This window comes from Gordonia sp. CNJ-863, assembly GCF_001942325.1.
GTDB classification, from domain to species: Bacteria; Actinomycetota; Actinomycetes; order Mycobacteriales; family Mycobacteriaceae; genus Gordonia; species Gordonia alkanivorans.
The window spans coordinates 57672-115342 of record NZ_MKKG01000006.1 but is presented as its reverse complement, the minus strand read 5'-3'; the positions used below and the strand labels follow the sequence as shown (position 1 = coordinate 115342).

At 68.0% G+C, this 57671-nt stretch carries 47 protein-coding genes and 6 pseudogenes (2 of these 53 cut by a window edge); 35 read left to right on the top strand and 18 right to left on the bottom strand.

Features of this window, described 5'->3' with window-relative positions; translation table 11 throughout:
• Positions 1 to 519, top strand: partial view of an isochorismatase family protein gene (locus tag BJF87_RS03720; protein ID WP_075862658.1) — the 3' portion only. 144 nt of this gene lie to the left of the window's left edge; only the last 519 of its 663 coding nucleotides appear in the window; its start codon lies beyond the left edge, outside the window; its stop codon occupies positions 517 to 519.
• A gap of 233 nt (positions 520 to 752) precedes the next feature.
• Here BJF87_RS03720 and BJF87_RS03715 read toward each other — a convergent pair whose 3' ends face one another.
• On the bottom strand, positions 753 to 1814 hold the full coding sequence (locus BJF87_RS03715) for an alpha/beta hydrolase fold domain-containing protein (protein ID WP_075862663.1): 1062 nt from the start codon (positions 1812 to 1814) through the stop codon (positions 753 to 755).
• A gap of 535 nt (positions 1815 to 2349) precedes the next feature.
• Here BJF87_RS03715 and gltB point away from each other — a divergent pair.
• The 3 genes and pseudogenes from gltB (at position 2350) to BJF87_RS03700 (ending at position 9400) form a co-directional block, all read left to right on the top strand.
• Complete coding sequence (gene gltB, locus BJF87_RS03710; protein ID WP_035754189.1) at positions 2350 to 6933, top strand: glutamate synthase large subunit; 4584 nt, start codon at positions 2350 to 2352, stop codon at positions 6931 to 6933.
• Positions 6926 to 8379, top strand: a pseudogene (locus BJF87_RS03705) (glutamate synthase subunit beta). The gene gltB and the pseudogene BJF87_RS03705 overlap by 8 nt, the downstream one beginning before the upstream one ends.
• A gap of 133 nt (positions 8380 to 8512) precedes the next feature.
• Complete coding sequence (locus BJF87_RS03700; protein ID WP_075862657.1) at positions 8513 to 9400, top strand: cutinase family protein; 888 nt, start codon at positions 8513 to 8515, stop codon at positions 9398 to 9400.
• A 566-nt stretch (positions 9401 to 9966) separates the two neighbouring features.
• Here BJF87_RS03700 and BJF87_RS03695 read toward each other — a convergent pair.
• A complete protein-coding gene (locus tag BJF87_RS03695) occupies positions 9967 to 10185 on the bottom strand; it encodes an RNA-binding S4 domain-containing protein (RefSeq protein WP_035754190.1) in 219 nt (72 codons plus the stop codon).
• A gap of 142 nt (positions 10186 to 10327) precedes the next feature.
• On the opposite strand from BJF87_RS03695, the pseudogene lysX reads away from it, so the two are divergent.
• The 8 genes and pseudogenes from lysX (at position 10328) to BJF87_RS03655 (ending at position 21785) form a co-directional block, all read left to right on the top strand.
• Positions 10328 to 13740: pseudogene (gene lysX / locus BJF87_RS03690) on the top strand (bifunctional lysylphosphatidylglycerol synthetase/lysine--tRNA ligase LysX).
• Between the two features lie 3 nt (positions 13741 to 13743).
• Positions 13744 to 14661 (top strand): alpha/beta fold hydrolase, encoded by a 918-nt coding sequence (locus BJF87_RS03685; protein WP_006358872.1) that lies wholly within the window; start codon positions 13744 to 13746, stop codon positions 14659 to 14661.
• A 34-nt stretch (positions 14662 to 14695) separates the two neighbouring features.
• The gene (rraA, locus tag BJF87_RS03680; protein WP_005200809.1) at positions 14696 to 15184 is read left to right on the top strand and encodes a ribonuclease E activity regulator RraA; all 489 of its coding nucleotides are present in this window, start codon (positions 14696 to 14698) and stop codon (positions 15182 to 15184) included.
• Between the two features lie 59 nt (positions 15185 to 15243).
• Complete coding sequence (locus BJF87_RS03675; RefSeq protein WP_035754193.1) at positions 15244 to 16797, top strand: succinic semialdehyde dehydrogenase; 1554 nt, start codon at positions 15244 to 15246, stop codon at positions 16795 to 16797.
• A 58-nt stretch (positions 16798 to 16855) separates the two neighbouring features.
• Positions 16856 to 18076 (top strand): PQQ-dependent sugar dehydrogenase, encoded by a 1221-nt coding sequence (locus BJF87_RS03670; RefSeq protein ID WP_075862656.1) that lies wholly within the window; start codon positions 16856 to 16858, stop codon positions 18074 to 18076.
• A 20-nt stretch (positions 18077 to 18096) separates the two neighbouring features.
• Positions 18097 to 18957, top strand: a complete 861-nt coding sequence (locus BJF87_RS03665) for an alpha/beta fold hydrolase (protein WP_035754439.1) — start codon at positions 18097 to 18099, stop codon at positions 18955 to 18957.
• 246 nt (positions 18958 to 19203) lie between these two features.
• Positions 19204 to 20301 carry a ferredoxin reductase gene (locus BJF87_RS03660; protein ID WP_006358868.1) on the top strand — a complete coding sequence of 366 codons (1098 nt, stop codon included), beginning with the start codon at positions 19204 to 19206 and terminating at the stop codon, positions 20299 to 20301.
• An 83-nt stretch (positions 20302 to 20384) separates the two neighbouring features.
• On the top strand, positions 20385 to 21785 hold the full coding sequence (locus tag BJF87_RS03655; protein ID WP_006358867.1) for an acyl-CoA desaturase: 1401 nt from the start codon (positions 20385 to 20387) through the stop codon (positions 21783 to 21785).
• A gap of 4 nt (positions 21786 to 21789) precedes the next feature.
• On the opposite strand, the gene BJF87_RS03650 is transcribed toward BJF87_RS03655, so the two are convergent.
• Positions 21790 to 22371 carry a hypothetical protein gene (locus BJF87_RS03650; RefSeq protein WP_075862655.1) on the bottom strand — a complete coding sequence of 194 codons (582 nt, stop codon included), beginning with the start codon at positions 22369 to 22371 and terminating at the stop codon, positions 21790 to 21792.
• A gap of 98 nt (positions 22372 to 22469) precedes the next feature.
• Positions 22470 to 23162, bottom strand: coding sequence for a DUF6474 family protein (locus BJF87_RS03645; RefSeq protein WP_075862654.1), 693 nt, complete (start codon positions 23160 to 23162; stop codon positions 22470 to 22472).
• A gap of 116 nt (positions 23163 to 23278) precedes the next feature.
• Between BJF87_RS03645 and BJF87_RS03640 the strand changes: the two genes are divergently transcribed.
• Positions 23279 to 24925, top strand: coding sequence for a TM0106 family RecB-like putative nuclease (locus BJF87_RS03640; protein WP_075862653.1), 1647 nt, complete (start codon positions 23279 to 23281; stop codon positions 24923 to 24925).
• Positions 24926 to 24960: 35 nt separating this feature from the next.
• Here BJF87_RS03640 and BJF87_RS26560 read toward each other — a convergent pair whose 3' ends face one another.
• The gene (locus BJF87_RS26560; RefSeq protein WP_230461877.1) at positions 24961 to 25893 is read right to left on the bottom strand and encodes a hypothetical protein; all 933 of its coding nucleotides are present in this window, start codon (positions 25891 to 25893) and stop codon (positions 24961 to 24963) included.
• Positions 25894 to 26188: 295 nt separating this feature from the next.
• Between BJF87_RS26560 and BJF87_RS03630 the strand changes: the two genes are divergently transcribed.
• The 3 genes from BJF87_RS03630 to BJF87_RS03620 all read left to right on the top strand — a co-directional run bounded on the left by BJF87_RS03630 (position 26189) and on the right by BJF87_RS03620 (position 28675).
• Positions 26189 to 26767, top strand: coding sequence for a helix-turn-helix transcriptional regulator (locus BJF87_RS03630; RefSeq protein ID WP_035754443.1), 579 nt, complete (start codon positions 26189 to 26191; stop codon positions 26765 to 26767).
• A 184-nt stretch (positions 26768 to 26951) separates the two neighbouring features.
• Complete coding sequence (locus tag BJF87_RS03625) at positions 26952 to 27464, top strand: hypothetical protein (RefSeq protein ID WP_075862652.1); 513 nt, start codon at positions 26952 to 26954, stop codon at positions 27462 to 27464.
• Positions 27455 to 28675 carry an MAB_1171c family putative transporter gene (locus tag BJF87_RS03620; RefSeq protein WP_075862651.1) on the top strand — a complete coding sequence of 407 codons (1221 nt, stop codon included), beginning with the start codon at positions 27455 to 27457 and terminating at the stop codon, positions 28673 to 28675. The genes BJF87_RS03625 and BJF87_RS03620 overlap by 10 nt, the downstream gene beginning before the upstream one ends.
• Here BJF87_RS03620 and BJF87_RS03615 read toward each other — a convergent pair.
• The 3 genes and pseudogenes from BJF87_RS03615 to BJF87_RS03605 form a co-directional block, all read right to left on the bottom strand.
• Positions 28672 to 29433, bottom strand: coding sequence for an SDR family NAD(P)-dependent oxidoreductase (locus BJF87_RS03615; protein WP_075862650.1), 762 nt, complete (start codon positions 29431 to 29433; stop codon positions 28672 to 28674). The genes BJF87_RS03620 and BJF87_RS03615 overlap by 4 nt on opposite strands.
• Before the next feature lie 120 nt (positions 29434 to 29553).
• Positions 29554 to 30275 (bottom strand): annotated as a pseudogene (locus BJF87_RS03610) (TMEM165/GDT1 family protein).
• A 148-nt stretch (positions 30276 to 30423) separates the two neighbouring features.
• Positions 30424 to 30946 (bottom strand): annotated as a pseudogene (locus BJF87_RS03605) (peptidase).
• Positions 30947 to 31151: 205 nt separating this feature from the next.
• Here BJF87_RS03605 and BJF87_RS03600 point away from each other — a divergent pair.
• Positions 31152 to 33245, top strand: coding sequence for an ABC transporter ATP-binding protein (locus tag BJF87_RS03600; RefSeq protein ID WP_035754445.1), 2094 nt, complete (start codon positions 31152 to 31154; stop codon positions 33243 to 33245).
• A complete protein-coding gene (locus tag BJF87_RS03595; RefSeq protein ID WP_035754204.1) occupies positions 33242 to 33994 on the top strand; it encodes an energy-coupling factor transporter transmembrane protein EcfT in 753 nt (250 codons plus the stop codon). The genes BJF87_RS03600 and BJF87_RS03595 overlap by 4 nt, the downstream gene beginning before the upstream one ends.
• Before the next feature lie 78 nt (positions 33995 to 34072).
• Here BJF87_RS03595 and BJF87_RS03590 read toward each other — a convergent pair whose 3' ends face one another.
• Positions 34073 to 34702 (bottom strand): superoxide dismutase, encoded by a 630-nt coding sequence (locus tag BJF87_RS03590; protein WP_006358854.1) that lies wholly within the window; start codon positions 34700 to 34702, stop codon positions 34073 to 34075.
• 198 nt (positions 34703 to 34900) lie between these two features.
• On the bottom strand, positions 34901 to 35053 hold the full coding sequence (locus BJF87_RS26235) for a hypothetical protein (RefSeq protein WP_006358853.1): 153 nt from the start codon (positions 35051 to 35053) through the stop codon (positions 34901 to 34903).
• A gap of 174 nt (positions 35054 to 35227) precedes the next feature.
• Between BJF87_RS26235 and msrA the strand changes: the two genes are divergently transcribed.
• Both msrA and BJF87_RS03580 read left to right on the top strand, forming a co-directional pair.
• Complete coding sequence (msrA, locus tag BJF87_RS03585) at positions 35228 to 35941, top strand: peptide-methionine (S)-S-oxide reductase MsrA (RefSeq protein WP_006358852.1); 714 nt, start codon at positions 35228 to 35230, stop codon at positions 35939 to 35941.
• Position 35942: 1 nt separating this feature from the next.
• Positions 35943 to 37016 carry a winged helix DNA-binding domain-containing protein gene (locus BJF87_RS03580; protein ID WP_006358851.1) on the top strand — a complete coding sequence of 358 codons (1074 nt, stop codon included), beginning with the start codon at positions 35943 to 35945 and terminating at the stop codon, positions 37014 to 37016.
• 2 nt (positions 37017 to 37018) lie between these two features.
• On the opposite strand, the gene BJF87_RS03575 is transcribed toward BJF87_RS03580, so the two are convergent.
• Complete coding sequence (locus BJF87_RS03575; RefSeq protein WP_035754207.1) at positions 37019 to 37786, bottom strand: VOC family protein; 768 nt, start codon at positions 37784 to 37786, stop codon at positions 37019 to 37021.
• Positions 37787 to 37886: 100 nt separating this feature from the next.
• Between BJF87_RS03575 and BJF87_RS03570 the strand changes: the two genes are divergently transcribed.
• The 5 genes and pseudogenes from BJF87_RS03570 to BJF87_RS26390 all read left to right on the top strand — a co-directional run bounded on the left by BJF87_RS03570 (position 37887) and on the right by BJF87_RS26390 (position 42285).
• Positions 37887 to 38750: a S49 family peptidase gene (locus BJF87_RS03570; protein WP_075862649.1), complete on the top strand. Its 864-nt coding sequence runs from the start codon at positions 37887 to 37889 to the stop codon at positions 38748 to 38750.
• 389 nt (positions 38751 to 39139) lie between these two features.
• Complete coding sequence (locus BJF87_RS03565; RefSeq protein ID WP_006358848.1) at positions 39140 to 39502, top strand: rhodanese-like domain-containing protein; 363 nt, start codon at positions 39140 to 39142, stop codon at positions 39500 to 39502.
• 110 nt (positions 39503 to 39612) lie between these two features.
• Positions 39613 to 40497 (top strand): DUF4328 domain-containing protein, encoded by an 885-nt coding sequence (locus BJF87_RS03560; RefSeq protein WP_006358847.1) that lies wholly within the window; start codon positions 39613 to 39615, stop codon positions 40495 to 40497.
• The gene (locus BJF87_RS03555; protein WP_006358846.1) at positions 40494 to 41303 is read left to right on the top strand and encodes a glycerophosphodiester phosphodiesterase; all 810 of its coding nucleotides are present in this window, start codon (positions 40494 to 40496) and stop codon (positions 41301 to 41303) included. Before BJF87_RS03560 ends, BJF87_RS03555 begins: the two co-directional genes overlap by 4 nt.
• Positions 41304 to 41362: 59 nt before the next feature.
• Positions 41363 to 42285, top strand: a pseudogene (locus BJF87_RS26390) (DUF5926 family protein).
• Positions 42286 to 42364: 79 nt separating this feature from the next.
• Here the strand turns inward: BJF87_RS26390 and BJF87_RS03545 are convergent.
• On the bottom strand, positions 42365 to 42901 hold the full coding sequence (locus BJF87_RS03545) for a ferritin (RefSeq protein ID WP_006358844.1): 537 nt from the start codon (positions 42899 to 42901) through the stop codon (positions 42365 to 42367).
• Between the two features lie 95 nt (positions 42902 to 42996).
• On the bottom strand, positions 42997 to 43896 hold the full coding sequence (locus BJF87_RS03540) for an LCP family protein (protein ID WP_035754449.1): 900 nt from the start codon (positions 43894 to 43896) through the stop codon (positions 42997 to 42999).
• A gap of 535 nt (positions 43897 to 44431) precedes the next feature.
• Here BJF87_RS03540 and BJF87_RS03535 point away from each other — a divergent pair.
• Complete coding sequence (locus BJF87_RS03535; protein ID WP_006358842.1) at positions 44432 to 45784, top strand: APC family permease; 1353 nt, start codon at positions 44432 to 44434, stop codon at positions 45782 to 45784.
• A gap of 12 nt (positions 45785 to 45796) precedes the next feature.
• On the opposite strand, the gene BJF87_RS03530 is transcribed toward BJF87_RS03535, so the two are convergent.
• Positions 45797 to 46594 carry a CPBP family intramembrane glutamic endopeptidase gene (locus BJF87_RS03530; RefSeq protein ID WP_006358841.1) on the bottom strand — a complete coding sequence of 266 codons (798 nt, stop codon included), beginning with the start codon at positions 46592 to 46594 and terminating at the stop codon, positions 45797 to 45799.
• A 39-nt stretch (positions 46595 to 46633) separates the two neighbouring features.
• Positions 46634 to 47386 (bottom strand): DUF2470 domain-containing protein, encoded by a 753-nt coding sequence (locus tag BJF87_RS03525; RefSeq protein WP_035754214.1) that lies wholly within the window; start codon positions 47384 to 47386, stop codon positions 46634 to 46636.
• Between the two features lie 161 nt (positions 47387 to 47547).
• On the opposite strand from BJF87_RS03525, the gene pheA reads away from it, so the two are divergent.
• Entirely contained in the window at positions 47548 to 48519 is a 972-nt protein-coding gene (pheA, locus tag BJF87_RS03520) for a prephenate dehydratase (RefSeq protein WP_040004122.1), read from the top strand.
• Entirely contained in the window at positions 48519 to 49178 is a 660-nt protein-coding gene (locus BJF87_RS03515) for a histidine phosphatase family protein (protein WP_006358838.1), read from the top strand. The genes pheA and BJF87_RS03515 overlap by 1 nt, the downstream gene beginning before the upstream one ends.
• Before the next feature lies 1 nt (position 49179).
• Here the strand turns inward: BJF87_RS03515 and BJF87_RS03510 are convergent, their stop codons facing one another.
• From BJF87_RS03510 to BJF87_RS03500, 3 genes are all read right to left on the bottom strand, one after another.
• Entirely contained in the window at positions 49180 to 49680 is a 501-nt protein-coding gene (locus BJF87_RS03510; RefSeq protein ID WP_006358837.1) for a hemerythrin domain-containing protein, read from the bottom strand.
• 99 nt (positions 49681 to 49779) lie between these two features.
• Positions 49780 to 50130: a metallopeptidase family protein gene (locus tag BJF87_RS03505; protein WP_005199266.1), complete on the bottom strand. Its 351-nt coding sequence runs from the start codon at positions 50128 to 50130 to the stop codon at positions 49780 to 49782.
• Positions 50131 to 50134: 4 nt separating this feature from the next.
• Positions 50135 to 51325, bottom strand: a complete 1191-nt coding sequence (locus BJF87_RS03500) for a septum formation family protein (RefSeq protein ID WP_006358836.1) — start codon at positions 51323 to 51325, stop codon at positions 50135 to 50137.
• A gap of 96 nt (positions 51326 to 51421) precedes the next feature.
• On the opposite strand from BJF87_RS03500, the gene BJF87_RS03495 reads away from it, so the two are divergent.
• The 7 genes and pseudogenes from BJF87_RS03495 to BJF87_RS03460 form a co-directional block, all read left to right on the top strand.
• On the top strand, positions 51422 to 51838 hold the full coding sequence (locus tag BJF87_RS03495) for an ankyrin repeat domain-containing protein (RefSeq protein ID WP_006358835.1): 417 nt from the start codon (positions 51422 to 51424) through the stop codon (positions 51836 to 51838).
• A gap of 75 nt (positions 51839 to 51913) precedes the next feature.
• Complete coding sequence (gene serS / locus BJF87_RS03490) at positions 51914 to 53173, top strand: serine--tRNA ligase (protein WP_006358834.1); 1260 nt, start codon at positions 51914 to 51916, stop codon at positions 53171 to 53173.
• Positions 53174 to 53187: 14 nt separating this feature from the next.
• On the top strand, positions 53188 to 54126 hold the full coding sequence (locus tag BJF87_RS03485) for a hypothetical protein (protein WP_006358833.1): 939 nt from the start codon (positions 53188 to 53190) through the stop codon (positions 54124 to 54126).
• A gap of 392 nt (positions 54127 to 54518) precedes the next feature.
• Positions 54519 to 56078 carry an HNH endonuclease signature motif containing protein gene (locus tag BJF87_RS03475; protein WP_075862648.1) on the top strand — a complete coding sequence of 520 codons (1560 nt, stop codon included), beginning with the start codon at positions 54519 to 54521 and terminating at the stop codon, positions 56076 to 56078.
• A gap of 183 nt (positions 56079 to 56261) precedes the next feature.
• A complete protein-coding gene (locus BJF87_RS03470; RefSeq protein ID WP_035754233.1) occupies positions 56262 to 56906 on the top strand; it encodes an aldo/keto reductase in 645 nt (214 codons plus the stop codon).
• Positions 56903 to 57453: pseudogene (locus BJF87_RS03465) on the top strand (hypothetical protein). Before BJF87_RS03470 ends, BJF87_RS03465 begins: the two are co-directional and overlap by 4 nt.
• A gap of 34 nt (positions 57454 to 57487) precedes the next feature.
• Positions 57488 to 57671, top strand: partial view of a hypothetical protein gene (locus BJF87_RS03460; protein WP_006358828.1) — the 5' portion only. It continues 695 nt past the right edge of the window; the window shows 184 of its 879 coding nt (coding positions 1-184); the start codon lies at positions 57488 to 57490; the stop codon falls past the right edge of the window.

The window sequence follows — 57671 nt, the reverse complement described above, 5'->3', positions numbered from 1 at the left end:
TCGCCGTTCTGCCTTCCCGATCCGGAAGTCGTCGACCGATGCGCCATGCTCCTCGAGGCGACTCGCCGCGCGGGGACCCTGGTCGTCCACACCCGGGTGGAGTACACGCCCGGTCTCGCCGACGGCGGTGTCTTCGTCCGGAAGGTGCCCGCGCTGGGTGTCCTCGAGGCCGGGCATCCGGACGGCCTGGGTGAGTTCGTCGCACCGCTGCGTCCGCAAGCAGGCGAGGTCGTCGTGGTCAAGCAGTACGCATCGGCGTTCTTCGGCACGTCGGTCGCGGCAACACTGGTCGCCAACGGAGTCGACTCGGTGTTCGTCGCCGGCGTCTCGACCTCGGGATGTGTGCGTGCGAGTGCCACCGATGCCATGCAGCACGGATTCATCCCGAAGGTCGTCGCCGACGCCTGCGGGGACCGCAACCCCGCGGTGCACGACGCGAATCTGTTCGACCTCGACGCCAAGTACGCCGACGTCATCGACCTCGACACGGCGTGCGCGCGAATGGCGTTCGCGGACTGACCATCCAGGCGCCCCGGACGGCGCCGTCGCGTGCGATGCCCCCCCACGTAGCGCGCCGGCGTCACCGGGCGTGTCCATCACGCCGACCGGTTGAGGATTCCTCCATACCGTGCCCGCCATCCCCGGTGGTGGAGGCGATCCTCATGGGTCCTCGTTCGGATGGACAAGGCAACGGCCGGTGACGATCTCCCAATGTCGTCACCGGCCGTTGTGTCTTTGCCGGGCGCGGCGGTTCAGCTTGCGGTGTCGGTGCGGGTGGGTGCCGTGACGGTGATGAACCGGGCCGCGGTCTCCACGGCCTGGCGGGCCTCGGAGGACAACCTCGGCATCAGCTGGAAGACGTGCCCCTGGTCCGGCCATGCCTGGATCACCGAAACGCCACCGGCGCCGACGATCTCGGCGTGGGTGGCCCGCGCATCGGCGCCCATGACCTCGAGGGCCCCGTACTGGATGAGGGTCTTGGGGAGTGTCATCTCCGGGGTCAGGCGGATCCGCATGCGCGGATGGTCGGGGTCGGCGGTCCGCGTGTAGAGACGGAGGATCTTGCGCGCGGTGATTGCGTTGATGATCGGATCGTGGACGCCGCTGCGCTGATTGTCCACCGCCAGATCGAAAGTCGGGTCGTAGAGCGGGGAGAAGAGCACCATCGATCCGGGCTGCGGGGTGCGGGTCGCGTGGTTGACGGCCAGGATGTCGAGCGCGAGGTGTCCGCCGGCCGAGTCGCCGGCGATCACGATGTCCTCGGCCCGATAGCCCTGTGCGAGAAGCCAGCGGTATCCCCGGATCGCATCGTTTCCCGCACAGGGCCACGGATGTTCGGGGCCGAGCCGGTAGTCGAGACTGAACGCCGACAGCTCCGTCATATTTCCCAGGCGCGCGACGAGCCCGCGGTGCGTGCGCGGCGAGCACACCACATATCCGCTGCCGTGGAGGTAGTAAATGACGCGGGTGCCCGGCTGCGGATCCGCGGCGCGCCGGCCCGTGACCCATTCACCGCGGATCTGGCCTCCGCGAAACGTCTCCCGGACCGGCCCGACCCGCGTGCCCGACGGCGGCGGGTTGAGCCGTTCGATGGTGCGGTTGAGGCCGGGGCGGGAGCGCCGGATCATCTGCGCGGTGACCCTGGGATGGCTACGGCGCGCGGCGAGCATCATCGGCCAGGTCACGCGGGCGAGGTAGGCGTTCACGGCACGGGACCGGAGGGAGCCGTGGGGATCCTCACCGAGCCGCCCGAAGGGGTTCTCGTCGTCCGCGGGGAGGGAGGGGCCGACGCCCGTGGGTGAGGTGACGCTCATCACCTGAAGGTAGCGGCCTTCGATGTCCGGTGCGTGGCAATGGTCCGCCCGACACCTGACCGCGATCCGGTCGCGATCGACCGGCCGCCGTGATGGACCCGTGTCGTTACGCAAGCGGTCCGGTCGGTGATGTCCGTACACGCCCGATTTCTCTCTGACGTGCAGTGTCGCGGCCATTGTGGTAGCCGGATTTCGATTGTGGGCACCCCACGTGGAAAAATGACCCACAATGCTCATACGGCAGCCCGCGGGCGCCTCTGTAGTGCTGCGCGAAGCCGAGATGAGCAGGGTGTTCGGGCCCCGACGATGCGGCCCGGAGGATTCCGTCAGCAACGGCGCTGACGGGCCACCGCCATGTGAGTGTCGGCTCTGCCCCAGGTCAGCCCCTTGGGGGTGGCAGACGACGAAGCTGTTGGGCACAGCGAGGTCCACCAGGCGATCAGGCCGGCAACGGAGCCGGTGACACAGGCGGGGTAGGCCCCAATCATTGACGACGGTTAGTGCGTGCACCCTTCGCACGCAAAGTGAGGCGAATATGAAGCAGGCTCCGGGACCGGTCGGTCTCTACGACCCACGCAACGAGCACGATTCGTGTGGCGTGGCGTTCGTCGTGGACATGCACGGACGACGCAGTCGCGACATCGTCGACAAGGCGATCATGGCCCTGGTCAACCTCGAGCACCGCGGTGCCGCGGGTGCCGAACCGAACACCGGTGACGGTGCCGGGATCATGATCCAGGTTCCCGACCGCTTCCTGCGGGAGACGGTCGACTTCGAGCTTCCCGCCGAGGGCAGCTACGCGACCGGTATCGCCTTCCTCCCGCAGGGCTCTGAGGACGCGCGACTCGCCTGTGAGGGCGTCGAGAAGGTCATCGAGTCCGAGGGTCTGACCCTGCTCGGCTGGCGCGAGGTGCCCACCAACGAGAATTCGCTCGGTGCGCTCGCCCGGGACGCGATGCCCACGTTCCGTCAGGTCTTCATCGGCGGCGCCGAAGGCATGGAGCTCGAGCGCCGCGCCTACGTCGTGCGCAAGCGCGTCCAGTACGAACTCGGCAACAAGGGCGCCGGCGCCGACGGCCCCGGCCGCGAGACCGTCTACTTCCCGTCCCTGTCGGGCCGCACCTTCGTCTACAAGGGCATGCTGACGACCCCGCAGCTGCGGGAGTTCTACGTCGACCTGCAGGACTCCCGCGTCGAGAGCTCGCTGGGCCTCGTCCACTCGCGCTTCTCCACCAACACCTTCCCGTCGTGGCCGCTCGCGCATCCGTTCCGCCGCGTCGCCCACAACGGTGAGATCAACACCGTCACGGGCAACGAGAACTGGATGCGTGCCCGCGAGGCGCTCATCGACACCGAGGCCTTCGGTGCCGACGCCGCGTCGAAGATCTTCCCGATCTGCACCCCCGGCGCCTCGGACACCGCTCGTTTCGACGAGGTACTCGAACTCCTGCACCTCGGTGGCCGCAGCCTGCCGCACGCGGTCCTGATGATGATCCCGGAGGCCTGGGAGCGTCATGAGTCGATGAAGCCCGAGCACCGTGCGTTCTACCGCTATCACGCCACCATGATGGAACCCTGGGACGGCCCGGCGTCGGTGTGCTTCACCGACGGCACGGTCGTCGGAGCGGTCCTCGACCGGAACGGCTTGCGTCCCAGCCGCATCTGGGTCACCAAGGACGATCTCGTCGTGATGGCCTCCGAGGTCGGCGTCCTCGACATCGACCATGCCGACGTCGTGCAGAAGATGCGCCTGGAGCCCGGCCGGATGTTCCTCGTGGACACCGCCGCCGGCCGCATCGTCGACGACGAGGAGATCAAGGACGAACTCGCCGCCGAGCACCCGTACCAGGAGTGGCTCGACGAGCATCTGGTCGACGTCAACGACGTGCGTGCGCTGCCGCATGAGCACATGCCGCACGACCGGGTCGCCTTGCGGCAGCAGGTCTTCGGTTACACCAGCGAGGAGCTCGACCTCCTCGTCGCGCCGATGGCCAGGACCGGCGCCGAGGCGCTCGGTTCGATGGGCACCGACACCCCGATCGCTGTGCTGTCCAAGCGTCCGCGCATGCTGTTCGACTACTTCCAGCAGCTCTTCGCGCAGGTCACCAACCCGCCGCTGGACGCCATCCGCGAAGAGGTGGTGACCGGCCTCGGCGACACGATCGGCTCCGAGGGCGATCTCCTGCATCCGGGTCCGAACAGCTGCCGCAAGATCGAGATCCCCGAACCGACCATCGACAACGACACGTTGGCGAAGCTGGTTCGGATCGACGAGGACGGCCGCTACCCGGACCTGCGCAGCAAGCAGATCTACGGCCTGTACCCGGTTGCCGAGGGCGGCGCGGGCCTGCGCGCCGCACTGGACCGGATCCGCGCCGAGGTGAGCACCGCGATAGACGACGGTGTGTCCATCGTGGTGCTCTCCGACCGTGAGTCGGACGAGACCAACGCACCGATCCCGTCGCTGCTGCTGACCGCTGCGGTGCACCATCACCTGGTCCGGGAGCGCAAGCGCACCCGGGTGGGCCTGGTGGTGGAGTCCGGCGACGCCCGCGAGGTCCACCACATCGCTGCGCTCGTCGGCTTCGGCGCCGGCGCGGTCAATCCGTACATGGCCTTCGAGTCGATCGAGGACATGGTCGAGCGCGGCGTGCTCGGCGACATCGACTTCGCCACCGCACGCAAGAACTACATCAAGGCCGCCAGCAAGGGTGTGCTCAAGGTGATGAGCAAGATGGGCATCTCGACCATCGCCTCGTACACCGGTGCACAGCTCTTCCAGGTCATCGGCCTCTCCCAGGCGACCGTCGACGAGTTCTTCACCGGCCTGATCAGCCAGCTCGGCGGCATCGGTCTCGACGAGATCGCCGCCGACGTCGCCACCCGGCATGCACTGGCCTTCAGCGACCGGCCCTCGGAGCGCGCACACCGCGAGCTGGAGGTCGGCGGTGAATACCAGTGGCGCCGTGAGGGTGAGTACCACCTGTTCAACCCGGACACGGTGTTCAAGCTTCAGCACTCCACGCGCACCGGTCAGTACGGGGTGTTCAAGGAGTACACGAAGTTGGTCGACGACCAGTCGACCCGTCTCGGTACGCTGCGCGGCCTCTTCGACTTCAACTTCGGTGACCGCGACCCGATCCCGATCGAGAAGGTCGAGCCGGCCAGCGAGATCGTCAAGCGGTTCTCCACCGGCGCGATGAGCTTCGGTTCGATCTCCGCCGAGGCCCACGAGACGCTGGCCATCGCCATGAACCGTCTCGGTGGTCGCTCGAACTCCGGTGAGGGCGGCGAGGATCCGCGTCGTTTCCACCACGACGAGAACGGCGACTGGCGGCGCAGCGCGATCAAGCAGGTCGCGTCGGGACGTTTCGGTGTCACCTCGCACTACCTGTCGAACTGCACCGACATCCAGATCAAGATGGCGCAGGGCGCCAAGCCCGGTGAGGGCGGCCAGCTCCCGCCGCACAAGGTGTACCCGTGGGTCGCCGAGGTCCGCGGTTCGACGCCGGGCGTCGGCCTCATCTCGCCGCCGCCGCACCACGACATCTACTCGATCGAGGATCTCGCCCAGCTGATCCACGACCTGAAGAACGCGAACCCCAAGGCGCGCATCCACGTGAAGCTCGTCAGCGAGGTCGGCGTGGGCACCGTCGCCGCCGGTGTGTCGAAGGCACACGCTGACGTCGTGCTCATCTCGGGTCACGACGGTGGTACCGGTGCGTCGCCGCTGACGTCGCTCAAGCACGCCGGTGCGCCGTGGGAGATCGGCCTCGCCGAGACCCAGCAGACGCTGCTGCTCAACGGTCTTCGCGATCGCATCGTGGTCCAGGTCGACGGTCAGATGAAGACCGGCCGTGACGTCGTGATCGCCGCCCTGCTCGGTGGTGAGGAGTTCGGTTTCGCGACCGCGCCGCTCGTCGTCTCGGGCTGCGTCATGATGCGCGTCTGCCACCTCGACACCTGTCCGGTGGGCATCGCCACCCAGAACCCGCTTCTGCGTGAGCGTTTCGCCGGCAAGCCGGAGTTCGTCGAGAACTTCTTCCTGTTCATCGCCGAAGAGGTCCGGGAACTGCTGGCACGCCTCGGTTTCCGTACGCTCCAGGAGGCCGTGGGTCACGTCGAGGCTCTCGACACCACCAAGGCGCTGGCGCACTGGAAGTCGGAGAAGGCAGGCAAGCTCGACCTGACGTCGATCCTGACCATGCCGGAATCGCCGTTCATGAACCAGGACCTGTACTGCTCGGGCGTGCAGGACCATGCGCTCGAGAAGGCGCTCGACCAGCAGCTCATCGCACAGAGCCGCGACGCGATCGACCACGGCACCCGGGTGTCGTTCACGTCGAAGATCACCAACGTGAATCGCACCGTCGGCACCATGCTGGGTCACGAGGTCACCAAGACCTATGGCGCACAAGGTCTGCCGGACGGCACGATCATCGTCGACTTCACCGGATCGGCGGGCAACAGCTTCGGTGCATTCGTCCCCAAGGGCATCACCCTGCGCCTCGAGGGCGACGCCAACGACTTCGTCGGCAAGGGCCTCTCGGGCGGTCGCCTGGTGGTCCGTCCGGCGCGCAACGCGCCGGCCGACTTCGTCGCCGAGGACAACATCATCGCCGGCAACGTGATCGGCTTCGGTGCCACCGCGGGCAAGATCTTCCTGCGCGGCATCGTCGGCGAACGCTTCTGCGTCCGTAACTCGGGTGCGACGGCGGTCGTCGAGGGTGTGGGCGACCACGGTTGTGAGTACATGACCGGTGGACGCGTCGTGGTGCTCGGCGAGACCGGGCGCAACTTCGCGGCGGGCATGTCGGGCGGTATGGCGTTCGTCTACGACCCGGACGCCAAGCTGGCCGACAACCTCAACACCGAGCTCGTCGACCTCGAGCCCCTCGAGGACGAGGACATCGAGTTCCTCGCCGCCATCATCGACGAACACCGTGCCGAGACCGAATCCCCGGTCGCCGCAGCGCTGCTCGCCGATTGGGACACTGCCCAGACCAAGTTCGCCAAGGTCATGCCGCGGGACTACAAGCGCGTGCTGTTGGCCATCTCCGAAGCGGAGAAGACCGGGCGAGACGTGAACGAAGCGATCATGGAGGCCGCACGTGGCTGACCCCAGAGGATTCCTCAAGCACCCCGAGCGGGAGCTGCCCGACCGTCGTCCGGTCGAGCTGCGACTGCTCGACTGGAATGAGGTCTACACCGACTTCGACAAGGATCACCTGAAGACGCAGGCGAGCCGTTGCATGGACTGCGGTATCCCGTTCTGCCACAACGGCTGCCCGCTCGGCAACCTGATCCCCGAATGGAACGACCTGGTCTACAAGGACCAGTGGCGCGACGGTATCGAGCGTCTGCACGCGACCAACAACTTCCCGGAGTTCACCGGTCGCCTGTGCCCGGCACCCTGTGAGGCGTCGTGCGTGCTCGGCATCAACCAGCCGCCGGTGACCATCAAGCAGGTCGAGGTCGAGATCATCGACAACGCCTTCGACAACGGCTGGGTCACCCCGGTCCTGCCGTCGAAGAAGACCGGCAAGTCGGTGGCCGTCGTCGGTTCGGGTCCCGCCGGACTCGCTGCCGCACAGCAGCTCACGCGTGCCGGACACGACGTGACGCTGTTCGAGCGGGCCGACCGCATCGGCGCCTGCTGCGCTACGGCATCCCCGAGTTCAAGATGGAGAAGCGCCACATCGACCGCCGACTGGCGCAGATGGAGGCCGAGGGCACCGTCTTCCGCACCGGCGTCAACGTGGGTGTCGACGTCACCGTCGAGCAGCTGCGGGCCGACTTCGACGCGGTCATCCTCGCCAACGGTTCGACCATCGGCCGCGACCTGCCGATCCCGGGCCGCGAGCTCGACGGCATCCACCAGGCAATGGAGTTCCTGCCGCAGGCCAACCGGGTTCAGCTCGGCGACACCATCGAGGGTCAGATCACGGCCAAGGGCAAGAAGGTCATCATCATCGGCGGTGGCGACACCGGCGCCGACTGCCTGGGTACCTCGCTGCGCCAGGGCGCCGAGATCGTCCACCAGTTCGAGATCATGCCGAAGCCGCCGATCGAACGCGCCGAGTCGACCCCGTGGCCGACCTACCCGCTGATGTACCGCGTGTCGTCGGCCCACGAAGAGGGCGGCGAGCGCGTCTTCTCGGTCAACACCGAGGAGTTCATCGGCGAGAACGGCAAGGTCACCGGGCTCCGCGCCCACGAGGTGGTCATGCGTGACGGACGCTTCGAGAAGGTCGAGGGCTCGGACTTCGAGCTCGAGGCCGATCTGGTCCTGCTGGCGATGGGCTTCGTCGGCCCGGAGCGCGAGGATCTCCTCGACAAGATGGGTGTCGAGTACGACGCCCGCGGCAACGTCAAGCGCGACAACAGCTTCGCTGCTGTCGGCCAGCCGGGCGTGTTCGTCGCCGGTGACGCCGGCCGTGGCCAGTCGCTGATCGTCTGGGCGATCGCCGAGGGTCGTTCGGCTGCCGCGGCCGCCGACGAGTACCTCACCGGTGCGTCGGATCTGCCGGCCCCGATCGTGCCGACCCAGGTCGCGCAGCGCTGACCTGCCGGCCACCACGAACGAGAACTCCCGCCCACCGAGAAGGTGGGCGGGAGTTTCGTTTTCTCGGCTACACACCCGGGGGGTGTGGCCATACACTCGGCCTATCGCGATCCATCCGTCGAAGGGGCAGCCCATGCGTCGAATCCTCGCCATCATGTGCACTCTGCTGTGTGCCGTATTGGGAGGGTTCGGGTTGAGCACGCCGCGTGCGGACGCGGCACCGGCCGGTTGCCCGAAGATCGACGTCCTCGCCGTTCCGGGAACCTGGTCCAACGGCGTGAGCCCGGGTGTCCTGGGTGCGGTCACCTCCGGGCTGGGGCCGGAGACCAAGGTCCCGTACGTCGGTTACGACGCGACCGCGTTCCCGTGGGAGAAGGCGATCTACGGGAAGTCGAAGGCCCAGGCCGTCGCCAACACCCGCGGCCTCGCCCTGCAGATGCTGGCGCGGTGCCCGGGCACCCGGATCGCTCTCGTCGGGTACAGCCAGGGCGCCGACGCCGCGGGTGACCTCGCGTCGGAGATCGGCACCGGGCGCGCCTTGATCCGCCCGGGTCAGGTTGCCGGCGTCGTCCTGATCTCCGATCCCCGACGATCCCGCAAGGACAACGTCGTCGGTCCGGCCCTGCGCGGTGAGGGCAGCGGCGGACCCCGCATCGACGGCATGGGCTGGCTCCTGCCGCGGGCGTTCACTCTCTGCGAGCCGTCGGACATGTACTGCAACACACCGCGGGACTTCTACATCACCCGCATCGCCGGATACCTGGCCGAGACCAGCGACCCGACGCCGAGCCAGATCCTCCAGTACCAGGCCGAGGCGGCGGTGATCGTTCGTGAGCTGCTCACCCTCGGTGGGCCCGGCGCGATCGTCCAGGAACTCGGCAACAAGCGTGCGCGCGACCAGATCATCTCGTTCAACAAGTTCTTGCAGTCGGGATCGCACGGCACCTACGGCGACTTCCAGGTCAGGCCCGGTGTCAGCGCGGTCACCTGGGCCAACCGTTTCCTCGCCGGACTGGCCTGAGCCGGTCGTTCCTCAGCTTGAACCGCGCATGCGCTGCGGGTTCGAGCGATAGAACCCCAGGATGAATTGGTCCGAGTGGATGGCATACGCCGCCGCGTTCGCTGCGTAGCATTGGTGCTGGTAGATGCCGCGTCGCTACCCGGGACGTAACGCTCGGCGTGTCATGATCGATCTAGTCGACAGGTACGACGGTCACGGTTCCGGGACACCGGGGACGTGCAATCTCACATGTCGACGGGGCTCGGGGTGAGTGGTGCAAACCACGGAAAACCCGGGAGACAGAGATGAGTACTGTCGCTACAGTAGATCAAAGTCAGAGTCCGTTGTAACGAAGTGAATGCACCAGGAAGTGATTGGTCATGAAGTTGGCTGACACCTTTCAATCGCCCCGCCGGGGCTCATTGCTCAATTCGCTCACCGGGGGGCGACTCGGCGGCCGCCGAGTCCATACGTCGACCTTTCCCGCCGAAGCGGAACGCCTCATCACGCCGGCCGAGCTCAGGCGTTTCGGCGTGAGTTCCTGATCCGGGAGGATCGGCACCGGGGGTTTCGGTAACGGGGGATTCTCACACCTCTTCGCGGGCGACCCGCACACTCATCCCGCCCACCTCGACCACGTCGCCGAGGGTGAGCTGACGACCGCGTCTGGTCTCGACCTCACCGTTGACGGTCACCAGACCGTCGGCGATGACCTCTTTGGCCTCGGCGCCGGATTCGATGAGGTTGGCCAGTTTCAAGAACTGGCCCAGCCGGATGGAGTCGTCGCGGATCGTCACGTCGTACACAGTCTGAGATCATGCCCCGTGTCCGCGGAACCGGCCACACCGGCACGACCGCATCGTTGTCCCGATGCAGATATGTGCCGCCGAATGATCGAATCAGCGTGGAGTGTCCGAGCGCGCCACCGCGGACGACTACCGTCGACGCATGGCCACCGACACCCCGCTTGCGCCGGTCGACCCGTCCAGCCCCGACGAACATCCCGAGGCGCCCCGGCGGACCCCCACCGCGGCTGACCGACGCTCGCTCGTCCTTCTCGACAAGATCAGGCGCCCTACCGGATTCGGCCGTAACGCGCCGCACATCGCGGGAACGGTCGTCGGCGTCCTGGCGACGATCGCGTTGCTGTCCAGCCTCATCCCGGCGTTCCGGCGACTGATCCACGACCCGAGACGCTACGTCGACGACTACATCATCACCCTGCCCGACACGAGCTTCGCGTGGGCGTTCGTCCTGGCGCTGATCGCCGTCGCGCTGTCGGCGCGCAAGCGGATCGCCTGGTGGATCGGCGTGATCTACCTCGTGCTGTTCATGGTCGGCAATGTGCTGTACCTGATCCCCTCGCTCGAGGACGATCTCGACGTCACGGCCTGGGACCGCACCAACATCTACATCGGCCTGGTCATCGACCTCGGCGCGCTGATCTTCCTGCTGGCCACCTACCGGCAGTTCCACACCCGGGTCCGACGCGGTGCGATCCCGGCGTCGATCGCCACCCTCGTCGTCGGTCTCGGTATCGCGACGCTACTCGGCTGGGCACTGGTCTGGGCCTTCCCCCACACGCTCACCCGGGCAGATCGGTTGCCGTACGCGTTCAACCGCGTGGTCGCCTTCGGCGCGATCGATCAGGACGCCTCCTTCGACGGGCGCCACGCGCATGTCTTCGTCAACGGTCTGCTCGGTCTGTTCGGTGCGTTGGCGCTGATCGCTGCGGCCGTTGTGCTGTTCCGGTCGCAGCGACTGCGCTGGCTGATCACCGCGGAGGACGAGTCGCTGATCCGCGCACTCATCACCCGATTCAACGACGACGATTCGTTGGCCTACTTCTCCACGCGCCGCGACAAGGCGGTCGTGTTCTCGCCCGACGGCCGCGCCGCCATCACCTACCGGGTGGAAGTCGGCGTCGGCATGGCCGGCGGCGACCCGATCGGCGATCCGGAGTCGTGGCCCGACGCCATCGCCGAATTCCTCACCCTCTGTGAGAAGTACGGCTGGCACCCGGCGTCGATCGGGTCGAGCGCGCGCGGCGCCGCGGCCTACGACGCGGCCGGGTTCGTGTCCTTGAACATCGGCGACGAGGCCATCCTCCACACGCGTGAGTTCAGCCTGAGCGGGCCGGCGATGAAGGCCGTCCGCCAGGCCGTCACCCGCACCCGGCGCGCGGGTGTCACGGTGCGCATCCGCCGGTGGTTCGACATCGACGACGCCGAGATGGCCCAGGTCGTCGCCCGCGCCGACGAGTGGCGGGACACCGACGAGGAACGCGGCTTCGCGATGGCCCTGTCGCGCGTCGGCGATCGGTCCGACAACGACTGCCTGCTGGTCGAGGCGGTCATCGACGAGGGCGCTCCCGACGAGAAGGTCGTCGGCATGCTCTCGTTCGTGCCGTGGGGCAAACGCGCTGTCTCACTGGACCTCATGCGTCGTGACCGCAGCGGACCGAATGGTGTGGTCGAGACGATGGTCGCCGAACTGTGCCGCAACTCCGAGCAGTTCGGCATCACCGAGGTCTCGCTCAACTTCGCGGCTTTCCGCGCGTTCTTCGAGCAGGGCCCGCAGATCGGTGCCGGCCCGGTCATGCGTGCCGGCTACTCCGTCTTGATGTTCGGCTCCCGGTTCTTCCAGATGGAGTCGCTGTACAAGTCCAACGCCAAGTACCTGCCGGACTGGCAGTCGCGTTACCTGTGCTTCGAGGACAGCCGAATCCTGCCCCGCGTGGGGATGGCCGCGATCGTCACCGAGGGTTTCATCACCCTGCCCAAGTTCGGTCGGGACAAGCACTTCTCCGAGGGCCGGCCGTCGATCCCGGCCGGCGTCGACGCGCCTGCGCTGATCGCCGAACTGGAAGCCGAGGCAGCAACTCCCGAGGGCTCGATCGTGCACCGGCCCGAGCAGGTGAGGGTCCGCCTCGACAAGATGGACCGGCTCGTCGAGCGTGGTTTCGATCCGTATCCGCCCGCCGACCAGCCCACCCACACCATCGCGCAGGCGCGGACGGAACCCGAGGGCACCGTCGTCACCATCGCCGGCCGCGTCACGCGTCTGCGCGACTTCGGCAAGGTGGTGTTCGCCGACATGCACGACTGGTCCGGTGAGGTGCAGATCCTCGTCGAGGAGTCGCGGGTCATCCCGGGCACTCCCGACTTCGGCACCGACGTCGATCTCGGCGACCTCATCCAGGCGCGTGGTGTCGTCGGCACCAGCCGCAAGGGTGAACTGTCGATCCTGATCGACGCCTGGCGGATCAACGGCAAGTGCCTGCGCCCCCTTCCGGGCAAGTGGGCGGGCCTCACCGATCCCGAGGCCCGTGTGCGCCAGCGCTACGTAGACCTCGCGATCAACGGGGAGAGCCGGAAGAACCTCGCGATCCGCAGCCTGGTGGTGAAGTCGTTGCGCGACTTCCTCGCCGCGCGCGGCTTCCTCGAGGTCGAGACGCCGATCCTGCAGCAGATTCACGGCGGAGCAACGCGACACCGTTCCAGACGCACATCAACGCCTACAACCTCGACCTCTACCTACGGATCGCACCGGAGCTCTACCTGAAGCGCCTCTGCGTCGGCGGCGTGGAGAAGGTGTTCGAGATCGGACGCAACTTCCGCAACGAGGGCGTCGACTTCAGTCACAACCCGGAGTTCACGAGCCTGGAAGCCTATGAGGCGCACAGCGATTACCTGAAGATGCTGGACCTCACCCGCGAGATGATCCAGCACGCGGCGACGGCGGCCTACGGTGAGCCGGTCATCATCCGTACCGACGCCGACGGAAACGAAGAGCGCGTGGACATCTCGGGGGAGTGGCCGGTGAAGACCGTCCACGAGGTGGTGTCCGAAGGTGCGGGAGAAGAGATCACCGCGGAGACCTCGGTCGAACAACTCCGCGCAGTGTGCGACCGTCTCGAGATCAACTACCGCCCGGACTGGGATGCCGGACAGATCGTGCTGGAACTCTACGAACACCTCGGCGAGGACCGCACGACGTTCCCGACCTTCTACACCGACTTCCCGACGTCGACGTCGCCGCTGACGCGCGCGCACCGCAGCAAGCCCGGCGTCGCCGAGCGCTGGGACCTGGTGGCGTGGGGTGTGGAGCTCGGCACCGCCTACACCGAGCTGACCGATCCGGTCGAACAGCGCAAGCGTCTCACCGAGCAGTCGATCCTGGCCGCCGGCGGCGACCCGGAGGCGATGGAGCTCGACGAGGACTTCTTGCAGGCACTCGAGTACGCGATGCCACCCACGGGTGGTCTGGGCGTGGGCGTCGACCGCGTGGTCATGCTGATCACCGGTCAGTCGATCCGCGAATCGCTGGCCTTCCCGCTGGCCAAACCGCAGGACGCCTGACGCATGGCTCCCACCGACGGTGACGAACCCGCAGCGCCGGGCACGTTCGTCACTGTCGGGGATCATCGGCTGCACGTGCTCGACGAGGGGTCGGGGCCGCCGCTGCTTCTGATGGCGGCGCTGGGCAGCAACTGGTTCGACCTCGACCCGCTGGTGGCCCGGCTCTCGGCGTCGTGGCGGGTGATCCGCTACGACCGCCCGGGTTACGGGTTGTCGAGCCCGGTCGGGCGGCAACATCTTCCGACCCTCCTCGGCGAGGTCGACCGGATGGTCGCGGTACTCGATGCCCGCGGTGTGACCGAACCCGTTGTCGTGGTGGGTCATTCGCTGGCATCGCTGTATGTGGAGGCCTTCGCCCGGCAGAATCCCGGCCGGACTGCGGGCGTGGTCGTGCTCGACGGCTCCTATGTGCTCGTGCCGTGGCGCCTGGTGCCGTTGTCGTTCCGGGTCGGGAACGCACACCGGCTGATGGGGGCGGCGCGTGCGGTGACGAGTCGCGTCGGTATCCAGCGCTGGCCGAGCCTGCAGGTGTGGAAGCGGGTCGTGCCGGCGCCTCCCGAGGGTCGCGGTGAACAACAACGACGTTGGGGAGCCCGGATCTTCGGGCAGCCGCCGTTCCTGCTGGCCATGCTCGTCGAGAACGCCGCCTTCGGTTCGATGAACAAGACTCTGCGCGGCCTGCGTCGAACCGCCCCGATGCCCCGCGTGCCCGTCGTCGTCGTGGTCGCCTCGTCGACGCTGCGCGGCTGGCGGGTGTTATGGGAGTGGAAGCAGCGGCGCTATTCGGACATCCTCGGCGCCGATGAGGTCGTCGTCCTGCCGCGGGCCAAGCACTTCCTGGTCTCGGAGCGCCCGGACGAGGTCGCGGAGATCATCGACGGTCTCGGGGGAGAACGGCTACCCGAACCTACCCGGGAGTAACCCGGAACTTGCGGTAACACCTAAACTGGTCGGCATGAGCGAGCTGACCTTCACCCCGACGGCTGATCTCGTCGACGAGATCGGGGCCGACGTCCGTAGTTGCGACACCCAGTTCACGCAGTACGGCGGGAACCGCGAGTTCGTCGGACGCGTCACCACCGTCAAGTGCTTCCAGGACAATGCCCTGCTCAAGTCCATCCTGAGCGAGTCCAACCCGGGCGGCGTGCTGGTCATCGACGGCGACGCGTCGGTGCACACCGCGCTGGTCGGCGACATCATCGCCGAACTCGGCCGATCCAACGGCTGGGTGGGGATCATCGTGAACGGCGCCATCCGCGACGCCAAGACCATCGGCGGGATGGCGATCGGCGTCAAGGCGCTGGGCACCAACCCCCGCAAGTCCACCAAGACCGGCGCCGGCGACCGTGATGTGCCGCTGTCGATCGGTGGCGAGACCTTCAACCCGGGCGACATCGTCTACTCCGACGACGACGGCATCGTGCTCGTCGGTCCCGAGAGCTGATCGCGCCGGTCCGCGACCGTCCATCGTAACGACCCGAGCCTGCACTGAGGAGACCCGAAATGCCGAAGCCCACCGCCGAATATTTCGCCCGTCTCGGGGCCCTCGTCGCGATCGACGACGCCGCGAGCCGTCCCACCCGGTCGGTGCTCGAGGCCTTCAGCGGCACCGAGATGGCCACCATCCCGGTCGCGACGGCCGAAGACCTGGAGACCGCGGTCGCCCGTGCGCGGCAGGCGCAGCAGGGGTGGGCGGCCCGGACCCCGGCCGAACGCGCCCAGATCATCGACAAGTTCTCCGACCTCGTCTTCCGCAACGCCGAGTCGCTGATGGACATCGCGCAGGCCGAGACCGGCAAGGCCCGGATCTACGCGCAGGAGGAAGTGATCGACGTCGCGATCACCGCGCGTCACTATGCGACCGCCGGACCCAAGCTGCTCGCCGACCGAAAGGTCAAGGGCATGCTGCCCGGCGCGACCAGCGTCCGGGTGCGTCACCTGCCCAAGGGCGTCATCGGCGTGATCAGCCCGTGGAACTACCCGCTGACGCTCGCCGTCTCGGACGCCGTCGCGGCACTCGTCGCCGGCAACGGCGTGGTCGTCAAGCCCGACAGCCAGACCCCGTACTGCGCTTTGGCGCTGGCGGAACTGCTGTACGAGGCAGGTCTCCCGCGTGAGCTGTACGCAGTGGTCCCGGGACCGGGAAGCGTCGTGGGGCAGGCGATCATGACCTCGACCGACTACGTGATGTTCACCGGGTCGTCGGCCACCGGTGCCACCCTCGCCGAGCAGGCGGGGCGTCGGCTCATCGGTTTCTCGGCCGAGCTGGGCGGCAAGAACCCCCTGGTCATCACCGCGAACGCCGACATCGCCAACGCCGTGCAGGGTGCCGCCCGCGCCTCTTTCTCCAACTCGGGTCAGCTCTGCATCTCGATCGAGCGGATCTACGTCGACAAACGGATCGCCGACGAGTTCGCCGAGCGGTTCGCGGCATTTGTCTCGATGATGAAGCTCTCGGGCGCTTACGATTTCACCGCCGACATGGGTTCGCTGGCCTCGGCCGCACAGATCGACACCGCGGAGGCGCATGTCCAGGACGCGGTCGCCAAGGGCGCCAAGGTCCTCGCCGGCGGCAAGCGCCGTCCCGACCTGGGCCCGTTCTTCTTCGAGCCGACAGTGCTGACGGACGTCACCGACGACATGGTCTGCTACGGCAACGAGACCTTCGGGCCGGTCGTCTCGATCTACCCGGTCGACTCGACGGACGAGGCCATCAAGCTCGCCAACGACACCGAATACGGGCTCAATGCAAGCGTTTTCGCGGGCAGCAGCGCCGAGGCGCAGGCCGTCGCCGAACGCCTGCGGGCCGGCACCGTGAACATCAACGAGGGGTACGCCGCTGCGTGGGCGTCGACCGCCGCACCGATGGGCGGCATGGGCATCTCCGGTGTGGGCCGACGCCACGGCGAAGAGGGTCTGCTCAAATACACCGAGGCACAGACGATCGCCGAGCAGCGCTTCATCGGGATCGACCGCGCCCCGTTTGTCCCCAGGAACATCTACCGGGCGATCACACCGGCCGCGGTCCGCGCCCTGAAGTACCTACCCGGCCGCTAGGTCTCGATCTCGCCGTTTCGCCACGGCCCGCCGCCGGGTCGTGGTTACGGTGAGCCCTGTGACCCCGACACGTCGTGAACGCAGGACACTCATCCGCTCGGCGGCCCGCGGGCTCACGACGATCACCGCGTCGGCGGCCGCGATCGCCGGGATGCTCGTCGCGGCCCCGGCGGCGCACGCCCAGGCGCCGCTGCAGGTCTCGACGGTCACCGCCGGGCGGACGATTCCCTGGGGCGTCGTCGTGGCACCCGACAGGACGATTCTGACCGGTGAGCGTGCGGGGAGATTCGTCGCCGTGCGCCCAGGCGGGAAGCGCGTCGACGTCCGGGCCGACCTGTCGAAGATCTTCGCGGTCCACGAGGCTGGGCTGATGGGACTCGCCATCGATCCGCGCTTCTCCGAGAACCGGCGGGTGTACTCATGTCAGGCGGAGTACACCGTGCCCGGCGCATTCACCGTCCCCGAGCCGCTGGCCGGCGCACCCATTCCGGCGCCGCAGACCGGCCAGACCACCAAGGTGGTGTCGTGGCGGGTCAGCGCGGATTGGACGCGGATGACTCGGGAACGGACGCTTCTCGGCAACATCCCGGTGAACTCCTCCGGCAGTCGCGCCGGCTGCGGACTCGCCGCCGCCGCCGACAGCATCTGGGTCGGCACCGGCGACACCGGCACCCCGTCGTTCGCCCAGGACCGGAAGTCGCTGGGCGGCAAGGTCTTGCACATCAACCTCGATGGCACACCGGCACCGGGCAATCCGGACCCGCGCAGCCCGGTGTACAGCCTCGGCCACCGGAACGTCCAGGGCGTCGCAGTGGCCCCCGGCAGCGGTCGCGTCTACGCGGTCGAGCAGGGGACGAGGCGCGACGACGAGCTGAACCTGATCGTCGCCGGCGGCAACTACGGCTACAAACCCGACCGCACCCCATTGATCTACGACGAGTCCGTGCCGATGACCGACACCGGCCGGGTCCCCGGCGCTGTCGGGCCGGTGTGGTCGTCGGGGAACTCGACGATCGCGACGCCGGGCATCGCCTTCCTGCCCGACACCGGCTGGGGACCGTACAGCGGAGGACTCGTGCTCACCGCGCTGAAGGGGAAGCGACTGGTCTTCCTGAAGCTCTCCGACGACGGACGCCGGGTGGTGTCGAAGACCGAGGCCCTCGAGCAGAAGCACGGCCGTCTGCGGAGTGCTGCCGTGGCACCCGACGGGTCACTGGTGCTGACCACGAGCGACGGCGACGGTTCCGACCGCATCCTGCGGGTGCGCTGGGAGGACTGAGAGTGGCGCGAGGTCACGGAATGGGCGGTCGGACCACCGACAGGTTGACGACGTTCCGGCGCGGTCGGCACACCTTCGACGTCGTCGACGCCGGCCCGCCCGACGGGGAACCGATCGTGTTGCTGCACGGTTTCCCGCAGCGGGCGAGCTCGTGGGATCTCGTCGCTCCGCTGTTGCACGACAAGGGTTTCCGTACGATCGCCCCGGATCAGCGCGGCTACTCGCCCGGGGCGCGACCCACCCGGCGCCGGGACTACGTCCAGGGCGAGCTGGTGGCGGACGTGCTCGCGCTGCTCGACGCCGCGGGCCTCGACGATGCGCACATCGTCGGCCACGACTGGGGTGCGGCGGTGGCGTGGACGCTCGCGGCCCATCACCCTGATCGGGTGCGTACGCTGACCGCACTGTCGGTTCCACATCCGGGTGCGTTCCTGCAGGCGATGCCCCGCGGACAGTTCCTCCGGTCGTGGTACATGCTGGCGTTCCAGATCCCGGTGCTGCCCGAGAAGCTACTCGGGCGGTTGATGACGACGCGACCGGATTTCGGTGTGCGGATGGGGCTCCCGGAGCCGTTCGCCTCCCGCGTGGTTCCCGACATCGCCGAGTACGGTGCGTTGCCCGGAGCGCTCGGCTGGTACCGCGCGATGCCCATCCCCGACAAGCGGTCGGTGCCGGCCCAGGTGAAGGTGCCCACGTCATATCTCTGGGGAGACCGCGACATCGCCCTCGGCAGGGTCGGTGCGCAACTGACCTCGGGGTGGGTCGACGCTCCCTACGACTTCGTCGTCCTGCCGGGTGCCGACCATTGGCTCCCGGAATCCCGGCCCGACGACGTGGCGGTCGCGATCTGCAGGTGCATCGACTCGTCCGTCGCCCGATAGATCCCACTTGCCGGAGAACGTGGCCGGATTGATGCCCCGACCTGGGTTTGAAGCGGCTTTCCGGTGGTAATACGGCCGTTGTGAACCGATCTGATCGAGTGACTCACCCTGCGGCGCCAGAGGTCGTAGGGTCAGACTCAGATCGCTCGGAGGGTACCCATGAAGCAGCTCGTGGGCACCAAGAGGCAACCGACGACCCATTGCGAGGTCTCGTGACACGAATCGAATTGCGACAAAGGCTGTTCCGTGGCTGAGCGCGGCGCAGCACCCAAGGTCTCCCCGCTGCGTCGAGGTTTTCTCGGCGCGATCCGACACCTGTTCAATCCTCTGCACCCCGACGACTACCTGGAGCTGATCAATCCGCTCTGGACCACGCAGGAGCTGCGCGGACGGGTCGTCGAGGTACGTCCCGAGGGCGCGGATGCGGCCACGGTGTGGATCAAACCGGGCTACGAGTGGCCTGGTCACCAACCGGGGCAGTATGTCCGTCTCGGCGTGGTCATCGACGGCGTGTTCCATTGGCGCGCTTACTCGCTGACCTCCGATCCGCATCCGCGTGACGGTCTGATCAGCGTGACGCCGAAGCTGGTGGAGGAGGGGACGGTCTCGCCCTATCTCGTCCACCGCGTGCGCCCGGGGGAGATCGTGCGGCTCGGTGAGATCGAGGGCGTCTTCACGCTCCCCGATCCGTTGCCGGAGAAGATGCTGTTCATCAGTGCGGGCAGCGGGATCACCCCGATCATGAGCATGCTCCGCGACCTCGACCACCGCGATCGGGTCGACGATGTGGTCGCCATCCACTCGGCGCACAGTGACGAACAGGTGATGTTCAGATCCGATCTCGAGTCGATGGACGAGCGGCACGACGGATTCGACCTGACGCTGCGCATCACGAGCCGGGACGGCCGGATCAAGGCGGCCGACCTCGACGAACTCTGTCCGGACTGGCGTGAACGGCAGGCCATGTGTTCCGGACCGCGTGAGCTTCTCGACAGCCTCGTCGAGCATTTCGAGTCCGAGGGTGTCGGCGACCGGATCCATCTCGAACGTTTCCAGCCGATCATCGGCGGGAATGCCGGTGAGGGTGAGGGGGGCACCGTCCGGTTCACGCGCAGTGACACCGAGGTGACCTGCGAGCCGGGCCAACCGATCCTCGTCGCAGGCGAGGAGAACGGTATGCAGCTGAAATTCGGCTGCCGGATCGGTATCTGCCACACCTGCACCGGGGTTCTCAAGCAGGGGAGCATCCGGGACCTGCGGACCGGCGAGGTCAGTTCGCCGGAGGGATCGAGCATCCGCATCTGCGTGAACACCGCCGAGGGAGACGTCGACGTCGAGCTCTGATCGGCCGTCACACCTACTCCACCGACCGAAGGTCAGGATCTACACCGTCGACCGAAGGTCAGGATTGACCGGGAGGAACAATTATGACAACCACCGATTCCGGACAGCGCGTGACCAACCCGTTGGCGCACCTCGATCAGGAGACGATCGACAAGCTCGCCGAGGAGTTCGACGCCATCCACGACGAGGTCTACAGCGACCTCGGCGACCGCGACCGGCGCTACATCAAGACCGTCATCGCCACCCAGCGCCAGCTCGCTGCGCTGGGACGCATCGTGCTGCTCAACTCGCGTTCGCGGGGCGCATGGGTCGCCGGGACGGCGTGCCTCGGTATGGCCAAGATTCTGGAGAACATGGAGATCGGCCACAATGTGATGCACGGCCAGTGGGACTGGATGAACGATCCCTACATCCATTCGTCGGTGTGGGACTGGGACACCGCCTCCACGGCCGAGGCGTGGAAGCATTCCCACAACTACATCCACCACACGTTCACCAACATCCGCGGCAAGGACAAGGATCTCGGCTACGAGATCATGCGGATCGACCCGAACCAGAAGTGGCATCCGGTCTATCTGCTCCAGCCGTTCTACAACGTCCTGCTCACCGCCTTCTTCGAGTGGGGTGTCGCGCTGCACGATCTCGACCTCGAGGCGATCCGGCGCGGTGAGAAGCCGATGTCGGAGCTGGCCAAGGACCTCAAGGGCATCGCGGGCAAGATGCGTCGCCAGGTCGTGAAGGACTACGTCGGCTGGCCGGCGATCAGTGCGGGCGCATTCCTGTTGAGCCAGGCCGCGACCGGCGGGGCGATCCGTCAGCCGTCGACCTCACGGATCGGCAACGTGATCCGACGCCGCGGCGGCCGGCGCGGGAAGGCCGCGGCGAAGTTCGCCGATCAGGTCCTGCCCGGTGCGGAGAGCACTTTCCTGCGAACACTGACCGCGAACTTCACCGCCAACATCATCCGGAACGTCTGGGCGCACGCGATCATCTTCTGCGGCCATTTCCCGGACCAGACATACACATTCAGCAAGGAAGAAACCGAGAACGAGACCCGCGGCGGCTGGTATGTCCGCCAGCTCGTCGGTGCGGCGAACATCGAGGGCAGCCCGCTGTTCCACATCATCAGCGGCAACCTCGGCTACCAGGTGGAGCACCACCTGTACCCCGACATGCCGAGCACCCGGTACGCAGAGGTCGCACCCAAGGTGAAGGACATCTGCGAACGCTACGGATTGCCTTACAACACAGGACCTTTCGGACAACAGTGGGGCCAGGTCCACCGCACCATCGCGCGCCTGGCGTTCCCCGGCGGCAAGGCGCGCCCGAAGCCGGGACCGTACCACCGGCCGCCGCACTCGCGGGGCGAGGAACCGGGTCCGAGCGAAGCCGCACGCTTCCGCGGACGGCTCCCCGCCGAACACCCGAACGCCGGACCCGAGCACGAGTCGGGCGGCGTCGAGGTCTCACCGCCGCCGCGGTAGCCCCTCAGCGCAGGACGCGCCGCAGCACCACGAACACCAGCATCGCCACGACCGCCGCCAGCCCCGCGTAAGCGGGGGGGAGGTTGGTCGTCGGCGGCTCGGTGGGTGCACCTGATCGCAGCTGGGCGAAAGTGGCTCGCGCAGCATCGGATTCGGCGACGACGTCAACCGGCGGATGCGCCGGTGTCGGCGCGGGGGCGGGGGCGGGAGCCGGCATCGGGGTCTCCGGGGCGGCCGGGGTTTCGGCGACGGGCACCTCGGTGACGGGAGGTACCGACTTTGGGGGTGCCTTCTTCTCCGGCGCCTTCTTCTGGGCGGCCTTCTTCGCGGGTGCTTTCTTCGCGGCCTTCTTGGTGGGTGCTTTCTTCGCGGCCTTCTTGGTGGGTGCTTTCTTCGCGGCCTTCTTGGTGGGTGCTTTCTTGGCCGGGGCCTTCTTCGGCGCAGGTTTCGGTGGGGTCGCCTGCTCGGGGGCCGGCGTCGCATCCGGTTGAGCCGGTCCGGGATCGGCCGCCGCCGACTCCTGGGGAGGTTCGTCGTTGTTCGCACCGTCGTCGGACGGCGTGACGTTCGGCTCCTGCTCGGTCATACGGCGCTCCCTTGCGTGTGTCCCGGCCTTGCGTGTGTCTCCGGGGTGTGCGCGCAGGGGAGATCCCCGACGCGACGCGTGGAACCCATCTTAGAGGTTCAGGAGCGAACGCCGAGGCGCGCGAGGATGTCGGCGTCGATGGCGACGAGCTCGTCGTCGATCGCCTGGTGGGCCGTCCGGCGCTGCCCGGCCGACATGGTCTCGGCCGCGCCGACCGCGATGTCCAGGTTGTCCAGACGCTGGGTCATCGCCGTGACGAAGTCCTTGGCGTCGGCGCTGGTGTCCTGCGCGACGACCTTGTCCAGGGTGGTGCGCGTGGTCGCGATCCGGGCGGACAGGGCGGCACCGTGGCCGCTGAACTGGCGCAACACTTCTGGCGACACACCCGCACGACTGGCCTGCAGCGCCGAGAGCTGTGCGCGACCCGCGACCGCCGCGCGGTAGGCGATCGGGACGGCGATGGGCGCCACGAGGCGAGCGACCGTGAGGTAGCGCTTGACGCTGGCCGGGCTGAACACCTTGGCGTCGGCGGCTGCCTTCGCCTCGGCACTGGCCCTCTTGGTCTCGGCCTTGACGACCTTCTCCTGGGCCTTGGCCAACTGCTTGGCGGTCTTGCGCTCGGCCTTCAGATCCTTCTCGAGGTACTTGTGTTCGGTCTTGCGACGAGCCTTCTGTTCCTTCCGCCGGTGCTTGGCGTCGAACTTCGCCTCGAGCTTGGCTCTCGTCTTGAGAGCTTTGGCCTCTGCGCGGCGCTGAGCGCGAGACCTACCGTCGGAGGACAACAAACCCATCGAATGACCTTTCGCTGCTGCCGAGTGGACCGCTGCGGGCGTGGTAACAAGTACAAGCATGACACGTGGCCCGCCGGGGCCACGCGTCCGACTGCTCGAGCCGAGAAAGGGATGGCGTGGCCTCTGTGGTGTTGTCGCCGCGCGATCTGGCGGGTTGCGAGCACCGGGTCGCCCTCGACTTCGGTCACGAGGGGCGTCCCGGTACCGAACCGGACCCGCCCGGCGTCCAGCGACGCAAGGAGGCCGCGGCCGACCATCGGGCCGCGGTCCGTGATCTGCTCCGCGGCATCCACAGCGATCAGCCGGGCGCGTTCGTCGCCGTCGACCCGCAGTCCCGGGCCGTGGACCGGGTTGCCGCCACCATGAAGGCCTGCGACGCGGGTGCCGCGTGGATCTGGAATGCTGCGCTGCCCACCGACGTCGAGCACGGGCGGCGGGGCCACGCCGAACTCCTGGTGAGGGTGGGGGACGGATACGTCCCGGTCATCGTCGTCAACCACCGGGTCACCCAGCCCGCGAAGACCGCCCCGGATCCGAGCCGCCCGCCGACCCTGGTCACCAGCCCGCTCTGGGGCTGGGCGCCCAGCCCCGATCCGTATCGCACCGCCCGGCCCAACCGGCGCGACGCACTACGCCTCGCCCAGCTCACCGCGATGCTGGTCGAGATCGGTCGCACTCCGTCATCGGAGAGCGGGGGTCTGCGCGGCGGCGTGATCGGAGTCGACGCCGACTGCATCGTCGTGCACGACACCGGTGCGATGCTCGACGACTACAACGAGGTCCTGGACCGCCGTCGGGCGATCGCGGCGCAGCAGGTGCCGACCGAACCACGACGCGTCGCCGAATGCCGGTCGTGTCCGTGGTGGGTCAAGTGCGGTCCGGAACTGGAGGCCGTCCGCGACGTGTCGCTCGTCGCCACCGGAAACCAGGGCACGGCACTCATCGAGGCGGGCATCACCACGATCGACCAGCTCGCCGCACACCGCGGGGATCCGCCCGAGAACTGGCCGGGCAGTGCACGATTCGACGATGCGGTGATCGGCGCGATCGCCTGGCTCACCGGAACCGAGCTCGTCCGGCGCCTCGACACCCCGCGGGTGTACCGCGCCGACGTCGAGGTCGACGTCGACATGGAGAGCTTCGGCGAACACGGTGCCTACCTGTGGGGCACACTGCGCACCGACACCACCGCACCCGACGAGCCCGTGGTGTACCGGCCGTTCGTCACCTGGGACCCGCTGCCCACGCGCGACGAGGCGAGGTCGTTCGCCGAGTTCTGGGCCTGGCTGACCGCCGAACGGCTCGCCGCCCGGCAGAGCGGGAAGACCTTCGCGGCGTACTGCTACTCACAACAGGCGGAGAACCGGTGGCTGCTGGGCTCGGCCGACCGGTTCGCCGGCGAACCCGGTATCCCGACGCGCCGCGAGGTGGAGGCGTTCATCGCCTCCGACGAGTGGGTCGACATCTACGAGGCCGTCGGCGAGAACTTCATCTGCCCCCGCGGCAAGGGACTGAAACGGGTCGCGCCCGTCGCCGGGTTCGCGTGGCGCGACGAGGACGCGAGCGGCGAGGCGTCGATGGAGTGGTACAGCGCCGCGGTCGCGCTGGGCGGTGGACGCCCCGATCTCGGTCAGCGCAAGCGGTTGCTGGAATACAACGAGGACGACGTGCGGGCCACAAAGGCGTTGCGGGAGTGGATCTCCGGGAGTGCCGTCGAGGACATTCCCCACGAACGCGATCTGCTGGCCCGGACCGACTACTGACCTGCCGAGACGGTGGGGGTGGCTCAGGGGAGCCGTCAGAAACGCAGGGTGCGCAGCGACTCCAGGAACGATCCGCTGCCGAACAGGGCGACCGCGCCCAGCAGCATCAGGCCACCGGGGGCCACGCCGACCAGGAACTTCTTGACCCCGGTCAGGACCGTATCGGGGGACGAATCGGGCAGAGCCTGCGCCGGGCCATCCGACGGTCCCTGCGGGCTCGACACCAGGGCTGCCGACTCGTCCGACTCGTCCGAATCGGGTTCCGGTGTCTCGATATTCGAGGTCTCGCCGGCTCGGGGAGCGTCGGCTTCCGCGCCTGCAGGCGCCCCGGCTGCGGGTGCTCCGGGCGGTGCCGCTGCGGCGGGGGGACCGCTGGGGGCGGCAACAGTGGGGACCGCGGCAGGTGCGGGAGGGGTTCCCTCTCCGTCGCCAGGTGGGGTGGCGACGGTCGGGGGCAGCGGAGCCGACGGCACGTTCGGCTCTACGTTCACCGGCGGGAGTGGGACCACGACCCCGGTCGTCGAGGACTTCGTCGACGACCCGGTTGCCGAGGTCTCCGACGTCGCCGGAGTCTCCGAGCTCTCCGAGCTCTCCGACGGGGAGGATTCCGGCGTCGAGCTCCCGGACGGCGTTCCGGTGCCGGTGCCCGACGGGGTGCCATGACCGTGGTGTCCGTGTCCGTGTCCGTGCCCGTGGTGCCAGGAGCTCCCCGGGTTGCCGGTCCCGGTCGGTGGCAGGACCCCGTCGCCGTCGCCGTCGCTGGAGTCGCCGTCGGAGTCGTCGGCGCTGTATGCGCCTGATCCGCCCGATCCGCTGTGACCCGGTCCGGGGTCGCCGGAACTGATCGGGGCCGTCGAGGCGATTCCGGGAGTGAGAGTGAGGAACGCGATCATCGCCAGGACGGCACAGAAAGCTGCCACGGATCGACGCCGCCGGTCACCCCGCGGCGCCGGAATGCGATGGGTCATCGATCGGCTCCGGGCGTACAGTTGTCGGTGAGATCCAAGGGGTCGGGACGTGACCTCACGGCCCAACGGGCGTTGCAGTGAAGCTCCCAGATCATGTGTCGTAAGCAGTCCGACAACGCGTTACCCCCCGAAATGTGAAGAACGCCACACTAACGTTCGTTACATCATCACCACAGGTGATACGCATGGTGTGCGACGGTCCGGTACGTTCTGACCGTACCGGTCATTGCAACGGCCGAGTACAGCGGGCTTTAATGTTTGCAAATTCAAGTTTTGCATTTCGGAGAAGATGGTCATGACTTCAGGAGGGGCGGAGAAGCCTATGGGCGACACCGGACGCACCGACCCCGATCGTTCGAGAACGAAGGAATCGGATGCACTCGATCCGGGGTTGTTCGCCCGGCGACTCGAGGAGCTTTTTCGGACCGTACCCGGTCCGAACGGGAGGGCATACAGTGCCAAGGCGATTGCGGCGCGGTCGACGGAGCGAGGGTTCCGTCTGGGTGAGTCGTATCTGAGCCAGTTGCGGTCGGGGAAGGCGAAGTCCCCGTCGTTCCGCACCGTCGAGGGAATCGCGGCCGCATTCGGGGTCGACGTACACTACTTCCTCGAGGATCGGGCCGCGCAGCGCACCCGCGACGAGATCGATCTGATGCGGTTGCAGGCGGACACCAACGTACAGCTGGCCGCATTCCGCCTGGCGGGACTCTCGAGCGATTCGGTCACCGTGGTGAACGAACTGATCAAGGTGCTGCGAGAGCAGCAGGGGCTGCCGAAGGATCCACCGGACGTCATCGCAGCAGGACTCAGCGACGAGAAGAAGCCGTCGGCTGATTCGCGCCTGCGTGTGGTCGGGGAGCCGAACGAGGAATGACCTGGTTCTCGGCCTGACGGTCGACAACCGCGTCGCACGGGTCGACGGGCGTCGGACAGAGAAAATGGGCCGTGGGGTGTCGGCCCAGACAAGTCCGAACCGGTGACCGCCTCGTGGCCGTCCGTTCCTCGGGTCGGTGGACACCGATCGCCTGCCCTTGCGGGGTCATGGTTCGATTGTGCGCATGCGTCGATCCGAGCGTGCTCTGCGTGTGCTGTGCCGCACCGCGTTGCGTGGACTCGATCTCGATCTCCCGCTGGACGTCACTCAGCTGTGTGACCGGTACGGCGAGCGACGGGGTCGTCCGATCCGGTTGCTCGCCCATCCGTTGCCCAGTGGTGCGCCCAATGGGATCTGGTTGGCGGCTGCCGACGCGGACTACTTCTTCTATCAGGCGAACACCTCGCCGTTGCATCGCGACCAGATCGTCATCCACGAGTTCGGGCATCTCATCGCCGGCCACCAGATGCTGGCCGAGGTATCCGTCGAAGGGCTGGCCGCACTCACACAGGACTCGTCCGACGCGGCGCTGCGTCGGACCTGCTACTCCGACGGCCGTGAGTGGGAGGCCGAGATGCTGGCGTCGATGATCCTCACCTGGGCCGAGGATGCCAATACCGGCGTCGGAAGTACTGCCGCGCACGACGAGCTCCGGGGCCTCCAGCGTCTGCTGGGTGGGCACCGCGGATGGCTGTGACCGGGCCGGCCGGCGACGCCGCCACGGTCCTCGTCCTCGCTCAGGGTGTCGAGGCAGGGATCGGCATCGTCAACGCGCTGGCGGGCGTGATCTTCGCGATCGCGCTCTGCTGGCGACTGGACCAGATCCGCCGGGCCGGCTGGGGACTCCAGCCGCTGGCGATGATGGTCGCGGTCGCGTCGCTGACCGTCGCCTTCGTCGTGGTCAACGAGGCAGTGGCGTCCGAGCTCGACACCAGGGGATTCGAAGGACTGTCGAGGGTGGCGTTCTACGCACTCCTCGCGATCGGGGTGGCCGCGCTGGTCGTGGTGTTCTTCTTCCCCGACCGGGTGTCCCGCGAACGACGCGCCGGATGGGAGGCGCTCCCGCTCGTCGCGTCGCTCATCGGTCTCCAGATCACCATGCTGGTGATCCCGGCCGAGATCCGCACCGCGACGATCAGCGAATGGACGGTCCAGAACTGGGGCTTCGCACTGTTCATGCTGATCGCGAGCGGTTACCTCGCCTACGGCTTCCTGGCTTGCGTCAACAGTGTCCGGAAGTTCTACTCGACGGCGGACGGGTACCTGCGCGTGTCGTTGGGGCTGCTCATGGCCGGGCTCGGATTCCTGGCGCTCGGGGCGATCGCGCAGATCGTGTTCGTGGCGGTCAGTGCGACGAATGTCGCGAGGTCCCCGTGGCTCGTGACCACCAACCGGGTCCTGGCGGTCATCGGTGTCGTGTCGTTCCTGCTGGGCATCAGCTATCCGATGGTCTACTCCAAGGTGCAGACCCTCGTGGCGAACCGGCGTCGTCGTCGACTCGACACCGAACTTCTGCCGTTGTGGCGTCTGGTGACCGGCGCGGTACCGGAGGTGGTGCTGCCCCACACGGGGCAGCTGTCCCCGACGCCACTGCTCCATCGGCGCGTGGTGGAGACACGTGACGCGCTGACCCAGATCAGTCCCCATCTGCCGCCGGTCTTCGAGTATGCCCAGGTGGACGTGCAGGCCCGGTTGTTGCGCACCGCGGTCTCGGAGATGGACGCGGCGGCGAACGGGTCCGGAAACGCGATCAGCGGCGCGGTCCGCGACCTCGCCCCCGCCGACGGCGAGGGTCTGGAAGCGGATGCCGCACCGCTGATCAGGTTGTCCGCGGAGCTGCTGCGGACCGACGGCGCCGAGGTGTCGCACGTCGGTCGCTCAGCCGAGGGCCGGGATTCGGGGCTCTAGCGCGGAGCCATCCGGATCGCGCCGTCCATGCGGATGGTCTCGCCGTTGAGGTAGTTGTGCTCGACGATGAACTCCGCGAGCTGTGCGTATTCGTCGGGCTCGCCGAGACGCTGCGGGAACGGGATCGCCTCGGCGAGGGTCTTCTGGAACTCGGGGGTGACACCAGCGAGCATCGGGGTGCTGATGGTGCCCGGGGCGATGGTGCAGACGCGCACGCCGATCCGGGCGAGGTCGCGAGCAGCCGAGATCGTCATCGCGTGGACGCCGCCCTTCGACGCGGCGTAGGCGATCTGACCGATCTGGCCCTCGAAGGCCGCCACCGAGGCGGTGTTGATGATGACGCCGCGCTGGCCGTCACCGTCGATGGTCGACTCCTCCGACATGCGGTTGGCGGCCAGTCGCATGACGTTGAAGGTGCCGACCAGGTTGATGTCGATGATCTTGCGGAACAGGTCCAGTTCGTGCGGGCCGTTCTTGCCGAGAATGCGTGCGGCCCATCCGACGCCGGCGCAGTTGACGGCGACACGCAGCGGTGCGCCCGACTCGGCGATGGTGTCGATGGCGCCCTGGACCTGCGCTTCGTCGGTGACGTCGGCGGCGATCAGGGTGACGCCGTCGGTGGGTGCCGCCTTGTCGATCGAGGCCTGCAGGTCGAGGCCGAAGACCTGCGCGCCTGCGGCGGCGAAGCGACGGGCGGTGGCTGCGCCGAGGCCCGATGCCCCGCCGGTGACCAGAACGGAAGCGCCTGAAACGTCCATGGGTGTAGTAGTCCTTTCGCGGTACCGATTGCCGCCGGACCCGTGTCCCGGTGAAGTGGACGACGTGCACCGGCGCGGGGTGCACGTTCACGATAGTCAGCTGCTGCGTGGCGCCCGCGTTCAGCCCTCGTGTCCACCGAGCGAACGCTCGGGAACGGCTGCTTCGGTATCGGAGTCGGCGCGGAGACGACGGTCGCGGTGGATGAGGAACGTCCCCACTCCGATGATGACGACGATCGCGGTGACCGTCGCGGCGATCATCGGGGTCGACGCCCCGGTCAGGCCGGTCACGGTGAGCCACACCGCGAAACCGAAGAACAGAACGGCCGCACCGATCGCGATGACACGCTCGGGAAGGTGCTTCCCGAGCAGGACACCCACGCCGATCGCCAGGCGTCGGCGGCGACCATGCCCACGGTGGAACCGATCCACACGCCGAGCCAGTCGTGGTCGGTGGCAAGTGTGATGGTGGCCAGCATGGTCTTGTCGCCGAGCTCGGCGAGGAAGAAGGCCGACATCACGGCGAGGAACACCGAGGCGCCGACTCGCGTCGCGCGGTTCTGCTCCTCGTCGTCGAGGCGATCTCCGTAGATCGTCCACAGGCCGAAGACGAGCATGGCGAGGCCGGCCAGGACCGACATCAGATCGGTCGGCAGCGACATCCCGAGGAAATGACCGAAGAACACCGAGACGGCGTGTACCGCAGTGGTGGCGACGGTGATGGCGAGGAGGACGACCCACCAGCGGTACCGCAGGGCGTAGGTCATCGCCATCAGTTGTGACTTGTCGCCCAGTTCGGCGACGAAGATCACGCCGAAACTGAGGAGCAGGGCAGCAATCACAGACGCCAGGTTAGTGAGCCCTAACTGGCGAATGCAACTCGTCAGTAGCCCGTATCCATGCAGGTCGGGGGCACAAAAACTAAAGTTCGGCCACCCGGATTGCCGCGTGCGGGCAACCGCCTCTGGGCCTTCGCGAGGCCTCGGCGCCCTAAGCTGCGAGGAGCATGGCGAGCACGGCGGTGTCCGGGTCGGCATTGGGGTCGATGCCCACCTCGTTGCGGAGGTTCACCACGGTCCCGTCGGCCTCCGCCTCGGCCCACCCGGCCCGGTGCTCGAGTCCGAGTTCGGGGAGCCCGGGCAGCAGCACACAACCCGAGGCGACCTCGGAACACTCCGGCAACGACGGACGGGTCTGCGACGGCGGGTGCAGCAATGACGAGCGCCGGGGGATTGTTCAGGAACCTGCCGGCCTCGACGAAGCTGTCGTCGACGACGTTCCCGATCGCGACCATCATCCCGACGGTGTCCTCACCGCCGTGCGGCGGACGCTGCTCGACGACGCCGAAGATCGTCGTCGTCGGGAGGAAGCCGGGCCGGCATGCGATCCGCACCGACCCGACGAGGGTCTGTGTCCACTCGAGTGTGGATTCCGGCCAGCGGCCCGAGATGAGGATTCCGTTCAGCGTGCCCTCATGCTGGAACGGGGTGAGTCCGATCGGAATCGACTGCATCGTGTCCTACCTCCAATCCGGGTGGGAGACCTGGTCATTGAGACCCAGGACCGCCGAAGATCACCCGTGTGAAAAGAATCCACCGCGGGGACGAAACGGACAACCCGAACCACCGTCTTGTGACGGTTCGTTTACATGCGATCGACCGACGGCTCCGGTGCCCAGGCACACTGGACCGGTGAAGAACTCGCACCCGCTGCGTCCGATGGAGTTCGCGTCCGTCGCGATCTTCGGTGGCCTGACCGTCGCCGCGGTGGTCATCGCCTCGGTCATCCCGCTGGCGCAGGCGGCCGGGCTGCTCGCACCGGTTCCTCTCGCCCTCATCGCAGCCCGCACTCGGCCGCGTGCACTGCTCACCGCCACCGTGGCGACGACAGCGGTCGCGTTCGCGATGGCGGGTACGGGCGCGATGGCCACCGTGCTCGGCTCGGCGCTGATCGGCGGAATCGTCGGCGACCTCAAGCGACGTCGCCGCGGGCTCGGGACGCTCGGACTGGCCACGCTGGTGGCCTCGCCGCTCCTCGGCGGGGTCTCGGTCCTGATCCTCCTTATTTTGGTGCCCTTGCGTGAGCTGACCATCGAGGCGATGACCAACTCCCTCCACGGTGTCGCCAAGTGGTTGCGCGGGTGGGGACCCACCGATGTCGTGGGCAACGCCCTCGACTCGATGAGCCGGAGCATCGCCAGTCATTGGTGGGCGTGGATCTGGATCTCCGGGACCGTCGGCACCGCGATCTCGCTGCTCGCCGCCTGGTGGATTCTCGGTGGCGTCATCGCGCGACTTCGCGACGTCCCCAGCGAGGACACGCTCACCTCCGACGGTCCGGCATCGACGGCAACCGACGTCGCGCCGCTGCCGATCGTCGCCGAACGTGTCGGCTTCGCCTACAGCCCGGACGCGAGACCGGTCCTCCACGACATCGACCTGCGCATCGACCCCGGCGAGTTCGTCGCCGTCGTCGGCGCCAACGGTTCGGGCAAGTCGACGCTCGCGAAGATCCTGGCCGGTCGCGCCCCGACCACCGGTGTCGTGCACCGCCCGGGTCTCGCCGGGCTGGGCGTCCACGGCGGGACCGCGCTCGTCCTGCAACGGCCGGAGATCCAGATGCTCGGTTCCCGCGTCGCCGACGACGTGGTCTGGGGTCTGCCGCCGGATGCCGACGTCGACGTGGAGGCTCTCCTTGCCGAGGTCGGGCTGACCGGTCTCGGCGACCGCGAGACCACCGACCTGTCCGGCGGGCAGCAGCAGCGCCTGGCGATCGCGGCGGCACTCGCCCGCGATCCGCAGCTGCTCATCGCCGACGAGGTCACCTCGATGGTCGACCCGGAGGGCCGCGGGCAGCTCCTGCACCTGCTGGCGTCGCTACCGGCCCGACGCGGGATCGCGGTCGTGCTGATCACCCACCGCGGCAGCGAGGCCGCGGCCGCCGATCGCGTCATCCATCTCGAGGCCGGTCGCGTGGTCCCTCATCCGCCGCACTGGATGCCGGACCCGCACGCCGACCTCGACCACGCTCCTCCGACCGGGCCGTCGACGTCCCTCGCGGCGCCGGGCCCGCACATCGGCGGGCCGCTGCTGGTGCTCGACCATGTGGGATATGCGCATCTGCCCGGCTCGCCCTGGGAGGTCGTCGCGCTCACCGACGTCACCTTGACCGTGTACCGCGGGGAGGGGTTGCTCATCGTCGGCGGCAACGGGTCGGGCAAGACGACCCTCGCCTGGATCATGGCGGGCCTCCTGTCGCCGCGCACCGGAACGTGCCACCTGCTCGACACCTCCGTGAAGTCGACTCCGGCAGCCGGTTACGACGCCGGGGAGCCGGTCACCGAGCATGTCGGCGCGGTCGGGCTGGGCTTCCAGCACGCCCGCCTGCAATTGCAGAAGGTCACCGTCGCCGACGAGATCATGGCGGCCGGTGGCGAGAAGGTCGGGACCGCCGAGGTCGCCCGCGTCCTCGAACTCGTCGGCTTGCCCCGGCAGATGGCGGCCACCAAGGTCGATTCACTGTCGGGTGGGCAGATGCGTCGCGTCGTGCTCGCCGGGCTCATCGCCCGCAACCCCGACATGCTGGTGCTCGACGAGCCCCTCGCGGGTCTCGACCCCTTGGCTCGGGAGGAGATCGTCGCGCTCCTCGCGCGTCTGCGTGCCGAGGGCATGACCATCGTGATCATCTCGCACGACTTCGAATCGCTGGACTCGGTGTGTACCCGGCGGGTCCGGCTCGTCGACGGGCGGTTGCTGCCCGACACACATCAGAACGCCGATCAGCCGTCCGGCTGGGACGGAGGTGCCCCATGACCATGCGCACGGTTCCGTTGCGGCAGGTCCCCGGCGATTCCTTCGTCCACCGGTTGTGGGCGGGAACCAAGCTGGTGATCGTGCTGATCCTCGGCATCATGACCTGGGTGCTGCCGTCGTGGCCGGCACTGGGGATGGTGGCCGCGATCGTCATCCTCACCGCCCTGATCGCCGGGATCCCGTTGGGCGCCATCCCCCGTCCGCCGTGGTGGTTCTGGGGACTGATCGGTGTCGGCGTCGCCTTCAACGTCTCGTTCGCCGGCGTGCACGGTGGGCTGGTGTTCCTCCGGGCGGTGACCCTCGCGCTCGTCCTCGTGGCGAGTTCGATCCTTGTCATCTGGACCACCCCGATGGCCGACGTCGCACCGGCGATCGCCCGGTTGATGCGACCCCTCCGGCGGCTGCGTCTACCCGTCGACGAGTGGGCCGTCGCAATCGCGTTGTGCCTGAGGGGTCTTCCGCTGCTGATCGAGGAGTTGCGCATGCTGCGCGCCGCGCACAAGCTGCGGCCGACGGCAAAGGGGCGCAGTGATCATCCGTCGGCGGAGATGGGGATCATGGATCTCATCACGGCCGCCATGTCGTCGGCGCTGCGCCGTAGCGCGGAGATGGCCGAGGCGATCACCGCCCGCGGCGGTACCGGTCGGCTCACGGCTCATCCGGCCCGCCCGGGCCGCGCAGATCTGTTGGCGCTCATCGTGATCGCTATCGCCTGCGGTGTGGCCGTCGCCGTGACGCTGATCCTCTGATCTCCCGCTCCCGCGGAACAGGAACGGCGCCGGCCACCCGAAGGTGACCGGCGCCGTTGGTATCTGGCGAAGGGAGGATCAGGCAGGCACGATGAGGCCGTTGCCCTGGGTCTTCGCGCGACCGTAACGCTCACCGGCGTCGGCCCAGTTGACCACGTTCCACCAAGCCTTGACGTAGTCCGGCTTGACGTTCTGGTAGTCGAGGTAGAAGGCGTGCTCCCACATGTCCAGCATGACGACCGGGATGATGGCGGCGGGGATGTTGCCGCTCTGGTCGGTCAGCTGCAGGATGACCAGCTTGCCACCGATGGTGTCGTAGCCCAGGATCGCCCAGCCCGAACCCTGCAGGGTGGTGGCGGCGGCGGTGAAGTGGGCCTTGAACTTGTCGAAGCCACCGAACTGCTCGGTGATCGCAGCCGCGAGGTCACCCTCGGGCTCGCCGCCGCCGTTGGGCGACAGGTTCTTCCAGAAGATCGAGTGGTTGGTGTGGCCGCCCAGGTGGAAGGACAGGGTGGCCGACAGTCCGTAGACCTTTCCGGCGATGCTCTCGTCCTCGCGGGCCGCGGCCAGCTTCTCCAGGGTGTCGTTGGCGCCCTTGACATAGGTCGCGTGGTGCTTGCTGTGGTGGAGCTCCATGATCCTGCCGGAGATGTGCGGCTCCAGTGCCGCGTAGTCGTAATCCAGATCCGGCAAGGTGTATTCAGCCACGATGTTCCTCTCTGAGGTGCTTTCGTATTCCCTGTTCACACGTGGGTCCGCCGATTGTGTCGGCGCCACGCGGATGGTTCCAGCCTTCCCCACACCATGGGTGATTGCAACAAACAGGCCCGAAGAAATATCAAGTGCGGTTGAAGATCACGGGCGGGCGTTCACGCCGGTCCACGCGGGCGAGATGCCGGGATCGGCTCAGATCAGTGCGAGCGCAACGATGACGGCCAGCAGTGCGACGATGCTCATCGCGATGGTGCGGCAGCTTCTCGCCACGTCGTAGTTGGCGCGCGGTGCGCCGCGCGGAGTCCGGAGGGAACCTCGATAGTCTCCGGTCGCGTGCGTCGCCATTGTCGCCTTTCATCAGCGGATCGGCTCGGCATTCCGGCGTCGGCGGCCCGAGGGCCTTCGGCTGTACGTGACAGGTGTCACATGCCGGGATGTGACCGCCATCATAAACAGACTGGGACGGCTGACTCAACTCGGGAAGCAGGACACGGCCGGCGGCGCGCGTAGACTTGGCGCATGTCTTGGCTAGACCAGCTCTTCGCCGCCAGTTCGCACAAGCAGGAACTCATCGCGGCCGACTCCGCACTACCCGGACGCGACACCGAGATCACGGTCCCCGGAGTCCATCTGGTCCTGGAGACCCCCATGCGTGGGCGGCCGGAGGCCGACGGCTCCTTCGGCAACGGCGGTATCGGCTCCTTCGACGACGGTCTGTCCGCGGTGATCCTGGCGGGTGGCTGCTTCTGGGGGATCGAGGAGATCTTCTGGCAGGTCCCGGGCGTGCACACGACCGCGGTCGGTTACGCGGGTGGTCACACGCCCAACCCGACCTACGAGGAGACCTGCACCGCGCGCACCGGCCACACCGAGTCGACGCTCGTCGTCTTCGACCCGACGGTCATCGACCTCGAGGGAATCCTCAAGATCTTCTGGGAGTCGCACGATCCGACCCAGGAGATGCGTCAGGGTAACGACATCGGGACCCAGTACCGGTCGGCGGTCTACACCCTCTCCGACGACGACGCCGCGATCGTCGTGGAGTCGGCGGCGAAGTTCCAGACCGCGCTCGATGCCGCCGGTCTCGGCCCCATCGCCACCGAGATCAAGCCTCTCGCCGCCGCGGGCGACGGACACTTCTATTACGCGGAGGATCACCACCAGCAGTACCTGGCGAAGAACCCGCACGGTTATCGCTGCCACGCGGCGACCGGAATCGGCTACCCCGCCTGAGGTGTCCGAGCCGATCACACTGCGGCAGTGGAACCGCACCCTGCTGTCCCGCCAGCACCTGCTGGAACGCGTCGACGAGGACGCGATCGAGGTGCTGGACCGATGCGTCGGCATGCAATCCCAGGACCCGCGTGCCGCGTTCTTCGGATTGTGGTCCCGCGTCGAGGGATTCGATCCGGCCGAACTCGACGAGTTGCTCACCGAGCGCGAGGTCGTGCGGATCGCGTTGCTGCGCTCCACGGTGTTCCTCATCGACGCCGAGGATGCCCGGTGGATACGGCCGCTCGCCGAGCCGATCCTCCGGCGCGAGATCGCCGAGGCGCACGTCCCGAGGCTGGTGGAGGCCGATCCGTCGCGGGTGATCGCCGATGCCGCCGAACTCCTGACCGGCCGTGAACTCTCCGGCACGGACCTGGGAACGCAACTGGCGCATCGGCATCCGGCGGAGAACCCGTCCACCCTCACCGGGATCGCCCGTTGTGGACTCCCACTCGTGCAGGTACCGCCGCGCGGACTCTGGCGGGGCCGCGGGGCGCCCACCTACCGGTTGTTCGACGAATGGGCCGGTCCGGGTGCACCGGCGGTCGAGGGCGAGGACGCGCGGGCGGACCTGATCCGCCTGTACCTCCGCGGTTTCGGGCCCGCCACCGTCAAGGCCATCCAGACGTGGGCGGGCATGACCGGCCTGAGGTCACTCGTGGAGAAGATGGAGGCCGACTGGGAACTCGTCCGGCTGACCGGTCCGCACGGCGAGACCCTCTACGATCTCGACGGACTCGGCTTCGCCGATCCTGACACTCCCGCCCCGGCCCGACTCGTGGCGCCGTTCGACCATGTCATCGGCGTCTCGGCCGACCGTGTCCGCGTCGCCGACCCGGAGTTGTTCCGGCGGACCGTGACACCCAACGGCCGCTCGCCGGGGTTCGTCTTCGCCGACGGATTCCTCGTCGGCACATGGCATCTCGACGGCGACGGCGGGATACGGATCGAGATGCTGCGGGAGGTCACGAAAACCGAGGAACGGGAGATCGACGCCGAGGTCGAGAGACTGCGCGCGTTCCTCTCTGCTCCCTGAGCTCAGTCGCCCGTCCGCGGATTGCGCGAGGTGATGCAGTACGGGCGTCCCATCGGGTCGACCATCGTCGTCCAGTGCGGGTGGTGCTCGATCGCGCGAGCGCCCCATCCCTCGTGGCGTGCCACCTCGTCGGGGACCGAGTTGGTCGCGAGGTCGAGGTGCCCGGTTGCCGTCGACGAGCCTTCGGGTCCAGGCGTGTCCGGATCGGATTGCCTGCGCTGCAACAGGATTCCGGTGGTGATCGCGGGGTCGCGGCGCAGTGCCACGAGTTCGGGTCGGGATTCGGGTGGCTTGGGCGGCCAGCCGGTCAGCGCCGTCCAGAACTCGACCTCGGCGTCGAAGTCGGCTGCGGGTATGTCGATGCACAACTGGTCGATGATGCTGATGGCGTCACCTGGCCACCGGATCGGCCGGGACCGTTTTGACTCTCCCGCCCACGGCACCAGGCAGAACACGAAACCGGCGGGCGAACGGAGGACGACGTGGGTGCCGGCGTCGTGGTTCAGCGTCGCCCCGAGTCCCACCGCTTCGTCGGCCGCGGCCAGAGGGTCGTCGGTGTGGATGTCGAGGTGGACCCCGCCCGGACCGTCGTCGACCCGTTGCACTCGGAGGTGAGGGTCGCCGTTGAACGGTTCGAGGGAGGCGAACTCGCGGTGTTCGCCGCGCGGCGGCGACACGGTGCTGCCCGCGATCGCACGCCAGAAGGTCACCTCGCTGCCGAACTCGTCGGCGGGGAAATCGAGGAATGCGCTGAGCCACCTGACCTGCACGCGGGAGAGTCTACGGCGCGAGTGCACCCGGTGCGCTGCAGAATGCGTGGGCAGCCCAGCCCGAAACCGGAACCGGTGAACCGCCACTAGACTCGGGCAGATGACTGCAGGACCGCTGGCGGCGGTGGGCAAGAAGTTCGCGAAGTCGCGTGCCGAGCACGTCGCGGTGGTTCGACTCGACGGTCCGATCGGCGCGGCCGGGATGGGCAAACACGGGCTGACCACCGACACGGTCGAGCCGGTACTCAAGCCGGCGTTCGCCACCGAACGGCTCAAGGCCGTCGTCGTCGTGATCAATTCGCCCGGCGGTTCGCCGGCGCAGTCGGAGTACATCGCCGAGCGCATCCGTCAGCTGTCCGCGGAGAAGGGCGTGCCGGTCCTGGCCTTCTGCGAGGACGTCGCGGCGTCCGGCGGCTACTGGGTCGCCTGCGCGGCGGACGAGATCTACGCCGCTCACACGTCGATCGTCGGCTCCATCGGAGTGGTGTCCTCGGGATTCGGCTTCTCGGCACTTCTCGACCGGTTCGGCGTGCAGCGTCGTCTCTACGCGACGGGGGAGAACAAGGCCCGGCTCGACACCTTCTCGCCGGAGGTGGCCGAGGACGTCGAATGGCTGAAGGGCCTCCAGGGGCAGCTGCACGAGGCGTTCATCGCATGGGTGCGGCAGCGTCGGGGCAAGAAGCTGACGGCGTCCGACGAGGAACTCTTCAACGGAGACGTCTGGGTCGGGCACCGGGCCGCCGAACTCGGTCTCGTCGACGGCATCGGCGTCATGCGTTCGGTGGTGGCCGAGCGGTACCCCGATGCGGAGATCACCGTCATCGAGGCACCCAAGCCGCTGCTGGCGCGTCTGGTGGGCAACCAGATGTCCGTCTCCGGGCTGGCCGAGAGCGTCACGACGGGCGTGATGGCTGCGATCGACCGCGCGCCCGCGGTGCGGACGGGGTTTTTACACCGTGACTGAGGGGTAATACCAGACCCGGTTCGGGGGGTTTCCCCAAGGGTTTGTCCCCACGTTATCCACAGGTGTGTGCACTGTAAGAAAATGCACCACCGGTCGACGCCTGCAGTTTCGTGAATTTCCTACGCGCACATTGGCCCAAACGAGTGATGCCAGTCACATAGGGAGGGCCTTTGGCCAGGGTTTTTCCACAGTTTCCACAGCCTCATCCCCAGGTTGACGGTGAGGTGCGGATTATGGACAGCTGTCCATTCGAGGCATGTGGATAAAACTATGATGGTCAGCATAGGCCGCTTCGGGCGTCTGTACGACATCGAAGGTGATCTTCACCGCACTGCTGAGAACTGGCTCGGGAGATGACGTGACACGCGCTGCGCCTGGACTGTGCCACCATGGAAATCGTGACCATGGGCGACATCACGCAGGTGCCGGTGACCGATTTGCCGGACGACTTCACGCAGACGGCCGACGCGGTGATGCTCGACGTCCGTGAGGACGACGAATGGGCGAACGGACACATCCGCGGCGCTCTCCACATCCCGATGGCCGAGATACCGGGTCGGTTCGGCGAACTCGACCCCGACGCCGACCTCTATGTGGTGTGTCATTCGAGCGGTCGCTCGATGCGGGTGCTGCAATACCTCGCGCAGGTGGGATACGACGGCATCTGTGTGCGCGGCGGGATGCTCGCCTGGCAGGAGCACGGCAAGCCCGTCGAGTTCGGCGTCAGGGACGGCGGGGGCGACGCCCACTGATGATCGACCTCTGTCCGCGGTGCCGCATCCAGGCGCCGCACCGTCCCGGGCGCGAGCACTGTCCTCGCTGTGGTGGCCCGCTGAGCGTCGTCGACGACGTCTCTCGTGCGATGGCGGCACCCGCGCGCCCGGCGACCCACGCGCCGCCCCGTACGGCGCCGACCGGCCGGCTGTACCGGGGCCGTAACGTGCGGTGGGTCGCGCGGCGTCCTCCCGAGGCCATCCCCAGCCGCCGCGGACCGTCGGGCCCGCGCGGTCCGCGTCTCATCCCCCGCTACGTCTACATCCCGACCTGGGGTCTGCGCGACGAGCCGGTGACCGCTGACGCGACGCACGATCGGATCGACGCCTCGCGGGCACGCCTGCTGTTCGCGCTCGTCGTGGCCGGGACGGCACTCGCGGCGTCGGCGGTCATCCACCTGTTGCGCTATATCCTGTTGGCCGTCAACCGCACGCAGCCGCTCCCGAACCCGTTGATCGTGGTCTCCGACTGGATGATCGTGTTCGTGGGGGTCGCTGCTCTCCTGGCCTATGTGTGGGCGACCCTCGCGTTCATCCGCTGGGTGATGGACCTGCGGGCCGGTGCCTATGAGGAAGCCCGACTCCTCGACCCGAGGCGTCCGCTGTGGGTCGGGGTCCTGGTGGGGGTCCCACTGGTGAACCTGGTCGGTGCGCCGCTCGTGCTGGGCGAGGTCGTGGCCCTGCGCGTGGCCCACGATCCGTCCCTCGACGCCGAACGTGTCGGCCGCCGGGTCCGCCGGCTGTGGGTCGCGTGGGTGGTCGTCACCGTCACCGCCGTACTGGCGCTGGTCGCCCGAGTCGTCGCGTTGGGTTCGGACTCGGTGCAGACCGGGGCCAACGCGCTCGCCATGGTGATCATCAGCGCGGCCGTGTCGGCCGCCTTCGCCTTCTGGACGGCGCGCCGTGTGCCGGTGCTGTTCGACGCCGCCACGGCGGTCCCGGTCCCGAAGAGAAGGTGGGTGGCGGTCGGATGAACTCAGGTGTGAACGTGGGTGCGGCCGAGAAGGTGTCGCGTTCGGGTAAGCCCGCGGTGGTCGCGCACCGCGGCGCCTCCGGGGACCGTCCGGAACACACCCTGGCCGCATACGAGCTCGCACTCGCGCAGGGCGCGGACGGACTCGAGTGCGATGTTCGGCTCACCGCCGATCACGAGCTCGTCTGTGTGCACGACCGGACCGTCGACCGCACGTCGGACGGTTCCGGCATCGTCAGCGAGATGACGCTGGCCCAGCTCCGCGAACTCGATTTCGGGAGTTGGCATTCCGCGGGCGACCCCGCGTCGATCCTGACGCTTCGGGAGCTGCTCACGCTCACCCTGGACTGGCGCCGCCCGGTCCGGTTGTTCATCGAGACCAAACATCCCGTTCGGTTCGGCAGTCTCGTCGAGCAGAAGCTCCTCGAGATCCTCCACGAGTTCGGCGTGGCCACCCCGCCGTCGGCCGATCACAGTCGCGCCGTGGTCATCTCGTTCTCCTCCGCCGGCGTCTGGCGCATCCGTCGCCATGCCCCGATGCTCCCGACCATTTTGCTGGGCGACACCGCCCGAGTACTCGGTGGCAGTGCGGCGACCGCCGTCGGGGCCACGGGGATCGGTCCCTCGGTGATGACCCTGCGGCAGTACCCGGATCTCGTCGACCGCGCCGCCGCGGCCGGACGCGTGACATACTGCTGGACCGTCGACGAACTGGTGGACGTCCAGCTCTGCGCCGACCTCGGAGTGCGCTGGCTGGCCACCAACCACCCGGCCAGGGTCCGCGACTGGCTGGTCACCGTCGACTGAGCGGCCTTCTCCTGCCCGGGCTTCTCGGCGCGGTGAGCGGCTCGTGAGAGAGTGGACCGATGGGCAAGAAGAGCAAGCGGGGCAGTGGACCCCGCCCGGGAAGCAATCGCGCCGAGCGGGTCGCCGCTCGTAAGGCTCGGCAGGCGGCGTCGATGGCACCGCCGCCGCGCCCCTTCGCGGGGCTGGCCTCCGAGTGCGACTTCGTCGCACTGCGGACCTTCGTCGCATCGGCGACCGCACGTCTCGAGCTGACGGAGCCTGCCGACACGCGCAACGACGTCTCCATCGTGACGATCCTGCCGGGTGCCGGGCCTGCACTCGCACGTGAATCCGGTGGCGCGACAGAGGGTTTGGTCGGGTTGCAGACAGAGCCCGACCGAATGGCGCTCCCCGTCGAACTGGCGGCCGCGATCGCCTGGGCAGCCCACGCAGACGCCGGTAGCGAGTTCGATCTGGAAGCCGCCGACGAATCCCCCTCGCTCGACGAGGTGCTGAAGGCCGACGCGGTCCTGGACATCACCGTGCACCAGGACTTCTCGTGGTGGTTCCCGGAGGGCACCGAGGTTCCTGCCGAGATCGCCCCGATGTTCGAGCGCGCCAACGATTCCGTGCTGCCGACCGCGCGCCTCGTCGTCGACAGCGGTTCCGGCGCCCCGTGGTGGGTCGATGCCGGCGAGCGGGCACATCTGCGGTGGATTCGTCCCGAGCCCGAGGACGACCTCATGGCCGCGATGGCCCGCCTGCATGCGGCCGGGCGTCTGACGATGGGTGAGGGCTCGCGCTTCGCGGGGTCGTTCCGCACCCACGGGCTGCTGGTCCCGGTGTTCGACCTCGACAGCGAGATGCACCACGAGGAGTGGCAGGCGGGTCTCAATCAGCTCGACCAGTGGCTGGGCGAGGCGCTTGCCGACTCCTCGGAGCTGACCATCGCCGAGCGCAGTTCGCGCGACGCATCCGCGGCCGCCAGGTCACTCTGCGTTAGACGAGGAAACCCTCGAAAACCGTTTCGGCGGCGCGACTTCGGTGAAGTCGCGCCGCCGAGATCGTCTGCTGGTCGGAGGCTAGATGTTGCCGCCGGCGACGGGAGGTGCGGTCGGGTCGTCGGTCTCGGGGCCGTTGAACTCGCGTTCGACGAAGTTCTCGAGGTCGAACAGGTTGCCCTTGCAGCGGTCGGCGATGGTCTGCAGCGTCGTCATGGTGGCGACCTCCTCGACCTGCTCCTTGAGGAACCACTGCACGAACTGCTCACCGAGGTAGTCGCCGGTGTCACGGGCCGACTTGGCCAGGTCGACGATCTGCTGGGTGACCGTCTTCTCCTGCTCGAGCGCCAACTCGATGGGCGCCTTGTAGTCCTCGAACTTGTTGTTCGGGGCGGAGACCCCGGGGATCTCGACCTCCATGTCGCGGTCGAGGAAGTACTGCACGATGATCATCGCGTGATTGCGCTCTTCGACGGCCTGCCGGTAGAAGAGCTTGGCCAACTGCGGCATGTCGTGGTTGTCGAAGTAGGTGGCGACCGCGATGTACTGCTGCGAGGCGTAGAACTCGTTGCCGATCTGGTCGTGCAGCAGCTGGTGGAACTTCGTGAATTCGGTCATTCGCTCATCGTAGGTGCCGAAAAGCGCCTTCTACCAGCAAGTTCAGGCTAAGTAAGGCAAGTCTGACCTGTCTTTGGGCAACCTGGCCACCCCGGTCACCCGGCGTCGACGAGCAGCTCGTCGGGGATGGGCTGACCTGCACGTAAGAGACCGAAGAACTGCTCGGTCGTCTCTGTGACCGGCAGTGCCAGGCCGTCATCGGTGTAGACGCTCTCACCCGTGGGTGTGGTGGTTGTCACTGGGTCCCGGAGGGCGAACATCAGCGAGGCCAGGTTCCAGATGTGGTCGCGTTCGTCGACGGTGAGGGAGTCGATCGCGCCGCCGATGAAGCCGAACAACCGGAACGGGTTGAGCAGGACGGCCGGGCTCGTCGCGCGGGAGACCAGGGCGGCGAGGAATTTCCGCTGGTTGATGACGCGTTCGAGGTCGGCGCGCGGGAAGGCTCGGGTACGGACGAGACCGAGTGCCTGGCGGCCGTTCAGGTGGTGGCAGCCCTTGGCCAGTTTGAGTCCGGCCTTGGGGTCGTTGAGCGGTTGATCGATGCACATGTCGACACCGCCGACGGCGTCGACGAGGGTGTCGAAACCGCCGAAGCCGATCTCGGCGTAGTGGTCGATGTGGATGCCGGTCAGGTTCTCGACGGTCTGCACCAGCAGTGCCGGACCGCCGATGTTGTACGACGCGTTGACTTTCAGGCTTCCGTGGCCGGGGATCTCGACGAAGAGATCGCGGGGGATGCTGACGACCGTCGCCTTCCCGCTCCCCGGCGGATTGTGGACCAGCATGATCGTGTCGGTGCGGGAGCCGTCGGCGTCACCGGTCGACAGGTTGGTGCGCTGTGCGTCGGACAGATCGGAGCGGGAGTCGGTGCCGACGATGAGCCAGTTGGTTCCGGGGGTGTCCGACGGCCGTCCGGCGTAGGCGGGTAGCGCGTCGATGCGGTCGAGTCGCGAGTCGTAGTAGAAGAGCAGTCCGGCGCTGCCGAGTACGAACACGAGCAGCAGGATCAGCAGGATCCTGCCGACCCGCAGGGTGCGCCGCCGACGACGCCGGGGGCGTGTCGGCTTCGCAGCGGGCGGGGTGCCGACCGGCGGAGCGGGCGGACGTGCCAACGATCGGGCGCGGTCACCTCGACGCTCACCGGCCGGGATCGGTTCGGGTTTCTGGGTGGGGGCGTACTGGCCCGGGGCGGCACCCCTCCCCGGAATCGGGCCGGCTGCCGGGGCAGGGCCGGGCGCCCGACGCGGCGGCGGACCCTGCGCGGGGATTCGAGGCATCGCCTGGGGGTGTGCGGCGGGAGCGGGACCCTGCGGATGGGGTCGGTGGGGTCCACCGGGAGGAGGCCCCTGGCGTGGCGGTATGCCTCCTGCCGGCCGCCCGGACGGTACCTGTGGCCCCGGACGACCGCGCCGAATGATCGGCGGGTCCTGCTCGTTCATCCCAACCAATGTACGCATCCACGGGTGCCCGGCACGGATTCGACGCAGATCACAGGACTCGATCGGCCCGCGACGGGGTATCCGGCTCGCCATGACCGACGACGTGGCCGCCCGGCCAGACACCGAGACCGGTGACGATCGCACTCCGCTCCGGCGCGCGATCTCCGGCAAGATGCTGTTCCTGTTCATCCTCGGCGACGTGCTGGGCGCCGGGATCTATGCGCTCGTGGGCGAGATCGCCGGCGAGGTGGGCGGTGCGATCTGGGTACCGCTCGTGGTGGCTCTCGTCATGGCGCTGTTGACCGCGGGGTCGTATGCCGAGCTGGTCACCAAGTATCCGCAGGCCGGTGGTGCCGCGGTCTTCGCGCGGCAGGCCTACCGGTCGTCGCTGGTCTCGTTCCTGGTCGGGTTCTGCATGCTGGCCGCTGGTGTCACGAGCGCCGCCGGCCTGGCGTTGGCGTTCGCGGGTGACTACTTCAAGACGTTCGTGAACGCGCCCACCACCGTCACCGCCCTCGTCTTTCTGGTCGCGATCGCGGCACTGAACGCACGTGGCATCAGCGAGTCGGTGCGGGCGAACGTCGTGATGACGGTCATCGAGGTGTCGGGTCTGGTGCTGGTCGTCGTCCTGGCGGGCATCGTCCTCGGTCGGGGAGACGGCGAACCGCATCGTGTGTTCGAGTTCGACAGTTCGACGACGCCCGCACTCGCGGTTCTGAGCGGCGCGTTGCTCGCCTACTACTCGTTTGTGGGATTCGAGACGTCGGCCAACGTGGCCGAGGAGGTCCGCGACGTGCGTCGGGTCTACCCGAAGGCGCTGTTCGGCTCGCTGATCACCGCCGGTGTCGTCTACGTACTCGTGGGCCTCGCGGTCTCGACCGTGGTGTCGCCGGATGAGCTCGCCGGCTCGTCGGGTCCGCTGCTCGAGGTGGTCACGATCGCCGACGTCGGTGCCCCGGACCAACTGTTCTCGCTGATCGCCCTCATCGCCGTCGCCAACGGCGCGCTGCTCACGATGATCATGGCCTCACGGTTGACCTTCGGAATGGCCCGCGATGGTCTGCTGCCCACCCCGCTGGCGAAGGTCCTACCCGGTCGACGTACGCCGTGGGCGTCGATCATCGCCACGACCGCCATCGCGATGGTGCTCTCGGCGACCGGCTCGGTGGCGGCGCTGGCCGAGACCGTGGTGCTGCTGTTGCTGTTCGTCTTCCTCAGCACCAACGTCGCGGTCCTGGTGCTGCGGCGCGAACGCGCCGACACCGACCACTTCCGGGCGTGGACGATCGTGCCGGTGCTGGCGATCGTGACGTGCATCGTCCTGCTGACCCAGCAGAACGCGGAGACCTGGCTGCGCGCCGGCCTCCTGATGCTCGTCGGGCTGGCACTCTTCGGGCTGGCCCGTGCCACCGGATCGGGCAAGCACGCCGAGGACCGCGGGTGACCGGTCCGGGTGTCAGCCGACCCAGGAGAGGTGATCGCGTAGCAGCGCGTAGCCGATGAAGGCGACGACGTCGATGACGCCGTGGGCGATGACGAGCGGCCAGGCCCGGCCGGTGACCTGGTAGAACCGGCCGTAGACGACGCCCATCACCACGTTGCCGAGACCGGCGCCGAAGCCTTGATACAGGTGGTAGCCACCGCGGAGCACGGCACTCGCGGCGAGCGACTTGACGTCCGAGACCCCGAGCTGGCGGAGCCGGGTGATGAAGTAGGCGACCACCACGATCTCCTCGGCGGCCGCGTTGCCGATCGCGATGAGGATCAGCACCGGCCATTCCCACCAGGTGTCCGCCTGGCTGGGGACGAGGCTCGCGTTGAGTCCGAAGACGCGGGCGACCGCGACCAGTGCGAGTCCGGGGAGGCCGATGACGGCCGCGAGGACGAGTCCCGCGGGCACGTCGCGTCGCGGGGTCCACCGGCCGAGGCCGACGCGCGACAGTCCGAGCCCGCTCCGCCACAGCAGGTACACGCCGAGCGCGGCGATGGCGAACAGCCTGAGGATGCTCATCATCTGGCGCGCGGCGTCGATGAGGGCGAGGTCGGAGCGGCTGGGGTTGAGGGCGACAGTGGTCCCGCCGATGCCGCCGGCGAGTTGGGCTTCGAGGAGTGCGAGCGCGGCCGAGGCCGCGGAGAACGCAAAGGTCAGTATTCCGACGATGACGAGCTCGGCGATCAGACCGCGACGCTCGACACGGTCGGTGACGACCGGGATGCCGTGGGGCGACGGCCGCAGGTACTCGCGCAGAGGCATGCCGGTCAGCCTAGAACCCCTCGCAGCCGGCGATGCGGGTCAGTCGCGCATCGAGTTCATGAACGGGCAACCGGCGAGGTTGCGCAGTGCCCGGGACAGCTCGAAGACGTCCGAGACCGGGCGGGGGAAGGGCAGCCGGACGTCGGAGTCGCCGTCGGCGCCCTCGATGCGGAAGCGTATGCCGAACCGGTCGAGGCCGAGGGGGCGTACACGGCCCTGGCGCAGGTCCGTGGGCAGCTTGCGGGCCAACTGGCCGACGAGGTCGGCGTGGTCGGCGTCGAGGTGCTCGAGCCAGCCGGCCTCGCACTCCCAGAACGGGTCGGGGGTGGCGTCGGCCAGTTCGGCGGCCGACACCGACGTCGCACCGGAACTGGATGCCAGCACCGCGGAGTCGACCTGGAGGCGGAGCATCGACGCGCCGTGGCCGATGTCGAGCAGGCCGTCGTCGGGGTGCTCGCCGGCGATCTCGATGGCCAGGTCGCGCTCGAGGTCACGGGGCACCTCGTGGAGCGTCCCGTTGAGCCAGATCACCGACCGGACCCGTTCGCGCAGGTCGATGGGCGCCCAGTCGGTGACCTCGAGCATCGCGGGTGTGCCCTCGGCGCCGTCGACGGCAGCCACGGCGTCGCCGTCGGTGGGTACGAGGACGAAGGCCTGGGATTCGAAGAGGTGGACGACGCCGATCGGCGTGGTGTCGGCGCCCTCGATGGCGAGGATGGCGGAGCCGACTCGACGGCAGGCCGTCTGGATCATCTCGGCATCCGTGGGTCGGTCGGTCGTCGTACGCGTCATGTTGTCTCTCCGGTCGGCGCGGGCGGCTGCGGTGCTCGGCGGCTGTTGAAAGGTAACCCTAACCTAAATACGGTTGGCGTGGTCGTCAACGGGTCCTCGGACCGTCGGCTCCCGGGGATTGCGGCCTGAACGGAGTGATCACCGGCGTCCACTAGGCTCGTGTGGTGCCTGTGATCGCCTACTTCGGCCCGCCCGGAACCTTCACCGAGATGGCACTCGACGCGGCCCTCGCCGCCCATGACCCCGCACTCGGGGGTCTCGACCTCTCGAGTGACGTCACCAAGGTCGACGCCTCGAGCCCGGCTGCCACCATCGCGATGGTCCGCAGCGGGGAGGCCGACTACGGCTGTGTGCCCATCGAGAGTTCGCTCGAGGGGTCGGTGCCGGCGACGATGGACGCCCTCGTACCACCGGCGCGGTCCGGTACCGACGGGCGCGTGCAGGTGTTCGCCGAGACCGTCCTCGACATCGCGTTCGCGATCGCCGCGACCGGCCCGCTCGCCCCGGAGGACGTCCGCACCATCGCGGCCTACCCGGTGGCGGCTGCGCAGGTCCGTCAATCCGTGGCCAAGCTCTTCCCGAACGCGGAGTTCGTCACGTCCGGATCGAATGCTGCTGCGGCGCTCGACGTCGCGTCCGGCAAGGCCGACGCCGCGGTGACGACCGGTCTCGCGGCGGGGTTGTCGGATCTGACCGTGATCGCCGACGGTGTCTGCGACGCGAAGGAGGCCACCACGCGGTTCCTCGTCCTCGGACGCCCCGCGGTCCCGACGCGACGGACCGGCACGGACCGCACGTCGGTCATCCTCGACCTGTCCAACGAGCCCGGTAGCCTGATGCACGCGATGAACGAATTCGCCTCGCGGGGAATCGATCTCACTCGCATCGAATCCCGGCCGCAGCGCGACGAGGCGGAGGGGCGGGCCATCGCCGGTCGCTACCGGTTCTTCCTCGACGCCGTCGGCCACATCGACGACGCAGCGGTCGCGGAAGCCCTTGCGGCACTGCATCGCCGGTGTGAACGAGTCGTCTACGTAGGTTCATGGCCCGCGGTACGGACCACGGGATCGGCACCTCCCGACCACGCCGAGTCGCTGGCCTGGATCGACTCGCTGCGACAGGGAGAGGTGTGATGGCGCGCCTGCATCTCGTCCGGCACGGCGAGACCACCGCGAACGTCATGCGCCGGCTCGACACCGCCCTCCCCGGCGCGGCACTCACCGATTTCGGTGCGCGACAAGGCGCCCGGTTCGGGCTGGAGAACCGACCCGAGCGCGAGGCGGTCTTGTTCAGCTCGGAGGCCCGGCGCGCCCGGCAGACCGCCGAACTGATCGGCTCGGTGTGGGACGTCCACACCGAGGCCGTCGACGGCGTGCACGAGGTCCAGGCCGGCGAGCTCGAGGACCGCAGCGACCGCGAGGCCCACCACGTCTTCCACGACGTCATGGAGAAGTGGCACGCCGGTGACCTCGATGTGCGCATCCCCGGCGGCGAGTCGCTCGCGATGGTCTACGACCGCTACATCCCGACCGTCGACGACCTCGCACGCTCGTATCTGACCGGAACCGAACCACGTGATGTGTTCCTGGTCAGCCACGGTGCGGCGATCCGACTCATCGCGGCGCGCCTGGCCGGCATCGACTCCCGCTTCGCCGCGGCGACGCACCTCGGCAACACCGGCTCGATCGAACTCGAGTACGCCGACGGCATCTGGGTCTGCCACCGCTGGGGCGCCGAGACCGCACCGTTCGATCGGGTCGACGAGCCGCTGGTCGACGACCCCATGGGCTAGTTCACTTGATGATCGCGTCGACCGTCTTCTTCAACGCCGACGGCTGCGACGGGCGACGCGGTGCCTTCTCCTTGAGCCGGAGCATCTCTTCGCCGATCTCCTGGAGATCCTTGCGGCCGAGGGCCTCCCGCACCTTCGGGAACCACTCGTCCTCTTCTTCCTGGATGTGGTGCTCGACGTTCTCGATCAGCACGGTCGTCTTGGCGTCGAACCGCTCGGAGTCCGGCTTCAACGCGGCGAGCTCGACGACGAGGACGTCGGCAACGTGGTGTTCCTCGTAGGACTCGAGGATGTCGTCCTCGAGATCGGGTACGCGCTTACGGATCTCGGGGTACATGCACTCGTTCTCGATGTAGGTGTGCACGGTGAGGGCCTCGATGATCTTGTCGACGATCTTGCCCTTGGTCTTGGTGGCGTTCGGGCCCTGGGACTTGAAGTCGCGGAAGAGTTTGCGGATCTCTTTGTGGTCGTCCTTCAGGATGACGATGGCGTCGGTGGACATGGCGGAACTCCTGGATGTGGGCTGGACATCGGAATCTCGGTATTCCGCAATACGCCCGCGCTGAAACATCTCACCTGAGCCGGGGTCCCGGCGGGGTTCCTAGCCCCAGCCGTTGGCGTGCAGCCAGGCGTCGTCGATCCCGAAGTGGTGGGCGATCTCGTGCATGACGGTGACCGCGACCTCGTGCACCACCTCGTCGCGCGAATTGCACATCGCCAGGATCGGGTCCCGGTAGATCGTGATCGTGTCCGGTAGGAATCCGCCGTAGTCGTGGTCGCGCAGGGTCAGCGCCACGCCCTGGTACAGCCCGAGGATGTCGGGCTCCTCGGGGTTGTACGGCTCGACGAGGATGACCACGTTGTTCATCGCGCCGGTGAGTTCCGACGGGATGGTGTCCAGTGCGTCGGAGACCAGCCCGTCGAACTCGTCGTCGGACATCGGGACGGCCATGGGGTCAGCCCGCCGGGGCGGGGGCCTGGTCGGGGTTCGGTGCGATTCCCGGCGGGAGCGGCACCGGCGTCGGGAGAGCGCGACCGGGCGGAGCAGCGGGCGGCGGGACGGGCGCCTTGCCGTTGATCAGCAGTGCCCCGTCCTTGGCGTCGCCGACGAGGGTGGCGAATCCGCCGCGCTTGTCGGGCAGCCCGAGGTAGCAGACCACCTTTCGGCTGCCGGCGAGCCAGCTCGGCTCGCTGAGAACCGACCACTGCACGTTCAGTGTCGTCTTGTCGAGAGCGGCCGCGCCGCCGGCGAATCGTTCGGCCTGCTTCGGGCAGATCGAGCCGAGGTAGTTGTTCTGGGCGCCGGTCGCGGGCCACGGCTTGTTCGACATCCGGTCGCCGAAGCGGACCGCGAGGTCGACGATGCCGGTGGTCTGGAAGGCGTGCGGCTCGGCGCAGTTGACCGGAAATCCGGTGGGGTTGCGGTTCTCGGGGTCGATGCCGATGCACGTTCCCTCGGGCCACACATACGACTGGTTCTGGTCGGCGACGCGGCCGGAGAACTGCACGGGCTGACCGTTGGCCCCGTCTTCCTGGACCCCGCAGCGCAGCTGCCGGGCGCCCTTGTCCCACTGGGCCTGCGACGGGTACATCATGCCGACCGAGAAGCGGCCCTGCGGATCGAGGCGACCGTCGAGGTACTGGTCGACGATCACCGGACACTGCTCGTCGCGGATGGCGGCGAAACGCTCGGGCCCGGGCCACAGCGCGTCCTCACCGAACTCGACGCCGGGGATGAGCGAGGTGTCGATGCCGCCGGCCACCTCGAAGCGGTGCTTCTGCGCGCATTCGACTGCGGTCGGCTGCCCGGGGTTCCCCTCGGGCCAGTCCAGGCAGTCGCCGGCGACGGACTGGGTGAAGGCGTTCTGGACGAGTCGTTCGCCCTCGCCGACCTTGCTGCCGCCGACGCTGCCGGCGTCGTCGAAGACGCCCATCGCCAAGGCGATACCGCCGGCGACGAGTGCGCCGACGACGATCGCGGCCAGGACGACGAAGACGGGATTGCGCGTGGCGTTTCGTGGGGGCCGGCCGACGGCATTGACCGGCTCGTCGTACGGTGCGACCGGGTCGACGGCGGTGAAATCGTCGTCGATGGCGTCGTGCGCGTCGTGGTCGGGCTTGTCGCGATCAGGGTCGGGCTCGTTCATCGGGATCCATCATGCCTGGTCGATCCGGCTGGGCACACCCGCATCAGTCGATGCGGGCACCAGCCACTGCGGCGAGAGCTGCCTACACTCGCGGGAATGCCCGCCGATTCCTCTCCCGTGCCCGGTCCGGACGCGATACCGGACGCCGAGGTGGTCGAACTGGCCACGCGCCTGTTCGAGATGGCCCGCTCCGGCGACGCCGCCACGCTGAGCGGCTACGTCGATGCCGGGGTGCCGGTGAACCTGCGCAACCAGTCCGGCGACTCGCTGCTGATGCTCGCCGCCTATCACGGCCGCGCGTCGGCGGTCTCGGTGCTGCTGTCCCGCGGCGCCGATCCCGACCTCGCCAACGACCGCGGACAGACCCCGCTGGCCGGCGCGGTGTTCAAGGGATTCGACGACGTGGTCCGGCTGCTCGTCGACGCCGGGGCCGATCCGCACGGAGGCACCCCGTCGGCCGCCGACGCCGCCGCGATGTTCGGCCGCGACGATCTCCGGGCGCTCTGGAGCTGACCTGCGGGCGGGCCCGGGTTTCACTTCGGTGGCGTGATCGGGTTCGCATCGCGCGCTCAAGTAGGGTTTGAAGGCGTGATCGACCTGAAGATTGTTCGTGACGACCCGGATCTGGTCCGTACTTCGCAGCGCACTCGCGGCGAGGACCCCGGCCTGGTGGATGCCCTGCTCGATGCCGATGCGGCCCGTCGTGCGGCCATCGTCGACGCCGACACGTTGCGCTCCGAGCAGAAGGCTCTCGGAAAACAGGTCGGCAAGGCGCAGGGCGACGAGAAGCAGGCGCTGCTCGCCAAGGGCAAGGAGCTCGCCGAGCAGGTCAAGGCTGCCGTCGCGCGTCAGTCCGAGGCCGATGAGGCCGCCGCGAAGGCCCACCGCGCGATCTCCAACATCGTCGCGCCGGAGGCCCCCGCGGGTGGCGAGGACGACTACATCGTCCTCGAGCACGTCGGAGAGCCCCGCGAGATCGAGAACCCGAAGGATCATCTCGAACTGGGCGAGTCGCTCGGTCTGCTCGACATGGAGCGCGGCGCCAAGGTGTCGGGTTCGCGGTTCTACTTCCTCACCGGGCAGGGCGCCTTCCTGCAGCTCGGCCTGCTCAACATGGCCGCGCAGAAGGCTGCCGCCAACGGCTTCACGCTGATGGTCCCGCCCGTCCTGGTGCGTCCGGAGGTCATGGAGGGCACCGGCTTCCTCGGCGCCCACGCCGACGAGGTTTACCACCTCGACAAGGACGACGACCTGTACCTGGTCGGCACCTCGGAGGTGCCGCTCGCCGGCTACCACATGGACGAGATCCTGGACCTGTCCGACGGCCCGAAGCGGTACGCCGGCTGGTCGACCTGCTTCCGCCGGGAGGCCGGCAGCTACGGCAAGGACACCCGCGGCATCATCCGCGTGCACCAGTTCGACAAGGTCGAGGGCTTCATCTACTGCAGGCCCGAGGACGCCGAGGCCGAGCACCAGCGTCTGCTGGGCTGGGAGAAGGACATGCTGGCCGCGATCGACGTGCCCTACCGTGTCATCGACGTCGCGGGTGGCGACCTCGGTTCGTCGGCGTCGCGCAAGTTCGACTGCGAGGCTTGGGTTCCCACCCAGAACGCCTACCGCGAGCTCACGTCGACGTCGAACTGCACGACGTTCCAGGCCCGCCGTCTCTCGATCCGCTACCGCGACGAGAACGGGAAGCCGCAGACCGCGGCGACGCTCAACGGCACACTCGCGACCACCCGCTGGCTGGTGGCCATCCTCGAGAACCACCAGCAGCCCGACGGTTCGGTGAAACTGCCGCCCGAGCTTGCGAAGTTCGTCGGCACCGACGTCCTCACGCCTCGTTGATCTGAGCCTGGGTCATGACCAGCGGGATCGTCATCGCGGTGATCGGTGCGCTGGCGTTTGCCGCCGCGGCCGTTCTCCAGGCGCTGGGCGCCGAGCAGGTCTCGCAGCGCGCCGCCATCCGTGAGGAGCGTCGACGATCCGCGGCGGCCCACCCGTCGTTGAAGTCCACCGCGCTGACGATGCTGACGGTGCCGTTCCTGGTCGGGTTCGTGTTCGACATCATCGGGTTCATCGCGACGATCGCGTCGGCCCGTCTGATCCCGCTGTTCCTGTCGCAGACCATCATCTCGGCCCGGTTGGTCGCCACGGCGCTCCTCGCCATGGTCGTGCTGAAAGTCGGCCTCACGATGCGTGATTGGATCGCCGGTGCGGTGGTCGTGGCGTCGCTGATCCTGCTGGCGGTGTCGGCCGGTCGCGAGGGCGGGGACCACACTGCGTGGATGCGGTGGGCCGTCCTGGTCGCCGGTCCCGCGCTGATCTTGCTCGGCCTGATCGTGATGCGGCGCTTGAAGACTCACATCGCCACTGTCACCGGTCTCATCGCCGGCGCCGTGTTCGGTGTGATGGCGGTGGCGTCCCGCATCCTCGACGGCCTGGACCCCCTCGACCTCACCGTGCTGTTCACCGACCCGGCTCTGTATGCGTTGCTGCTCAGCGGGATCGGCGGCTTCTACCTGTTCACCGTGGCACTCCAGACCGGATCGGTGAACGGTGCCGCGGCAGCACTCGTCGTCGGGCAGACGGTTCTCCCGGGCGCGGTGGGCATCGCCTTCCTCGGTGACGTCACGCGCGCGGGCTGGGGACCGGCCGCGATCGTCGCCTTCGTCGCCGCCGTCGGCGGGGGAGTGGTGCTCGCGTCGTCGGGTGCCGTCACCGCCGTCGAGACGGCCGACGCCACAAATGCGCCTCGCGGGTACGGGCATCCGCCGCGGGAGCTGGGCCGACCCCACTAGCTCGCGGCACCCGGCAGGTTTCGCTAGCCGATTCCGACGATGAACAGCAGTCGGTGTCCCACCCGGTCACTGAGCCAGGCCGGCGGAGAGCAGCAGGGCCGCGAAGACCACCGAGTGAGGCCGCAGTGCGCACCGGGCGGATCGACGCCACGCACCGTCTCGTCGCATCTGTATCGGGTGTTCCCAAACTCGGAGTCACCTCGCGGGCAGCGCTTCGTGATGCGCTCGACGCCTGGCAGGTACCGACTGAGGTCGATGGAACCGACTGGCGCACAGCGTGTTGGTTACCGGGACCTTGTGGAGGAGGATCCGCGTTTGTCGGTGGGTTGATCTAGATTGGTTGGTAACAGATTCAGCCATCCAGGTTGGGCTGTAGACGTTGTGGGGGCAGCGTGAGCAAGTGGATCGATCTTCCGGGCGGGTTCCTCGCCGGGGTCGATCCTGCCCACCCCGAATTGTCTGACACCGCAACCCATATGGAACGGTTCGGTTCGATCCGCCATGGTGAGGCTTATCTGGCATGGTGCCGGTATGAGTCGATCGTCACCGTCTACGACCAGCTCGTGGTCAACACTCAGGGCGGGTTCTTCATCGACCGCTACACCGAGATGGTGACCCGGGTCTGCCGCGAAGCCGCCATCACCCGCTACCAGGCTGATCAGTGGGTCGGTGAAGCGCTCGCCCTGCGGGACCGGTTACCGAAAGTGCTGACCACCCTGCGCGACGGCATCCTGTCGCGGCAGTTGATCCAGACGGTCATCTCCCGCACCGACCTCATCTCCGACGCCGCGGCCATCGCGGACCTCGATACCGAGATCGAAACCATCCTGCGCACCAGGAAGGGCGCCTGGACCACACCGAAGCTGCGTGACATGGTCGACCGCCTCGTCTTCCGTCACGATCCTGACGCGGTGCGGGAGCGGCGTCGTGAAGCGTTGGACAAGCGCGGTATGTGGACCGAGAACTTCACCGACGGCACCGGTGAGATCACCGGCGTGATGGCCGCGGAGAACATTCGCATCGCGGCACAAGCGGTGAAAGCGTTGGCCGACACCGTCTGCGCCCACGACGGCCGGAACCGTAACCAGCGCAACTCCGATGCCATGTTCGCGCTGCTGACCGGCACCGTCTTCGACTGCCAATGCCAGCGTGAGGATTGTGACGCCGAGATCCCCGACCCCGCCGAGGTGGTCCGGTCGGTGAGTACCGAGGTCGTCGTCCACGTGGTCACCGACGCCGCCACTCTCGCCGGGGCACCCGGTATCGGTTGGGTCGACGGCCACGGGATCGTCTCCGACGAGCATGTGCGTGATCTCGCCGAACGGGTCGACGCGACCATCACACCCGTCACCCCGGTGCGCACACCCCCGGCCCGCGTTGTTGTCGAGGACGTCCCGTCGAAAGACGTCGTGATCGTCTACCCGGGTGCGCAAGCCGCCGACCCGTACCGGCCCACCGCTGCGTGTGCCGATTTCGTGCGGGTGCGTGATGGGTATTGCACCGAACCGGGCTGCGGGTGTTCGGCTTTCGACTCTGATCTGGACCACGTGACCGAGTACGACCACACCGATCCCGCCCAGGGTGGGGCGACGGCGAGTGAGAACTTGAACGCCAAGTGCCGGTTCGGGCATCTGCACAAGACGTTCGGCGACTGGGTCGACGTCCAGTACCGCGACGACGACGGCCACCTGGTCACCGAGTACCGCACCCCGGAAGGCGTCGTCATTCCCGGTGACGCCGAGAACCTCGAGGACTCCTTCCCGAACCTGCGTCGTATCCGCTACGAACAGCCACCCCAGGCCCCACCGTCCCCACGGGTCATAACCGGGGACGACACCCCGCCCACCAGCAACCGGCTCGCGCACAAGCACGCACGCCGGCGGGCCGAGCGTGCCCGCAACCAGCGGGAACGTGAGAGGCGTCAGCACATGGACGGACCTCCGCCCTTCTGAAGTCCCACCGGCCTGAGTCGGTGGAGGAATCGTAATGCAGTCACTTGACGGAGGCTACGAGCCCTCGCCGCGAGCGACGCTTGAGCGGTCGTCGACCAACGCCCTCACCGGCACGACCGTTGTTCCACCACCGCTGGCCCCTCAGCTTCTTCAAGAACTGAGCCACCACTCCGAACGAAATACATGATCGTGAACTCATCCCTCCCTTTTCCCGGCGGCACCTGGACCCTGGGTGACACAACAGTCACCAGATTCGGTTACGGCGCAATGCAACTCGCCGGTCCTTGGGTGATGGGTCCGCCCGCCGACCCCGTCGCGGCCCGGGCCGTGCTCCGCGACGTCGTCGAACTGGGCATCACCCACATCGACACCAGCGACGCCTATGGACCTCGCGTCACCAACGAACTGATCCGCGAGACGCTCCACCCATATCCCGAGTCGCTGTTCATCGCGACGAAGGTCGGCGCCACCCGGGACGCCGAGGCACGTTCCGTCGCCCCGATCGTCTGCGTCCAGAACATGTACAACCTCGCCCATCGCGCCGACGACGCCCTTATCGACGAACTCGCCGCCGACGGCATCGCGTACGTGCCGTTCTTTCCGCTCGGCGGCTTCTCGCCGCTGCAGTCCGAAGCGCTGTCCCGGGTCGCCGGCCGCCTGGGCGCCACACCCATGTCCGTCGCACTGGCCTGGCTGCTTCAGCGTTCACCGAACATCCTGCTCATCCCCGGGACGTCGTCGGCGGCACACCTCCGCGAGAACATCGCGGGCGCCGGCCTCGCGCTGACCGCCGATGACCTGGCCGAACTCGACACCATCGGTCGCTGACAGCGGTAGCGCGTGGTCGTCGTGGTGGTTGGCAGCAAGCCGAACTGCCCGACGCCGGGGATGCCGCCGCGTGGTTCGCCGGCCGACTGCCCGACGCCTGGTTCACCGGACCCGTAGAGGTCACCGTCGACCGCGACGAGATCACGGTGATCGGAGCCCTTGAGCCGCCCGAGACCAGCGACGACGCCGACGCACGGGCCGCAGCACAGGGGCGGGCGCGAGGTTCCGCGAGGACACCCGCGCGGAACGGATGTCGATCGCCGACGAGGCGCAGGCCCGCCACGCCCGAAAGGTGTCATGGGGTGTCGCCGTCGGTGACGAGCGAATCCTCTTCACCCACCTTGCGGTACCGGTCATGACGCGGCTCCGGCAGCCGGAACGGCGCGTTCTCGACACCCTCGTCGATGCCGGGGTCGCCCGGTCGAGGGCCGACGCGTTGGCCTGGTCGGTCAAGCTGGTCGGCGCGCACACCGAGGAGTGGCTGGGCAAATTGCGTGCCGCAATGGACGAGGTGGACAACTTGCGTGCCGAAGGTCCCGGTCTCTGACCGATTTTCGGGCCGAAGCGGGGATACTGATCCGATGCTGATCGGAATCCTCGCGGCCGTCTTCGCGGCGCTCGCCTACGGTACGGCCTCGGTGCTGCAGGCACGAGGCGCGCAGAGCGTAGCCGACACGGGTGCCGGGCCCGGTGAGGCGCCGTCGCTGCGGTCGACCATCGCGGCCATGCTGACGGTGGCGTTCATCGCGGGAATGGCGTTGGACG

Excerpts from the sequence above, each read along its gene's own strand:
- BJF87_RS03715 (WP_075862663.1), bottom strand. The coding sequence starts at position 1,814 with ATGAGCGTCACCTCACCCACGGGCGTCGGCCCCTCCCTCCCCGCGGAC.
- gltB (WP_035754189.1), top strand. The coding sequence starts at position 2,350 with ATGAAGCAGGCTCCGGGACCGGTCGGTCTCTACGACCCACGCAACGAG.
- BJF87_RS03700 (WP_075862657.1), top strand. The coding sequence starts at position 8,513 with ATGCGTCGAATCCTCGCCATCATGTGCACTCTGCTGTGTGCCGTATTG.
- BJF87_RS03685 (WP_006358872.1), top strand. The coding sequence starts at position 13,744 with ATGGCTCCCACCGACGGTGACGAACCCGCAGCGCCGGGCACGTTCGTC.
- rraA (WP_005200809.1), top strand. The coding sequence starts at position 14,696 with ATGAGCGAGCTGACCTTCACCCCGACGGCTGATCTCGTCGACGAGATC.
- BJF87_RS03675 (WP_035754193.1), top strand. The coding sequence starts at position 15,244 with ATGCCGAAGCCCACCGCCGAATATTTCGCCCGTCTCGGGGCCCTCGTC.
- BJF87_RS03665 (WP_035754439.1), top strand. The coding sequence starts at position 18,097 with ATGGGCGGTCGGACCACCGACAGGTTGACGACGTTCCGGCGCGGTCGG.
- BJF87_RS03655 (WP_006358867.1), top strand. The coding sequence starts at position 20,385 with ATGACAACCACCGATTCCGGACAGCGCGTGACCAACCCGTTGGCGCAC.
- BJF87_RS03650 (WP_075862655.1), bottom strand. The coding sequence starts at position 22,371 with ATGACCGAGCAGGAGCCGAACGTCACGCCGTCCGACGACGGTGCGAAC.
- BJF87_RS03645 (WP_075862654.1), bottom strand. The coding sequence starts at position 23,162 with ATGGGTTTGTTGTCCTCCGACGGTAGGTCTCGCGCTCAGCGCCGCGCA.
- BJF87_RS26560 (WP_230461877.1), bottom strand. The coding sequence starts at position 25,893 with ATGACCCATCGCATTCCGGCGCCGCGGGGTGACCGGCGGCGTCGATCC.
- BJF87_RS03630 (WP_035754443.1), top strand. The coding sequence starts at position 26,189 with ATGACTTCAGGAGGGGCGGAGAAGCCTATGGGCGACACCGGACGCACC.
- BJF87_RS03625 (WP_075862652.1), top strand. The coding sequence starts at position 26,952 with ATGCGTCGATCCGAGCGTGCTCTGCGTGTGCTGTGCCGCACCGCGTTG.
- BJF87_RS03620 (WP_075862651.1), top strand. The coding sequence starts at position 27,455 with ATGGCTGTGACCGGGCCGGCCGGCGACGCCGCCACGGTCCTCGTCCTC.
- BJF87_RS03615 (WP_075862650.1), bottom strand. The coding sequence starts at position 29,433 with ATGGACGTTTCAGGCGCTTCCGTTCTGGTCACCGGCGGGGCATCGGGC.
- BJF87_RS03600 (WP_035754445.1), top strand. The coding sequence starts at position 31,152 with ATGGAGTTCGCGTCCGTCGCGATCTTCGGTGGCCTGACCGTCGCCGCG.
- BJF87_RS03595 (WP_035754204.1), top strand. The coding sequence starts at position 33,242 with ATGACCATGCGCACGGTTCCGTTGCGGCAGGTCCCCGGCGATTCCTTC.
- BJF87_RS26235 (WP_006358853.1), bottom strand. The coding sequence starts at position 35,053 with ATGGCGACGCACGCGACCGGAGACTATCGAGGTTCCCTCCGGACTCCG.
- msrA (WP_006358852.1), top strand. The coding sequence starts at position 35,228 with ATGTCTTGGCTAGACCAGCTCTTCGCCGCCAGTTCGCACAAGCAGGAA.
- BJF87_RS03570 (WP_075862649.1), top strand. The coding sequence starts at position 37,887 with ATGACTGCAGGACCGCTGGCGGCGGTGGGCAAGAAGTTCGCGAAGTCG.
- BJF87_RS03565 (WP_006358848.1), top strand. The coding sequence starts at position 39,140 with ATGGAAATCGTGACCATGGGCGACATCACGCAGGTGCCGGTGACCGAT.
- BJF87_RS03560 (WP_006358847.1), top strand. The coding sequence starts at position 39,613 with ATGGCGGCACCCGCGCGCCCGGCGACCCACGCGCCGCCCCGTACGGCG.
- BJF87_RS03555 (WP_006358846.1), top strand. The coding sequence starts at position 40,494 with ATGAACTCAGGTGTGAACGTGGGTGCGGCCGAGAAGGTGTCGCGTTCG.
- BJF87_RS03545 (WP_006358844.1), bottom strand. The coding sequence starts at position 42,901 with ATGACCGAATTCACGAAGTTCCACCAGCTGCTGCACGACCAGATCGGC.
- BJF87_RS03535 (WP_006358842.1), top strand. The coding sequence starts at position 44,432 with ATGACCGACGACGTGGCCGCCCGGCCAGACACCGAGACCGGTGACGAT.
- BJF87_RS03530 (WP_006358841.1), bottom strand. The coding sequence starts at position 46,594 with ATGCCTCTGCGCGAGTACCTGCGGCCGTCGCCCCACGGCATCCCGGTC.
- BJF87_RS03525 (WP_035754214.1), bottom strand. The coding sequence starts at position 47,386 with ATGACGCGTACGACGACCGACCGACCCACGGATGCCGAGATGATCCAG.
- BJF87_RS03515 (WP_006358838.1), top strand. The coding sequence starts at position 48,519 with ATGGCGCGCCTGCATCTCGTCCGGCACGGCGAGACCACCGCGAACGTC.
- BJF87_RS03510 (WP_006358837.1), bottom strand. The coding sequence starts at position 49,680 with ATGTCCACCGACGCCATCGTCATCCTGAAGGACGACCACAAAGAGATC.
- BJF87_RS03505 (WP_005199266.1), bottom strand. The coding sequence starts at position 50,130 with ATGGCCGTCCCGATGTCCGACGACGAGTTCGACGGGCTGGTCTCCGAC.
- BJF87_RS03500 (WP_006358836.1), bottom strand. The coding sequence starts at position 51,325 with ATGAACGAGCCCGACCCTGATCGCGACAAGCCCGACCACGACGCGCAC.
- BJF87_RS03495 (WP_006358835.1), top strand. The coding sequence starts at position 51,422 with ATGCCCGCCGATTCCTCTCCCGTGCCCGGTCCGGACGCGATACCGGAC.
- BJF87_RS03485 (WP_006358833.1), top strand. The coding sequence starts at position 53,188 with ATGACCAGCGGGATCGTCATCGCGGTGATCGGTGCGCTGGCGTTTGCC.
- BJF87_RS03470 (WP_035754233.1), top strand. The coding sequence starts at position 56,262 with ATGATCGTGAACTCATCCCTCCCTTTTCCCGGCGGCACCTGGACCCTG.